Genomic DNA, 57671 nt, shown 5'->3' with positions numbered 1-57671 from the left:
GCGCGTTCGGTCGCCGCCGCGAGCTCGGCGGCCAGGTCCGCCTCGACCCGGTCCAGTGCGGCCGGGTCGAGCTGCGGCAGTTCGCGCAGTGTGCGGGTACGGCCCTGGGCCCGGCGCAGTTCTGAGAGGAGTACGGTCCAGCCGTCCGCGTCGGTGGGCGGTTCGCCGTGGGAACGGCGGACCAGCGCGGCGGCCTCCGCAGCCGCCTGGTCCAGCGCCTGTGCGGCGCGCGCGGCGAGTTGCCGGAGCCTGGCTTGCTCAGCGACCAACTGCTCTGCGGCGGAAGCCAGTTCGGTGAGTGGTGCGAGCAGGCCGGTGTCGGCCAGCCAGTAGTGGCGGTCCGTCGCCTTGGCACAGGCGTCGAGGATCAGCTCCGGGGAGGCCGCCGTCCGGTTCTCCTGTACGGCGGCGGTCGCGCCGCGGACCACGTCGAGGCAGTCGGCGATGCCGGCGACCAGGTCGGCGTTGCCGATCCGCGCCAGCGGGCCGTCCCCGACCGGCTGGGCGGCGGCGTGATCGGCGGACTGGAAAGGAGTCTGCCACAGCTGGAGTTCGTGCGTGCGCACGGGCTCGTGGTCCGCTCTGACCAGGACGAGGGTGCCGTCCGGCAGCAGGGCGTACGCCGCGCCGTGCAGGGCGCTCGCGGCCTCCCGGCGGACGGTGTTCCACGGCAGCAGCAGGACCTGGGCACGGCCCGGCCGGCTCAGGACGTAGAGCAGGTCCTCGCCGTTGGGCGAGGCGAGCACCGCGTCGAAGCGCAGCTCGTCCGCGACGGACCCGTCGGCCGCGGAACCGGCACCCGCACCGCCCGTACCGGACGCGCCGCCCGCGCCGCCCGCCCCGCCGCCGCCGATACGGAAGGCCCGATGGCTCCCGTCCGCCAGTTCGTAGCCGCCGGGGAAGATCAGGCCCTGTTCGGCGGGCAGCAGCCTGGCACCGCGGCCCAGCGAGTCCTGTCGACGTACCGAGCCGGTACGGGTGTTGACGACCAGGTAGCGGTCCGCCGGCTCGTTGTAGGGGCGGATCCGCAGGAGCAGCAGGGGTCCGGTCGCCGCGTAGGCGACCGTGGCGTCGGCCAGACTCTGCAGCGGCTCGTCGACCGCTTCCCGGAACAGCAGCCGGTCGCCGGGGCGCGCCCGGACCGTGAGGCTGCCGCCGGTGGTGGCGACCGAGACCGCGCCCTCGCCGCCTTCGATCAGGATCCTTCCGTCCGCGTGGTACTCGCGTCCGGTCGTCGTCCACGGCAGCTCGGAGGCGGCCGGCTGCGGCAGGTCGCGTTCACCGTGGTTGCCCAGGTACTCGACCCGGTCCGCCCCCGACTGCCAGCTCAGGACCCGCAGATCGCCCTCGTTCTCGCCGGTGCGGAACACGGCGAGCAGCCGCCCCGCCGCCGTACGCCTCAGGTCGGTGAGGCGCGCGTCCCGGTAGTAGCGCAGCAGCTCGGCCAGGTCGCGGTGGAACCGCTCGTCGTCGAGCAGACCGGGGACCTTCTCGTGTTCCAGGGGCGAGCCGTCCAGGGTGTGCAGCGACAGCAGGCCGGCGTCGAGGTCGGGCGCCGAGGTCCCCAGCAGGAGGACGTCGGGCCGTACGGCGACCACACCGCACGCGGTGCCCTCGCCGGCGGTGCGCGGCCGCGCCGAGGCCGCCAGCTCCAGCGTGCGGGAGCCGAACGCCTCCTGCCGCCGGGAGTTCAGCGAGGCGGCCCGTCGGCCGAGTTCCGCGGCGCGGTCGGCGAGCCTTGCCCGCAGGATCTGGTAGGTGCCGTCCTCGACGCCCATGACTGCTTCCCGTTCCCTCTGGCCTGAGCGCTGAACGTGCCGTACTGCGCTGTCGATCGTCTGCGACGCCGTTGTGGCCGGTCACGCCCGCGCGGCGGTAGCCGCACATCAACACGGCCCGGCGCCCCTTGCGGGGCGCCTTCGTCGTCGCGCTATTTGGCTGAACCGTTGGCGAGCTGCACGGGGTCGGCCGGCATCGTGCCGTCGGCCGCCTGTCCTCCGAGCAGCTTCATCAGCAGGGCCAGATTCCACGGGCCGCCGGCCGCCAGCGAGCGCAGCACCTCCGTCGCGTCGCCGCTGAAGCTCTTCTCGCCGTTCAGCCAGTCCGCCCCGAGGGCCTGCACCGTCTCCGAGCCCCGCACCGCGCCGTCGATGGCCTTGCCGAAGGACACCGCGCCGACCAGCCGCTCCAGGAACACGCTGTCGCCGCCGACGATGTCGATGTCCGCACTCTCCAGTCCGGCGGCCAGCACCGCCGCCTGGGCCTCGGCCACCTTGCTCTGAACCTCCAGCGCGGCCATCCGGACCTCCTTGTCCGCGGCCAGGCGCAGCCGGAACTCCTCGTGGGCCCGGGACACCTCGTCCAGCGCGGCCATCGCCGCCGCCTTCTCCTTGAGACCGGCGGCCTCGCCCAGCAGCCGCTCCCGGATGCCCGCCGCCTCCGCGTTCGCCTTGCTCTCCGCGACCGCGGCCTCGGCGAACCCGACCTTCTCGACGGCCTCCGCCTTCTCCTTCAGACCCGCGGCCTCGCCCTCCAGCCGGGCCCGCACGCCGGCCGCCTCGGCCATGGCCTGCCGCTCCGCCACCTCGGCCTGGGCCAGGCCCGCCGCCCCGGCCAGGGCGCGCTCGCCCTCCGCCCGGCGCACGTTGGCGGCGGCCTCCAGCTCCGCGCGCTTCTGCCCGGCCTCGGCCAGCACCAGCTGCTCCTTGGCCCGCAGGTGCGCGGCCTGTTCGGCGGCCTCGGCCGCCTTGATGTCCTTGACCAGCTGCTCCTGCGCCTCCGCCTCGGCGGCGATGATCACGGTCTGCCGGGTGCGCTCGGCCTCCTGGACCACCCGGACCCTCTTGATCTCCTCTTCCTGCTCGGCGACCGTGCGGTCCACCGCGATCCGCTCGCGCACCACGTCGGCCACGCCCCGGCGCTCCACCTCGACCTGCCGTTCCTTCTCCGCCCTGGCGAGCTCCACCTCGCGCTCCCGGTTGACGACCTCCATCAGCCGGTCCTTCTCGATGCGCTCGCTCTCCACCGCGAGGACCCGCTCCCGGTTCTTCTCGGCGACCGCGATCTCCCGCACCTGGTTCTCCCGCTGGACGCCGAGCAGTTCCTCGGTCCGCAGCAGCGCGCTGTGCGCCTTGAGCCGCTCCTCCTCCTGGACCTGTGCGGTGGCCGCCTCCTCCTGCGCGCGCAGGGTCTCGATCCCCTTGCGCTGCCTGATCTCCGCCTCCGCGCGCCGCCGTTCCAGCTCCAGCACCGCCTCGCGCGCGTCCACGTTCTGGCGGGTGATCTCCATCTCCTCGTTGCGCTGGAAGTCGTTGGTGCGGATGTGCTCCAGCGCCGTCAGTTCGGTGATCTTCCGGATGCCCTGGGCGTCCAGGATGTTGGAGGCGTCGAGCTGCTCCAGCGGGGTCTGTTCGAGGTGGTCGATCGCGGCGTCCTCCAGGTGGTAACCGTTCAGGTCGGTGCCGATGGCCGCGACGATGCGGTCCCTGAACTCCTCGCGCTTGGTGTAGAGGTCGGCGAAGTCGAGCTGCTTGCCCACCGTCCGCAGCGCCTCGGCGAACTTCGCGCTGAACAGGTTCTGGAGGGTCTCCTGGTGGCTGGCCCGCTCCGTGCCGATCGCCTGGGCCACCTTGACGACGTCCTCGACCGTCTTGTTGACCCGGACGAAGAACGTGATCTGGATGTCGGCGCGGATGTTGTCCCTGCAGATCATGCCCTCCCGTCCGGTGCGGATGATCTCGATGGTCTTCACCGAGATGTCCATGACCTCGGCCCGGTGCAGCATCGGCAGCACCAGGGCTCCGGTGAAGGTGACGTCGACGCTCTTGGGCCGGGAGACGATCAGCGCCTCGCCCTGGACGACCTTGCGGAACAGCCGGCCGAAGAGCAGCAGCGTGCCCAGACCGATGAGCAGCAGGACGGCGACCAACACGCCGATTCCGATGGTGACGACAGACATGGCTGTTCCCTTGGACGACCTTGCCGCGGATGGATGGGCGAACTGTGGGCGTGCGTAACGCCCGGAACGAAACGGTCGGGGTGATGCCGCGTCAGCCGGTGGCCGGCACGGCGGGCATGACCCAGAAGTACTCGCCCGCGTCGTCGTAGTCGTAGATGAGTGCCGACGCCCCGGCGCGGAGTACGCCGCCCGGCCCTGCCGCGTCGTCGAGGCTCTGCCGGACCTGTACGACCGCGGAGGAGCCGTCGGCCGCATGGACCTCGGCCTGTCCGAAGTCGGGGCCGACCCGTCCGGTGCGGATCACGCACCCGAGACCGACGAAGTCCCGGCGGGACGGCGGCGGGGCGGGGGCCGGCATCAGCCGTCCCAGTGGCCACGCGAGCACCCGCGCTCCCACCCACCCGCCGACCAGGGCTACCGGCAGCAGGACTCCCCCGTGGCCGCCGCCGAACACCACCCGGCCACTGAGCGCGCCGAACCAGGCGAAGGCGACCACCAGCGACACCGCCACGGTGATCGGCACCCCGCCGAGGCCCAGCACCCTCTGCAGCCCCCCGTGGCCGTGGCGCCCCGCGCCGTGGCCGTGGCCGTGCCCGTGCCCGTGATGTCCTCCGCGCGCCCCATGGAAGTGGGCGCCCCCCAGGAGCACCAGCAGCCAGTAGACCGCCACCACGACGAGCGCGAAGGTGAAGACCACGGTCGGAAACGCCGTGACCGCCCCGAGAAAGTCCCCCACCGCACTCGCCCGCCTCTGCAGATCCCCCGACGGCCACGCTTCGTGTGCCGCACGCGCAAGGGTGACACCGCGGTAACGACCGCGCAGTGCATGATCCCGGAAGTCTCGGCGGCCCTTTCACGTCCCGGTTCAGCTCACATTCCGGACCCGGTGCCCGAGCCTGACCGCGCTGCCGCGAGCACGCGTCGGCAGCGACGCCTGCCAGGTCATCCACTCCGGGTTCGTCGACAGGGAGCGGTGGTCGAAGGGCTGCGGATCACGACGCTCCCGGCCGAGGCTCCTCGCCGTCGTAGGCCGCCAGCGCGGCCTGGCGGCACTCCAGCAGGTTGCCGAGGATCTCGGGGGTCAGGTGCTCCTGGGCCAGTGCCACCGTGGCACGGGCCTCGACCGAGGCCCATGCGTGCCGGGCGCGCTTGTTGGCGCGGCGCCTGGTGTCGCTGCGCAGGAAGCCCGCTCCCGCCGCGAACCCGGCGGAGGCCAGAGCGGCGAGGGCGGCGGGAACGCGCGCGTCCGCGGAGGCCAGTCCCGCCGTTCCCGCCGTGCCGGCGAGCAGGGCAGCGGGGAAACCGAGGGCGATGTCCATCTTGGTCCAGAACTCGGCCCGGCGGTGGGCGAGTGTCCTCTGGCGCGTCGCCTCGTCCCTCAGCCGTTCGATCTCGGCACGCAGGCGGCGCTCGGGCTCGTCCGGACTCAGGTGGGTGGTTCCGTCAGCGGGAGTGGCCATATGGGCATTCCAACACGCCTGTGCCAGAAGGTACTTGGTGAATCCGAACAGCCTTCGGGGGCGACGGACGTGAGCTTCCCACGAATCGTGTTCCGCCACGCTTTGCAGCCGATCCCGCCGATGATCTCCACCGCCGCTCGGCTGCGACCGGGGCGACCGGCGTGCCTGCACAGAATGCGCAGGCTGACGGGCCGGCAGTCCGAGGCTGCGGGAGCCCGAATTCCGGTCGAGAACTGGGTCTTTGCCCCAGTGTTCGCCCCACAGCGAGCCTTACGGTCACCTCAGCTTCCCAGGCTGAGAGCCACCCGCAGCGCAGGCCGAACGCACGCGGGTAGGGTTCGTACGGTGCGCTACCTGACAGAGGCTTTCGTTGTCGGGGCTCTGAAGCGGGGGCGGCCGGTGGAACAGTTCCTTGGTCCGATCGGTGCTCCAGGTCGGCCCGGAGTCAGCTACGTCGAGATCCGCCCGGCGAAGGCGTCATATGAGGTCTACGTCCATACCGTCGAGGATGTCGGCCATGAGAAGTTCTTCGACCTGGTCGAGTTTCCACCATTCGACGCCGACGAGGACGAAGAGGAGTTCGGCCGACTCGTTGCCACGGCCGAGGACCCGTCTGTCGCACTGACCACTGCCGAAGAGGCCACGGGCGCAGTACCGGGGAGGTGGGTCGACGAGAGCATGGTCCAGGACGAGTATGCCGACTTCGTCCGAGCGGGCCGCCCTGCGGACCGATCGCCCGATGGCCACCCCTGGCCAAGCCGCGGAACCCGCAGCTGACAGGCCGCAGAAGCGGAGTGTCCCACTGAGTGGCAACGCCGACGGACGAACGCGAACGTCCACAGATCATCGGCGCAGTTCAAAGGCTCACCGCCCAAGGCAGAGCCCTTGGCCAAGTCACCTCGGGGCCAAGAGGGAAACACCGGTTCAGGCCCGATGCCGAGAGATCAGGCGCCGGGCCTGATTCGCTTTGCCGACCCGACTGGGCGCCGGGTTCGGGCAGCGGCTCAAGGACTACCCCATCGTTGATGCCAGCGCTCCCCCATGCCAGTGACGGCGAGTTTCGTGGTGGGCATGCTGTGCGACCCGGGCTGGCTGCGTCTGCCTTCTCTCGCTGCCGCAAGGCGAGTTGAGAATGAGCGCGTCGGAGCGCGGAGTGGAGGTTGCCGCCGCAAGGTGGGCAATGAAGCGGTAACGGCCACGGTGATCACGGCCCAAGCCGCACCCATCACGCCGGCGGTCCGGACAGCTGTCCTTTGTGACGAGACGAAGAGTTGTCATCACATCCACAGACGCGTCTGGATGCGGGCTTGGCAGCATGGTCTCCAAGCAGCATAGATTTGCTCCAGTTGATCACCAGGGGGAGCAGTGGCCGGGCGGGATCTTCGAACTCTGTTCAGCTCGAACGACCGGAGCATCGCCGCCGGTGAGGCGTTCACGAACCGGCAGGCACAGTGGCAAGCGGTGACGGTCTGCCTCACCGAGCATGTGCGGCATGTGATCCGCGCGGACTTCGATGCGGAGGATCTGGAGGCTCCCCGCCGCAACATACTCGTGTTCCACGGCGTTGGCGGGATCGGCAAGTCCACGCTCTCCCGCAAGATCGAGGCGTCGCTCACCCGCAGCGAGGATCGTCCCGTGCAGTGGGAGTCGCCGTCCCACCCCGAGGAGCGGACGGTGCCGGTCCGCATCGATCTCGCGCGCGCCGTGGGCATGGACTTCGAGCGCGTCATCCTCACCATCCGCCTGGCCGTAGCCGCGCTCGGTCGGTCGATGCCCGCCTTCGACCTCGCCTTTCGCCGCTACTGGGAGCACAACCACCCGGGCGAACCGATCGAGGACTACCTGCGCCGGGGCGGGCTGCTCAGCCGCTTCAGCGCCGCTGCCGCCCTGCCCCAGCAGATGCAGTCCGCCCTCAGCGACGTCGCCCAGGCCCTGCTCCTGCCCGGCACCATCGGCAGCGTGCTCGGTCAGGGGGCCGGGGCACTCATCAGGGCGCTACGCGAGCGGCGCCAGTCTGTACGGGCCCTCGCCGGCTGTTCCCGCCTGGCCGACCTCCTCGAGGCCGAGCCCGACCTGGAAGCCCTCAGCTTCTACCCGCACCTGCTCGCCTGGGACCTGGCCCAACTCCCGGTCGACAAGCGCGCACTCCCCGTCATTCTGCTGGACACCTTCGAGGACACCGGCGACCGCACGCACCGCGACTTCGAGCGCCTGCTCCAGCGCATCGTGTGGCTGATGCCCAACGCCTTCTTCGTCGTCACCGGACGCAACCGCCTCCAATGGGCGGAGACAAGCCTGGAGGGCCAACTCGACTGGACCGGGCCGAACGCTTGGCCCGGACTCGTCCCCGGCACGGCGCATCCGGTGTCAGGTGGACCCGGCCGCCAGATCCTGATCGGCGACTTCTCTCCCGAAGACTGCGAGGTCTACCTGTCCCGTAGGCTCAGCCGCGGTGGACAGCCGCTGATCGACGAACCGGTCCGCCAGATCATTGCCGAGCGCTCCCACGGGCTCCCTCTGTACCTGGACCTGTCGGTCATGCGCTACATGGAACTCCGGCGCGGCGGCAGGCAGCCGCAGGTCACCGACTTCGACCACGATTTCCCCGCCCTGATCGCCCGTACCCTCAGTGACCTGACCGCCGAGGAACGGCACGTGCTGCGCTCGGTCAGCTTGCTCAGCGCCTTCTCCGTGCCCTTGGCCACCCAGGTCGCCGGCATGGACCACGACGCGCCCGCCCTGCGGCTGACCGAGCGCCCCTTCATCCGGGAGTCCTCCTCCGGTGTGTGGCCCTTCCATGTCCACGACCTGGTCCGTGCCGCCATCCGCAACGCGGACGACGGCAGTGACGACCGCTGGTCGGAGCAGGACTGGCAACGCGCGGCCCAGCGCGCCTTCCACGCCCTGGAATCCCAGTGGCGCCAAGCCCGACACGACCGCGCTGTCCTGGTCGGCTGCCTCCGACAAGGGCTGCTCCTCGCACGCGACTTTCATCTCGATCTCGACTGGCTCGCCGATGCCGCCTTCCAGTACGTGGGAGATTCCGTTTGGGAACCCCTCGCACTCCCTGCTGCGGATGATGTGGCATCGGGCGGCCTGCGGACTGCCACGGATGCCCTGGGGGAAACGCTCAGCGCCATCGCTCGGCGACAACACGAGCACCGCGAGCGTACGGCCGGTCGGCTCTCGGCCGTCCTGGCGTCGGGTCTGCTCCCCGATGAACTCGTCGAACTGGCCACGTACTACTTGGCGAAGGCCCAGCGAGACCTCGGGCTGACCGACCATTCCCGCCGGGGCATGCAGTACGTTGCCGCCGCCGGCGGTCGGCTGGCCGTCGCCGCCGGACGCGGTCTCGCGCATCTGAGCCGACTGTCCGGAGACTTCCCAGCGGCAGCGGAAGCCGCTGGGGCGCTGGGCTGGGAAGGGCGGCACCACCGAGTATTCGGGGACGTGTGGTGGGTCCAGGGCGACATGGCCCGGGCGGCAACCGCCTACCTGGCGGCCCGGAGCGAAGCCGAACAGCACGGCGCGGCCGGCGAAACCGCAATGTCCCAGGCCCATCTCGCCTTCGCCGTCGCCTTCACCAACCCCGTTCAGGCCGATGCCGAACTCGACCTGACAGATCGACTGCTGTCGGGTCTCAGCCTGCGCTCCACCGAGATGACCGCTCGCATAGCCGCATTGGTACGGGATGCCGGGTCTGCCACAGACCTACCGGACCGGGCCGCCGTCCTCCTCGCCGAAATCGACGTCTCCGGCGTCTCCTACGCGGCGCCCAAACTCCAACTGGCCCTGTGCTTCCACCATGCCGTCCTCGACACCCGAGAAGAGCTCGCGGCCGGGATCTCCCGCCTACGCGAGCGCACCCGGAGCGGCGACTACGCATACTATGTCGAGATCGCGCACTTCATGGCCGGCCTCCCGCTGCCCACAGACACCGCACGAGCACGGTGGATCGACGGGGAAGAGAGAACCCGCGAACGATGGCGCGGCATAGTTACGACGCGACGCGATCACCTCGGTACGTAGAGGTCGTGTTCCTGCCGATGAGGAGTCGGCCGGGCGCGGTGGGCGGATGGAGAGAGTCCTGACGTCAGGATCCCATCGATACTCCCGGCTATCGCGACTTCTGCCGGCTATAGGCAAGTTGGCGATTCGATTGCCACCTCCGCCCACACCGTCTTCCCGACGGGATGACGTGGCGTCGAACCCCAGCGCACGGCCAGGACATCGACCAGGAGGAGGCCGCGGCCCGATTCACCGTCGGGGAAGGCCGAGGGCGCGGCGGCGGGCGGCCGTTTCGTGGCGGCTGCATCCGCGACCTCGATACGAACCAGGCCCGCCGCCTCGTCGAGAGTGAGGCGGAGGTCGAAGTCATGCCCCGGTACACGGCCATGACGCACTGCGTTCGCGGCAAGCTCTCCGACGACGAGGGCGACCGCGCAGGAGGCGTCCGACGGCGGCGGATGTCCCCATTCCTCCATGCGTCGGACGGCGCCGTGTCGAGCCTGTTGCGCGCCTCGGGGCGAGGCGGGGAACTGTTCCCTGAATGTCAGGAGTTCTTCCCCCGAGGTGGTCGTTGCGGTCAGCACGGCCTGTCCGTCCTTGTGTGTCGAGCCTCGACGTCCCGCGATGTGGGCGGGTCGTCACGTTCCGTGTCCAAGAGTCGTCCGATCGCCCTACGCTCGAAAGGTGACGCAGGCTTACTTTTCAGTCCGTAAGGAACGGAAGTGACGCTTTGGCCAACGGAATTGGCCCCACCGCGTCGATGGCCGCGCTGTTCGGCGCACGGGTGCGCAGGCTCCGCCTGGCGGCCGGACTGACCCAGGCCGAACTGGGCGACAAGACGCACGTGGTGAGCACCCGGATCCCACGGATCGAGCGGGCCTCAGGGGCGAAACCGACGTTGGAGCTGGCACGGGCGCTCGACGTGGCTCTCGGTGCGAACGATCTGCTGGTCGAGTTATGGCCGTACGTGTACCGGGAGGCGTTTCCGGACTGGTCGCGGAGGTTCATGGAGTACTCGGAGAGGGTCGTACTCATCCGGCAGTACGCGGCGCACGTGGTGCCTGGTCTGTTGCAGACGGAGGACTACGCGCGGGCGGTGCTCAGCCTCGACGCCCTACTCGACAGCGAAGAGCAGCTGGAGGAACGTGTCACAGCCCGCATGGGACGGCAGGAACGACTCGGTTCGCCCGACCGGCCCGAGCTGTGGATGATCCTTGACGAGGCGGTACTGAGGCGTCCGATCGACAACCATCGCGTGATGCGCACACAGTTGACGCGACTTCTCGATGCGGCCACGGAACGTCACATCGTCGTGCAGGTACTGCCGTTCGACCATGGTGGGCATGAGGCGATGGGCGGTTCTCTGACGGTTCTGACCCTGCCGGACGGCTCAGAGGTGGCCTACACAGAGGGCTCTGACTACGGCCAACTCATCGAGGAACCAGCCAGCGTCAGTCGCTACAAGGTGATTTACGATCGGCTGAAGGCGGCAGCCCTGCCCCCGTTCATGTCCCGCGACATGATCCGGTCCGCGATGGAGGGCAACTACCGTGGCGCGAAGGTCCCGTCCCGATCTGAACGACGCCGCCTGGCGCAGGAGCAGCTACAGCAATCAAGCCGGGGGCGACTGCGTGGAGGTGGCCAACGGGTTCCAGGACGTCGTCCCCGTCCGTGACAGCAAGGTCCCGCACGGTCCCGCGCTGTGCTTCGGGGCCGCCTCCTGGTCGGTCTTCACAGGCGAGTTGAAGGCCGTACCCCACCGCCCCTGAGCCGTCCGGGCTCCGGTCGCCGTCCGCGTCCCGGGCTCACCGGGCCCTTGCCCGCCAGGGTCCGGCGGGCCACTGGGCTCCTGAAAGAACCGGGGAAAGAACTACCCGCCCACCCACCCTCCCGCGCCGGGAAAGCCGCCGGAAAGTCCCACGTCACCCGTCCGGGTGACCGGCTTGCGTGGCCCGAACGCGGGCGGTTACGTTCGCCGCGACAACCGCACACAGACGACGGCCCCCGGCCGGGACTGGCATCCCGATCGAGGGCCTGACCGATCAGGAAGCAGAACCTTCCCGATGGCTGATCCGCAGTCTAACGCGCGCCTGCGCGCCGACGCCGGAGCTCCGACCTCTGGCGTGATCCACGTACGCACCCCTCTCGCGGCCGACTTCACCGTGGTCCCCAACGCCCTCACCCAGCGACGCGGCAGCGCGGTCACGGTCGGCGTCGCGGTGTACGTCCTGTCCCTGCCCGAAGGCACCCGTGTGAGCATCGCCGCCCTGTGCGAGCACTTCACCGAGGGCGAGATCCTGATCTCCCGTGCGCTCAGGGAACTTGAGGCGGCGGGCTACCTGGAACGCCGCCGGGAGCGCGGGCCTGGTGGGCACATCCGTACGCGGACGTACTTCCACAACGTGCCGGGGGACGTCGTACGCGGCGACGCGCGTGACGGCGATCCGGACTGCGCTCAGTACGGCGCTCCGGACGACGACCCGGACGGGCCGCCCGAACCGCCGAAGCCGCCTCGACCGCGCAAGCCGAGGGGAGAGAAGCCGACTCCCGCTACGACCCGAGTACCGGCACCCTCCGCGGCACCGGACCCGCTTCCCTCCTCCGAGGCCGACCCTCAGGCCATGGCCGTACTGGCCTCACTGCGCCGGGTCGACCCCCGGCTCCTGCTGTCCGCGCAGGAAGCCGCCCGTCTCGCCCCGGCCGTGACCCAGTGGCTGGCGGCGGGTGTCCTGCCGACTCAGATCACCGAGCACCTGACCAACAGACTCCCGGACCAGCTGCTGGTCCGTCCGGCCGGCATCCTCGGCTTCCGGCTCAAGGAGACTCCCCTGACCGCGGTACCAGCGGCAGCCAGGATCGAGGACCGGCCCACGGGCCGCCCGGCCGTCCTGCCCTTCCAGACCTGCGACGGCTGCGAGCGCGCGTTCCGGGCGGCGGCACCCGGCCACTGCCGGCGCTGCCGGGATCGCCAGTCCGAGGTCTGTGTCCGTGCGGCCGGTTGAGACGGCGAGGCGGGGTGCGGTCGGCCCGCAGGTGGGAGGCTTGGTGTGCAGCCATGCGGGTTCCGGCGCGGCGAGGAGGTGGGTCATGGTCGACCGGTTCACGGACGGGCTCCTGACGCCCACGGAAACCTCCGCGTACCTTGAGATTCCGCAGTCGACCCTCACCTCCTGGCTGAAGGGCAGGGCTGCTGGAGCGCCCCTTGTCCATCAGGTCGAGCCGATGCGGAGGGGCCAGCCCTCGGTGCCGTTCATCGCCGTCGCCGAGGCTCACGTACTTCGTTCCCTGCGCTCCCTGGGCCTGCGCATGAGCGAGATCAGGGAGGCCGCAACCGCCGTGCGAGACGCCTTTGCCACGCCGTACGGCCTGGTGTCGAAACGGATCGCGACGGACGGCGTCGACATCTTCGTCGAGCACGGCTTCGGAGATCTGCGCAGGGCCCGAGACGGTCAGGTCCCCATCCACGAAGTGGTCTCCGACTACCTCCGCTACCTGACCTGGGAGCCGGACGACGACTTTCCCCCCAGCCTGCGACTGCGCCAGTGTCCGGACTCGGTCCCTGTCCTCATCGACCCGAGATTCGGGCACGGGCGCCCGGTGGTGGCCGCCAACCGCGTCCCGGTCAATGCCATCACAGATCTGTGGGAAGCCGGGGAGACCGTCGAGGACATCGCATACGACTTCGACATGACGCCCGAACAGGTCGACGCCCTGTGTCACGCAGTGGTGCGCCTTGCCGCCTGAGTTCTTCCTGGACCGGAATCTCGGACGTCGTGTGGCGGAGGGACTGAGAACGCTCGGGTGGACCGTCCACCGCATCGGCGACGAGTTTCCGGACGACGGACAGGACGTACCCGACGAGGAGTGGATCGCTCACGGTCTCGACCGGTCCTGGAATGTGCGGCCGTCCTCTTCTACCTCGACAACCAGCAACTGCACAGCCTCGAGATGGTCGAGTGACTCCACACCCGTCGTGACGCAATCCACCGGGCGGTTGAGCGAGGTGGACCGGCCGCGTACGCGGTACGCCACGACCGGACGAGCGCACGTGGCCGTGATGGTGGGCATGGCGGGTGATCTGGCGGACGGCACCGTGCGGCAACCGCTCGTGGGCCACCGAGGCGATGCAACCCGCAAGCCGCGTCACGCGGCAGATTGCCCCCGGCGCCCACAGTGCCGCCGCTGTCTCCATCTGTTTAAGGACCTGTCCGTCTGGACTCGCGACCACTGGGCAGCCTCGGCCGCCGAATTCAGAGGTCGATCACGCGAAACGCTCGGCTGGGAAATCCCAGCCGAGCGTCTGCGACAACAGCCTCTCGAATCCGCCGTCACGGATCGGGGCCTTTGACATCTATTCTCAAGCGAATACGGGCGAGGCTGCTACCAGCCGTGACCGCAGTCGGAACCGATGTCAGTGACCTGCGCACCTGGGCTGCCTTCGCCGTTGATCAGGTTGCCGCCCAGGCCGTTGAGGATGCCCACCTCACCGAGAATGTCGAGGTTCAGGTCGTGGGACTTGCACCCGCCACCGCCGCCGCCCCGCATGCTCTGCGCAGCCTGGGCATTGGCAGGGCTGATCGCCACGAGGCTGACACCGCTTATGATGGCGGCCGCAACGGCGACCTTGCGGAAACTGTTCATTTCTCCTCCTAGGGGCGAGTAGAGCGCACCATTAAAAGATCAATTCAGCGCTCATTTCGGAGGCTAGATCGACATCCGGCAGAGCGCTCATCGGGGAAGCCATCCGGGGGTTCTGAGGGCCAATCGGTTGACGTGACTCCTTCGGCTGCCGATGGCCCTTCGCGGGTTCGCTCGGGGTCGTCGGTGCGGTGCCGGATCGGCCGTGGGGCCGGTCGGGTGGTCTGGCCGTCGTGACCGGGCAGGGGGCACGATGCGTTCCAGAGGCCGAGCACTCTCATCGTGGACAGGGAGATCGTGTGGACGGTATCCGCTACGACGTCGCGCCTTCCGTGCGTGCCGTCTACGGGCCCCAGGACCTCAGCTCCGCACCGGCGTTCGCGGGCGGGTTCATCAACTTCGGTCACTGGGACGGGATTCCGCTCGACCGGCCCCTGACCACCGAGGACCGGGTGCGCAGTCAGCGGAATCTCTACCGTCGGGTGCTGGGCACGCTCGACGGGGCGGACGCCCATGCCGTCGAGGTCGGCTGCGGGCTCGGGCTCGGCGCCGTACTCGCGTTGGACGAGTTCGGGTTCGCCTCCGTGACCGGACTGGACGTTCATCCCGAGCAATTGGAGCGGGCGCGGCGGGCCAACGCCGGACTGCTCGGCCGGGCGCCTCAGCGGCTTCGGTTCGCTCATGGGGCGGCGGAGGAAATGCCGTTCGAGGACGGCCGGTTCGAGTGTCTGTACTCCGTCGAAGCCGCCCAGCACTTCCGTGACCTGGCCGCGTTCGGCCGTGAGGCCGCACGTGTGCTGCGGCCCGGCGGCCGGCTTGCCGTCACCAGTTTCTTCCTGCCCGCCGGTGCCGAGGCCGCGGGCGGGGAACTGGCCGCCCGGCTGGACAGCTTCGCGTCCGGGCTGGATGTGGCCCACCCGCTCGTCTCCCTGGTCGACGTCCTGGACGCCGTCGGGCTGACCGCCGTACGAGCCGAGTCGATCGGTGGTCATGTCTGGGCGGGCCTTGATCATTTCCTGTCCGGCATCGACCTGCCCGTGCAGTGGCCGCGGAACTTCCTGCCGGCCTATCGCGACGGGCTGCTGGACTACTACGTCGTCTCCGCACGGCGCCCGTCGAAGAGCGGCTGAGGGGGACGACGGCCGCCCGGGTGGCGCCGACGCGGGTGTCGCGTGGCCGTCCGGTCGCAACCGAACCCAAAGGTGGTGACCGGCGTCAGGAGGTCAGCTTCGCGGCCTTCGAGGGGGGCCGCGGCGGTCACCCGCTGACTACGCTGCACGGGTGACCACCGAGCTGACCCTGCTGCCCCGAGTCGCCTGCCGTGGACGGGAGATCACCGCGCCCCGGCTGCGCGGGCTGCTGGCGTTGCTCGCGGAGGATCTGCGCGGTGGCTGCAGCACCGGCCGGCTGGTGGAGGGGCTGTGGGCGGAGGAGCTGCCCGAGCGGCCCGGCAAGGCCGTGCAGATCCTGGTGTCGCGGCTCAGGTCGCAGCTGGGTGCCGAGCTGATCGTGAGTACGCCGACGGGATACCGGCTCGCGCTGGCCGAGACGCAGGTCGACAGTTCCGCCCTGCTGCTGCACGAGGCGGGCAGTGCCGAGCGGGCGCGGGCCGGGGATCACGAAGGCGCCCTGGCACAGGCCGAGGCCGGGCTGGCGCTCTGGGACGGGAGCGTGGGCGCCGGCGCGGGTGAGGACCTGCACGATCCGCTGGTGGCGCTGCGCGCCGGGCGGGTCCGGGCACATCGCGCGCTGGTCCGGGACCGGGCGCTCGCGCTGGCCCGGCTGGAGCGGCGGGCGGAGGCCGTGGCACCGCTGGCCGCGCTCGCCCGGGAGCTGCCGCGGGACGAGGAGGTGCTGACGGAGCTGCTGCGGTGCGAGGCGGTGACCGCCGGACGGGCCGCGGCGCTGACCCGGTACGACGCCTACCGTCGCCGGCTGCGGGACGAGCTGGGCACCGATCCGGGAACCGGGCTCGTATCGGTGTACCAGGAGCTGGTGCGGGCGGACGTGCCGCGGGTCCGGCACGGGGTACCGCACGAGCCGAACCCCCTGGTGGGGCGGGACGCGGATGTCGCCGCGGTGGGCGGGTTGCTGCGCACGTCCCGGGTGGTGAGCGTCGTCGGCCCCGGCGGTCTCGGCAAGACCCGGCTCTCGCACGCGGTGAGCCGGGCCGCCGAGCAGCCCGTGGTGTACTTCGTCACCCTCGCCGGTGTCCTCGCCGACGACGACGTGGCCGGCGAGGTGGCCTCGGCCGTCGGCGCCGGTGAGGGCGGCCGGTTCAGCGGGGGCGGGGACGCGGTGAGCGGCATCGTCGCCGCGCTGGGCACGGGACCCGCGCTGCTGGTGCTGGACAACTGCGAGCAGGTGATCGCCGGTGCCGCCGGTCTCGTACAGGCGCTGGTCTCGCGGTCGAAGGAGCTGCGGGTGCTGGTCACCAGCCGGGCTCCGCTGGGGCTGACCTCTGAGTCCGTGTACGCCCTGCCGGAGCTCTCGGCGGCGACGTCGGTCGAGCTGTTCGGGCAGCGGGCGCGGGCCGCGCGGCCGGGCGTGGAGCTGCCCGCCGACCAGGTGGCCGAGATCTGCCGGCACCTGGACGGGCTGCCGCTGGCCGTGGAGCTGGCCGCGGCCCGGGTGCGGGTGCTGTCCGTGACGGACATCGCGCGCCGGTTGCAGGACCGTTTCGCGCTGCTGCGCGGTGGTGCCCGGGACGCGCCCGAACGGCATCGCACGCTGCGGGCGGTGGTCGAGTGGAGCTGGAACCTCCTGGAGGCAGACGGCCGGGCGGCGCTGCGCGCGCTGTCGGTGTTCCCGGGCGGCTTCACCGAGGAGGCCGCCGAGTACCTGCTCGACGAGGGCGGGGACACGCTGGCCCTGCTGGAGCAACTGGCCGGTCAGTCCCTGCTCAAGGTGGGTGACAGCCCGTCCGGGGTGCGTTTCCACATGCTGGAGACGCTGCGGGAGTTCGGTGCCGTCCGGCGCGCCGAGGCCGGTGAGGAGGCGGCGGTGACCGGCCGGTTCCTGGTCTGGGCCCGGGACTTCGGGCGGGCCCACCACGACCTGCTGTTCAGTCACCGTCCGGGGGCCGCCTGGAGCCGTATCCGCGCCGAGCAGGACAACCTCGTCCTCGCCCTGCGGTACGCGCTGGCCCGCGCCGACGGCCCCACCACCGCGGCCGTCACCGCCGTGCTGTCCTCCTTGTGGTCCACCGGCTCCCATTACGGCCGGCTGGCGTCGCTGGCCGCCGACACCGCGGGCCCCCTCTCCCACTTCCGGCCCGAGAACCCCGAGGACGTGGAACCGGCCCGCAGCGCGGCGGCGGTGTGCGCGGCGAGTCTCTTCATGGGCCACGGCCCGCACGCCGTACGCCAGTTGGTGACCCTGCGCCGGCTGCCGCCCGCCCAGCCGGACACCGTGCTGCGGGCCCTGTCCGTCGTGCTGTGCGCCGTGCCGGAGACAAGGCCGCCGGAGTTCACTCGGCTCCAGGAGTTGTGCGAGGCCGAGGAGCCGATGCTGGCGGGCATCGCCTCGGCCGTCGCCAGCTACGTCTGGGAGGCCGGGCACGACATGGAGCGGGCCCTGGAGAGCGCCCGCCGGATGCTCGACGCGCTCGCTCCGCTGAACAACCCGGCCATGCACCTGCTCAGCCACGGCCGGGTCAGCGAACTGTGCCTGCAGTCCGAGCGGGGCGCGGAGGCGTACGACCATCTGCGTGCCGCGCTGAGCGCGCTCGACGCGTTCGGCGACGGGTCGGACACCCTCGGCATCCGTTGGGGGCTGGTGCTGGCCTGTCTGCACACGGGCGAGATCGACGAGGCCGAGTACTGGCTGGGCATCGCCGCCGTGGACCAGCCGCCGGAGTCGGACCAGATTTTCAGCCCCGAGCTGCCGGCCAGGGCGGAGATCGCGCTGGCCCGGGGACTGACCGAGGTCGGGCTCGGGCTGTGGCGCCGGGCCGCGGAGCGGGTACGGCAGGCCGGTGCGCTGTTCGCCGACGATCCCTTCGTGGATTCGTGGGTCCTTCAGCTGCGATCGGCGGCGGTGGCCGCGCACGCGCAGCACGGCCGGCCGGATCCGGTCGCCGCGCTCACCGAGGAGTTGGCGGCGTACCTGCTCGGGCTGCTGGCCGGTGGCCCGGCCGACGGTTCACCGGCCGACGGGTCCCCGGTGGAACTGCCGGTGTACGGCACGCTGTTGCTGGCACTGGGGCACGCCCGGCTGGCCAAGGGCGATCCGGCGGCCGTACGGCTGCTGGCGCTGTCCGAACGGATGCCGGTGGTGCGGGAGTTCCCCACCCTGTCCCTGGACCGCTCCCGGGCAGCGGCCGAGAACGCGGACCGGGCCGCGTACGCCGACGCGAGGTCGGAGTACGCGGCCCTGGGGCGGGATCAACTGCGGGTCGCGGCCCTGCACGAGCTCACTGCCGGGGCTCGCGGGTGAACCGCGCCCTGGACCACAGGTAGCCCAGTACGGTCAGCCCCAGGCCCCAGGCCAGGGCCAGCACGGCGTTCTTCGTACCGATCTCACTGCCCAGCAGCAGACCGCGCAGGGTCTCGATGAAGGGCGAGAAGGGCTGGTACTCGGCGAACCAGCGGAACCAGCCCGGCATGGCGTCCACCGGCACGAACGCGCTGGACAGGAACGGCAGCATGACCAGCGGCGTCCCGATGTTGCTGGCCCCCTCGGGGTTGGGGCTGATCAGACCGATGCCGACCGCCAGCCAGGTCAGCGCGAGGCTGACCAGGGCCATCAGCCCGAGCGCCGCGAGCCACTCCACCGGTGTCGCGTCGGGCCGGAAGCCGATGGCCAGTCCGATGCCCAGGACCACCACCAGCGCCATCATCGTCTGGATCACGCTGCCGATCACGTGACCGACCAGCACGGAGGGGCGGGAGATCGCCATGGTGCGGAACCGGGCCATGATGCCCTCGGTCATGTCGGTGCACACGGACACCGCGGTGCCGAGCGAGGTCATCGCCACCGTCAGGAAGAGGATGCCGGGGACGAGGTAGGCGACGTAGTCGGACCGGTCGGCGTGGCCGCCGGTGATGCCGGCGCTCATCACGTTGCCGAAGACGTAGACGAAGAGGAGCAGCAGGATGACCGGGGTGAGCAGGAGGTTCAGGGTGAGGGAGGGGTAGCGGCGGGCGTGCAGGAGGTTGCGCCGCAGCATGGTGAGGTTGTCGCGGAGGGCGTAGGACCCGGTGCTCATCGGACGGTCTCCTTGGCGGTGTTGATGGTGCGGTCGGCGTTGTCGGTGGCGGCTGCGGGGTTGCCCGTCAGGGCGAAGAACACGTCGTCCAGGTCGGGGGTGTGCACGGAGAGTTCGTCGGCCTCGATGCCGGCGGCGTCGAGCCAGTCGAGGATGGCGCGCAGTTCGCGCTGGGTGCCGCCGCTGGGGATCTGCAGGGCGAGCGCCTCGTCGTCGCGGGTGGTCTCGCGCAGCGCGGTGGCGGCCTGCTCGTAGGCCACCGGGTCGGAGAACCGCAGCCGTACGTGACCGCCGGGGACGAGCCGCTTGAGTTCCTCGGCGGTGCCCTCGGCGACGAGCTTGCCGCCGTTGAGCACCGCGATGCGGTCGGCGAGCTGGTCGGCCTCGTCCAGGTACTGGGTGGTGAGGAAGACGGTGGTCCCGCCGGAGACCAGCTCGCGGATGATCTGCCACATGGTGTGACGGGAGCGCGGGTCGAGGCCGGTGGTCGGCTCGTCGAGGAAGATGATCCGCGGGCTGCCGACCAGGGTCATGGCGATGTCGAGGCGGCGCTTCATGCCGCCGGAGTAGGTGGACGCGGGCTTGCGTGCGGCCTCGGTGAGGTCGAAGCGCGCCAGCAGTTCGGCGGTGACCCGGCGCCCCTCGCTCTTGGAGAGGTGGTGCAGGTCGGCCATGAGGAGCATGTTCTCCTCGCCGGTGATCAGGCCGTCCACGGCGGAGAACTGTCCGGTGACCCCGATGGCGGCCCGTACCGACTGGGCCTGCGTGGTGATGTCGTGGCCGGCGATCCGGGCCTGGCCGCCGTCGGCGGAGATCAGGGTGGAGAGGATGTTGACCGCCGTGGTCTTGCCGGCGCCGTTCGGTCCGAGGAGGGAGAAGACCGTGCCGGCCGGTACCCGGATGTCGATGCCGTCGAGGACGGTCTTGTCCCCGTAGGCCTTGCGCAACCCGGTCGCCGCGATGGCGAGTTGTTCGTTGTCTGTCGTCGTCATGCCGCAGAGCTTGCGGCCGCGGCGGTTCAGCACGGCTTCAGCCGGGTTTCAGCGCCGGGCGGCCGGTTTCAGTGGCGGGACGCAGAGCGAAAACGGCAGCCGAGGGGGGTGGATGTGAGCGGCGGCTCGTAGCCGGACGTTACGTTTCCGATACTCCTGCAAGACCGTTCATTTACCTTGCCTTTGCGTAAAGCTGGTGATCTGACTCCGTCGTCAACGCACCCGCGCATCCGCGCGACGGACGCCCAACGGACGCACAAGGAGCCGTATCCATGCTCAGACCCACCCGCCGTCACCTCACGGTCGCCACCGCCCTGGTCGCCGCGACCACGGCCGCCGTGGCGGTCTCCACCGCCGCCGGCGCCTTCGACAGCGCCCAGCAGGCGAAGAACGCGATCAAGGGCGGGAAGGCGAAGAACGTCATCCTGCTCATCGGCGACGGCATGGGCGACTCGGAGATCACCCTCGCCCGCGACTACACGGTCGGCGCCAACGGCCGTCTGAACATGGACAAGCTGCCGCTCACCGGCGCGTACACGACGTACGCGGTACACGAGGACGGCACCCCGGACTACGTCACCGACTCCGCCGCCAGCGGCACCGGCTGGGCGACCGGCGTGAAGACGGTCAACGGCCGTATCTCCAAGACGCCCCGCAGCGACAAGGCCGTCCGGACGATCCTGGAGCTGGCGCAGCAGAACGGCTACGCCACCGGCAGCGTGACGACGTCCGAGCTCACGGACGCGACCCCGGCCGTGCTCGCCTCGCACGTCACCGACCGCTCCTGCCAGGGCCCCGCCGACATGGCCAAGTGCTCCAAGGACACGATCGCCGCGGGCGGTCCCGGTTCGATCGCCGAGCAGTCCGTGAACCACAAGGTGGACGTCCTCCTCGGCGGCGGCAAGGCGCGCTTCGACCAGACGGTCACCGACGGCCGTTACAAGGGCCTGACCGTCACCCAGCAGGCGCGGAAGCTCGGCTACCAGGTCGTCACCGACAGCGCGGGCCTGAAGAGCGTGAAGGCCGGCAAGCCGGTGCTGGGCCTGTTCGCCTCCGGCAACGTGCCGGTGGAGTGGACCGGGAAGGCCGCGGCGGTCGGCGGTACGGACCCGCAGCGGTGCGTCACCTCCAACCCGAACCGCCCCTCCAGCACGCCGAGCCTCGCGGACTCCGCCACCAAGGCGATCCAGCTCCTGGAGGCGAAGCAGCAGTCCAAGCGCTCCGACAAGGGGTTCTTCCTGCAGATCGAGGGCGCCTCGATCGACAAGCAGGACCACGCGGCCGACCCGTGCGGCCAGATCGGTGAGACCGCCGCCTTCGACAAGGCGGTCAAGGTCGCCCGCGCCTACGCGGCCAAGCACCCCGACACGCTGGTCGTCACCACCGCCGACCACGGCCACACCAGCCAGATCGTGCCGCTGGAGGCCACCCCGCCCGGTCTGTCCGCCACGCTCGTCACCAACGAGGGCCAGCAGCTGAAGGTCAACTACTCGACCAACACGCCGGGGCTGTCCCAGGAGCACACCGGCACGCAGGTCCGGATCGCCGCGCAGGGCCCGTTCGCCTACCGGGTCCTCGGCGTCACCAACCAGACCGACCTGTTCGCGACGGTCCGCGAGGCGCTGCGCCTGCGCTGACCGGGACGACCGGAACGACCGGGACGATCGGAACGACCGGGGCGACCGCGCACGCGGGGTAGTGCGCGCGGGAAAGGGCGGCCGCCACCGCCCTCCCGCTTCCGTCGCCCCTCCGGCCGCGTGTCCGACTCGCGGAGGCCGCCGCCCGCGCGGGACCATGGCATGAGCCGGCCCTGAAGGAGCGCGCATGCGACGGAACCGACTGCTCACCTCGGCCGCGGCACTGAGCGCGGCCGCCGTACTGGGCCTGGCGGTGCCCCACACCGCCGCGGCCGCCACCGAGCACAGCTGTTCCTACGTGTCGTCGGGCTTCCGGCCCACCCTCACGTACGGCGACAGCGGCGCGGCGGTCCAGCAGGCCCAGTGCCTCAGCAACGCGTGGGGCGGCGAGCCACCCCGACTCGACCCCAACGGGGTCTACGGCACCCTCCTGCAGAAGAAGATCGAGTGGATCCAGGTCTGCCACGGCCTCCCGGAGAGCGGCGTGATCGAGGGCCGCACCTGGCAGGTCCTCTACCACCCGGCCCTGGACTGCTACGAGCCGTACCCGACCTGACGGCCGCCCGGCCCTCGCGGAACCGAGGCGCACTCCGGCTCGGTCATGTCCGCCCTGCTCCGGCACCCTGCTCCGGCCCCTGCTCGAACCGCTGGTCCCCCGCACCCCCGCGAACCGTTCGTCGGTGTCATCCCGTCGGCCGTTAGGGTGTGGTTAAAGAAATCGCAAAGGGACCGCGGAACGAGATCGACGAGATCGACGAGACAGGGGAGGCAGCCTTGGGGGCACCACGCCTGAGCAGGACGCCGTTGCCGGGAATCGGGGTCCGTTACGACCTCACCACGCGGGAGCAGCGCAGGCTGTCCGTGGTGGCGCACCGTGACGGTTCACGGATTCTCAGCGCTTACCACCAGGACGACCCCGACGCCTGTGCCCTGTCGGTACGGCTGTCCTCGGGTGAGACGGACGCGCTCATCGACGCGCTGATGCCGACGCACCACAGCCCGAACCTGCTCTCCACCACCGATCTGGGCCTGGTCGCCGAGCGGATCGAGCTGGGCGCGACGTCGTACTGGAACGGCAGGCTCCTCGGCGAGACCCGGATGCGTACCGAGACGGGCGTGTCCATCGTGGCCGTGCTGCGCCGCGCCGAGGCGGTCCCCTCCCCCACCCCGGACTTCCGGCTCGCCGGCGGGGACACGCTCATCGTGATCGGCACCCGCGAGGGCGTCGACGCGGCCGCCTCCATACTCGGGCGGGAGTGAGGCCACCGTGCACGACTCCGCCGTCTTCCTGATCGAGTTCGGGGCGATCATCCTCGGCCTGGGCCTGCTCGGCCGGCTCGCCGGCCGCTTCCAGTTCTCGCCCATCCCCCTCTACCTGCTGGCCGGGCTCGCCTTCGGCAACGGCGGGATCTACCCGCTCGGCACCAGCGAGGAGTTCGTCGCGATCGGCGCCGAGATCGGTGTCGTCCTGCTGCTGCTCATGCTCGGCCTGGAGTACACGGCCAGCGACCTCGTCTCCAACCTCAAGACCCAGTACCCGGCGGGCCTGGTCGACGCCGCGCTCAACGCGCTGCCCGGCGCCGCCATGGCCCTCCTGCTGGGCTGGGGCCCGGTGGCGGCCGTGGTGCTGGCCGGCGTCACCTGGATCTCGTCGTCCGGGGTCATCGCCAAGGTCCTCGGCGACCTGGGGCGGCTCGGCAACCGGGAGACCCCGGTGATACTGAGCATCCTGGTGCTCGAAGACCTGTCCATGGCCGTCTACCTGCCGATCGTCACCGCGCTGCTCGCCGGTGCCGGCCTGGCCGCGGGCAGCCTCACGCTGGCGATCGCCCTCGGGGTGGCGGGGCTGGTGCTGGTGGTGGCGGTGCGCTACGGCAGGCACATCTCCCGGTTCGTCTCCAGCGACGACTCGGAGAAGCTGCTCCTCGTGGTGCTGGGCCTGACGCTGCTCGTCGCGGGGATCGCGCAGCAGCTCCAGGTGTCCGCCGCCGTCGGCGCGTTCCTCGTCGGCATCGCACTCTCCGGCGAGGTGGCGGAGGGCGCCCACCACCTGCTCGCTCCCCTGCGTGACCTGTTCGCCGCCGTCTTCTTCGTCTTCTTCGGCCTGCACACCGACCCGGCGAGCATTCCGCCGGTGCTGCTGCCCGCACTCGCCCTGGCGGTGGTCACCGCGCTGACGAAGATCGCCACCGGGTACTGGGCCGCGAAGCGCGCCGGGATCTCCGCCAAGGGCCGCTGGCGGGCCGGCGGCACGCTGGTCGCCCGTGGCGAGTTCTCCATCGTCATCGCGGGCCTCGCCGTCACCGCCGGCATCGAACCCTCCCTGGGTCCGCTGGCCACCGCCTACGTCCTGATCCTGGTCGTCCTCGGCCCCCTCACCGCCCGCTACACCGAGCCCCTGGCCCGCCGCCTCACCCGCGGGTCCGGGACAGCCGAGCCCCTTCCGGCCGAGGGCACGGTCCCCGTCCCGGCCGGCGCGGAGGAGCAGGACACGGTCCGCCGGGCGTGAACGGGACCGGCGCGGACCGCCGGACCGCCTTCAACCGTTACGGCTCTCCCGGACCGGCTGGGCCGGCTGCGACGCCGACCACTGGAGCAGGAAGCGGAGTGCCTCGTACGACGGGGAGTCGGGTTCCGCGGTGTAGGCGATCAGTTGCTGGTCGGGGTGGGTGTCCACCGAGAACTGGTGAACGTCGAGGGTGAGCGGGCCCGCCACCGGGTGGTGGTAGGTCTTCAGCAGCTGGCGGGGACCGCGGACCTGATGGCTGGACCACCAGGTCCGGAAGTCCCGGTCGTGGGCGGTCAGTTCGGCGATCAGGGCGGTCAGGGCGGGGTCGTGCGGGGTCCGGCCCGCCTCCATGCGGAGGACCGCCACGCATTCGCGGGCGGCGCGCGGCCAGTCCGCGTACAGGGCGCGGAAGGTCTCGTCCAGGAAGGTCAGGCGGATCAGGTTCCGCTCGGCCGGAGGAACCGTCGTGAAGTCGGTCAGCAGGGCGGCGGCCGCGCCGTTCCAGGCCAGTACGTCCATACGGCGGTTGAGGATCATCGCCGGGACGTCGGACATGGTGGACAGGAGCCGGCGCAGGTGCGGGGCGACCTCCGCAGGGCCCGGCCGGCGGGCCGGACGCGTGGGTGCCGTCTCGGCGAGCGTGAAGAGGTAGTCCCGTTCGTCCGGGGCGAGTTGGAGGGCGTCGGCCAGGGCGTCCAGGACCGGGCGGGAGACCCGGTGGGTGCGGCCCTGCTCCAGGCGGACCACATAGTCGATGCTCACGTGCGCCAGCTGGGCGAGTTCCTCGCGGCGCAGGCCCGGTACGCGGCGCGGCCGGCCGTCGTCCGGCAGCCCCGCCCGCTGCGGGCTGAGGGCGGCACGGCGGGCGCGCAGGAACTCGCCCAGCTCGTTGTCGGAGGCGGCGGCACCGGGGCTGCTGGTCATGGGTCCAGTGTCGGCCCGGTCGGCCGTCCCGTGCCTGGTACTGGAGTGCATAGGCAGAGTCCTCCCTGGTGGCGGCCGTTCCCGCGGGGCGAATGTGGTGGGCATGAGGACCGACATCACCTTCCCCAGCGCCGGACTGAAGATCGCCGGCCATCTGTACACCCCCGACGAGGCTGCCACCGGGCCGCGTCCCGCCGTCGTCGTCGGGCACCCCGGCACGGGGGTGAAGGAGCAGGCCGCCGGGCTGTACGCGCGGCGGCTCGCCGAACGCGGCTTCGTCACCCTGGCCTTCGACGCCGCCCACCAGGGCGAGAGCGAGGGCGAGCCACGGGGGCTGGAGGATCCCGCCCAGCGGGTCGAGGACCTCAGGGCCGCCGTCTCGTTCCTCACCACCCGGGAGGAGGCCGACCCCGACCGTGTCTCGGCACTCGGCATCTGTGCCTCCGGCGGGTACGCCCTGGCCGCCGCCGCGACCGACCCGCGGATCAGAGCCGTCGCCACCGTCAGCGCCGTCGACATCGCCCGCCAGTTCCGCAACGGCGCCGACGGGGCCCAGGATCCCGCCGTCCTCCAGGGCATGCTGGCGGCGGCCGCCGCGGCGCGCACGGCCGAGGCCCGGGGCGAGGGGGTGGGGAGCTTCCCGGTCTTCCCCGCCACCGAGGAAGAGGCACTGGCCGGCGGGGAGCACGTGCACGCGGGGTGGGAGTACTACCGCACGCCCCGCGCCCACCACCCGCGCTCGGCCGAGACCCTGACCTGGAACAGCGTCGACCGGATCGCGTCCTTCGACGCCTTCCGCTCCCTCGACCTGCTCGGCACCCGCCCGCTGCTCATGATCGCCGGACGCGAGGCGGTGACCTCCTGGATGAGCGTGGCGGCCTTCCAGCGGGTCTCCGGCCCCAAGGAACTGCTCTGGATCGACGGCGCGACCCACGTCGACCTCTACGACAGGGACGAGTACGTCACCCCGGCGATCGAGAAACTGGCCGGCTTTTTCGGGTGAGGCTCACTGGCGCACGGTGAAGTACTGCCATGCTCCCCACGTGCTGAGGTTCCCGGTGTCCTTGGCGCTCGGGACGTACTCGGCCCGGATCCGGAATCTGCCGCCCGTCGACCTGGTCAGGGCCGTCGACAGGTCGGTGGTGCTCTTCGACGTCAGGGAGTGGCACGCCGAGGTGGTCCCGGTGTGCCAGGCGCCGTCCTGGTAGCGCTGGATCTGGAAGCGGACGCACTGGGCCGGTTTTGCCGGGGCGACCGTGACGGCCAGCTTGGCCTTGGCCGTGTGGTGGTAGACGCGGTAGAGGACCGTGCCGTAGTGGGTCGTCGTGAAGTTGCCGGTCAGGGACTCCGCGACCCTCGCCCGGGACGTCACCGTCTTCGTGGCCGTCGCGGGGGCGTAGTGGTCGTCGCCCTCGAACTCCGCGGTGAACCCGGTCCGGCGGGTGACCTGGTACGTCGCGGTCAGGTTGCCGTGGCTGTCGGTCTTGGCCGCCTTGACCAGCTTCTTGCTGCCACCGTACGGCTGGGCATAGAGGGAAACGGTGCGGTCGTCGTACGTCCTGCCCAGGTGGGCGGTGAGTCGCGCCGTCGCTCCGTAGCCGTAGGAGGCGGCGTTCGTGGTCAGGCTCAGCGCCGTGGTTGTGCGGGAGACCTGGACCGTCGCCGACGCGCTCGCCGACTCGTGCGTGGAGTCGCCCGGGTAGGTCACCGTGTAGGTGTCGGCGCCGCCGACCTCCGGGGCGTCGGTGAAGCGCAGCGTGCCGTCGGTGGCCACGGGCGCGTCGGGAAGAGCGACGCCGGCGGGGTGCGCCCGGTCCGTCCTGGTCACGTGCGCGGTCTCGCCGGAGGCGTAGGGGGCCGCCGACAACTGGCCGATGACCGTCAGCGAGGCCGCCCTGTTCGACTTGGCCGGGGCGGTGAGGGCGAGGGTGGGGGTCGCGGGCGGGAGTTGATACGGGACCGCCATGGGGTAGGCGGCCTGGGAGATGTTGCCCGCGACGTCGACCGCCCCGACGTAGAGGGTGTGGACACCCCACGGGAGCGTGGTCGTCAGGCTCGCCCTGCCCTGCGCGTCGGCCGCGACCTGGGGCGCGCCGATGCCGGGTGCCTGGTCGAGGCCGTAGACGAAGTGGTCCAGCCCGCTGGTCCGGCAGTCCGGGGCGCCCGCCGACGCGCAGCCCTCGGGCAGCGAGTCGGTGGAGGCGAAGGTGAAGGTGGTCGGCTGTCCGGCCGCCTTCGTCGGCGTTCCCGCTCCCATCGGCGGGAAATCCGGGTTCGTGACGGTCGGCGTGACCGGTGCGCTGCTGTCCACCTGGAAGTAGCAGGGGCCGGTCGGGTTCGAGTAGGACGTGCCGTCGTACGTCGAGGCGTGCCAGCCGTAGGCGTGACCGTTCGTCAGCGGCAAGGGCACATAGACGGACTGGGAGAGCACCGGCAGGCCGTCGGCCGAACCGTCAGCCGACTGTGCGCCGTCCGTGTCCCAGGCGTGTACGACTCCCTGGTACTTCACCCCGTTCACGGTCGGCCGCGGGACACCGATCGACACGCTGAAACCCTCGGGCGGCGGGGTGGAGGCGGTGCGCCAGAGCGGGCTGTCCGCGGTGCCGCAGCCCGTGCCGGTCGGCACGGTGGGCGTCGGCAGCGCCGGGTCGACGGGAGTCTCGTCGGCGGACGCCACCGTCGCCGGAAGCGCTGCCACCACCGCGCCTGCCAGCAGCAAAGCCAGCCGGGCGCGTCTGTGCGTGGGTCTGTTCATCGTGTCGTCCTCCCCCTGTGCCGCGGTCCCCGGCCGCGGAGCAGGCGGAGCGTAACACCGGGTTCGAACGGACTTGCTGATTCTTGATCAAGCGTTTACCGGGGCCCGTCTCAGGACCCGTCAGTTGTTCCAGGTCTCGTCGTACGGGTCGGCCGGCGTCGGGATCGGCTTGGCCTCGGTGACCTGGAGGAACGGGATCGGACCGCCGTTCACCGGGTCCCGGGTCTGGCGGGCGTTGTATGTGCCCGTCACCTGGAGCCAGGCGTCCGGCTGGAGGACCGGGGGGATCTTGCCGGTCAGGGCGACCTTCACCGGCTGGGCGTCCGCCGCGCAGCAGTTGAGGGCCATGCGGACCAAGTAAGGGGTGCCGGCGGTGTCCACGGCCACGAAGCCGGAGACACGGACGCTGTGGCCGTCGAGCGAGCGGCCGTGGTCGTAGACCGCCCGGCCCGCGTAGTCGACCAGGGCGAGCGGGATCGGGTCCCCGGTCGGCAGCTTCGTGTAGCCGTACGGCTGTTGCAGGGCGGTGCCCGCACGCATCGCGCTGTAGGAGCCGAGCGCGGGCGGCGCGATGAGGATCAGGGCCAGGAGGGGGAGGACCAGGAGCCAGGAGATCCGGGGTTCGGGATGGGTGTGGTCAGTGGCGGTGGCGGTGGTACGACGGCGGCTGCGGCGCCACTCGTACCAGGCCGTCGCCAGCGCCGAGACGATCAGGACCGCGCCCGCCGCCAGCAGCAGCGGGCGCAGGCCCGCCTTCACGTAGCGCAGATAGAGGTCGGTGGCGCCGGCGTGCAGCAGGGCCGCGCCCACCAGGAACATCATCGCCGCCTGGGCCTGCCGGTTCACAGCAGCACCGCCCCGGTCAGGACCGCGCCGGCGATCGCCGCGGCGAAGGTGGCCGGGGCGAAGCGCAGGGCGAAGCCGCGGCCGAAGGTGCCCGCCTGCATCGCGAAGAGCTTGAGGTCGATCATCGGGCCCACGATCAGGAACGCCAGCTTCGCGGTGAGCGAGAACTGGGTGAGGGACGCCGCCACGAACGCGTCCGCCTCCGAGCAGATGGACAGCAGCACCGCCAGGATCGACAGGGCGAGGATCGCGATCACCGGGTTGGCGGCGGCCGTGCGCAGCCACTCCGCCGGGGCCACCGCCTTCAGGGTCGCCGCCGCCATCGCACCGAGGACCAGGAAGCCGCCCGCGTGCACGGTGTCGTGGCGGACCGAGTCCCAGAACGCCTCCGCCTTGGTCTCGCCCTCGTGGTGCGCGTGCGCCGGCAGGCGCAGCCAGTCGGTACGGCCGAGGCGCTGCCACAGCCAGCCCATCCCGCACGCCACCAGCAGGCTGCCGGCGAACCGGGCCAGCACCATCTCGGGGTTGCGCGGGAACGCCACCGCCGTCGCCGTCAGCACGATCGGGTTGATCGCGGGGGCGGAGAGCAGGAAGGCGATGGCCGCGGCCGGGGTGACGCCCCGGCGGACCAGTGCGCCGGCCACCGGGACGGACGCGCACTCGCAGCCCGGCAGTACGGCGCCGGCCAGCCCCGCGACCGGAACGGCCAGGGCGGGACGGCCGGGCAGGGCGCGGGCGAAGAAGGACGGGGGCACGAAGACCGCGATCGCCGCCGAGAGAAGCACACCGAGGACGAGGAAGGGGAGCGCCTGGACGACCACCGCCACGAACACCGTCATCCAGCTCTGCATCACGGGCGTCGACAGCGCGCCGCGCACCGGGCCCTGGAACACCACGACCAGCAGGAGGACCAGGGTCAGGGCCAGGGGGGAGCTGAGATGCCAGCCCTCATGGTCGGGCGGGGTACGGCTGCCGTCGCCGGGGGTCCCGTCCTCGGGCGCGACGCCGGGCGGGGCGGCTTTCTCGGTGATGGCCACGGGTCGGATACCTCCGGCACTTCGGTCAGATCCGGGATTATGCTCCCTCTCCCCTCCCTACGGGCGGTCAGGGGCGGCTGTTCACCTCGTTGCTGGAACCATGCGTCCTGTTGAGGCAGTCTTTTCCCTTGTGGCGAGCGTTCCGTATCAAGGTGGTGGCGCCCCGGCGCACATGGTGGTCTGCGGCGACGACGGGCTCGCGCACCGGCTGGCGGCCGAGTTGCGCGTGGTGTACGGCGAACAGGTCACCCTTGTCGTACCGCCGAACGTGCGGATCGCCAGGCCGCCGGTGGTCGGACGAGCCCGGGCCGCCTCGGCCGCGCTCCTCGACCGGGTGGTCAGCGCCGCCGTCGGACGCGCCAACGGGAACGGCGGCAACGGTGCGGGCGGCGGTACCGGCCCGGCCCCCGGTGAAGGCCCGCGCGGGGAGCGGGTGCTGGAGGCCGTCGAGGCCACCGAGGCCGTGCTCGCCGAGGCGGGCGTGGAGCGGGCCGCCGCGCTCGCGCTGGTGTACGACGACGACGAGACCAACATCCGGGCCGCTCTCACCGCCCGCCGGCTCAACCCCCGGCTGCGGCTGGTGCTGCGGCTGTACAACCGGCGGTTGGGGCAGCACATCGAGGAACTCCTGGACCAGGCTGCCGTGTTGGCGGTCGGCGACACGGACGGCGGCGCGGGCGACACGTCGACGACCGTGCTCTCCGACGCCGACACCGCCGCGCCCGCGCTCGCCGCGACCGCGCTCGCCGGGACCGGCAAGGTCATCCAGACGAACGGGCTGGTGCTGCGGGCGGTGGACCTGCCGGCGGGGGCCCTCGCCGGGCAGGACGCCGGCCAGGGGCTGTGCACGCTGGCGCTGTTCTCGGCGAACAACAACGGTCCCGCACCGGTCGAGGGCGCCGGGGAGCAGGGGCCGCGGCTGCTGCCCGACGACGCGGAGGTACGGGCCGCGGGTGAGCGTGGCGTGATGGTGCTGGAGCAGGTGTCCTCGTCCTCCTCCCCGGCGGCGGCGCGGGACCGGCGCCGGGTCGGGTTCGGGGCCGGGGTCGGGGTCGTGCCGCTGCTCGTCTCGCTGTTCTCGCGGCGGCTGCGGTGGTCGCTGGCCGGGGTCGTGGGGTGTGTGGTCGCGCTCGCGGTCGCGCTGTCGGTGGTGACGGGTATTCATCCGGTACGGGCCTTCTACTACACGCTCCTCGATCTGTTCGCCATCGACGATCCCGCGATCGGGCAGTCGGTCGGGCGGCAGATCCTGCAACTGCTGTCCGGGTTGATGGGGTTGCTGTTGCTGCCGGTGCTGCTGGCGGCGGTGCTCGAGGCGCTCGGCACCTTCCGGACGGCTTCCGCGCTGCGGAAACCGCCCCGGGGGCTGAGCGGGCATGTGGTGCTGCTCGGGCTGGGCAAGATCGGGACGCGGGTGCTGACGCGGCTGCACGAACTGCACGTCCCCGTGGTGTGCGTCGAGTCCGATCCGGAGGCGCGCGGGCTGGCGGTGGCCCGCCGGCTGCGGGTGCCGGTGGTGCTCGGGGACGTCACCCAGGAGGGGGTCCTGGAGGCCGCCAAGATCCATCGGGCGCAGGCGCTGCTCGCGGTGACCAGCGCGGACACGACGAATCTGGAGGCCGTGCTGTACGCGCGGGCGGTACGGCCGGACCTGAAGGCGGTGCTGCGGCTGTACGACGACGACTTCGCTACGGCCGTGTACCGGACGCTGCGGGCCGCGCATCCGCGTGCGGTCACCCGGAGCCGGAGCGTGTCCTATCTGGCGGCGCCGTCCTTCGCGGGGGCGATGCTGGGGCGGCAGATTCTCGGGGCGATTCCGGTGGAGCGGAGGGTGTTGCTGGTGGCGGCGGTGGATGTGGGCGGGCATCCGCAGTTGGAGGGGCGGACGGTGGACGGGGCGTTTCGGGCGGGGGCGTGGCGGGTGCTGGCGCTGGAGGGGCGACCGGTTGCCGGGGACTATGTGCTGCGGAGTGGGGATCGGGTGGTGGTCGCGGTCACGCGCAGGGGGCTGGCGGAGTTGTCCGGCCGCCGGGTGCCGCCCACCCACCCACCAGACTCACTCGGTTGAGAGGTGGGGGTGGGTGGGGGCTGGTCCCCTCAGTCCGTCGGTGCTGTCGCCGTGGGCGTGAGGTGGGTTTCCGCGAACTCCATCTCCAGTCTCAGTTGCTTGATCCGTTCGTCGACCACCAGGGAGCCGTGACCCGCGTCGTAGCGGTAGACCTCGTGCGGGGCCGAGCGGGCTGCCAGGCGGGTGACGTAGTTGTCGATCTGGCGGATGGGACAGCGGGGGTCGTTGACGCCGGCCGAGATGTAGACCGGGGCCTTGACGTCGTCCACGTAGGTCAGGGGCGAGCTCGCGGCGAAGCGGTCCGGGACCTCCTCCGGCGTGCCGCCCAGCAGCGTGCGGTCCATCGCCTTCAGGGACTCCATCTCGTCGTGGTACGCCGTGACGTAGTCGGCGACCGGGACGACCGCGATGCCCACCGCCCAGGAATCGGGCTGGGTGCCCAGGCCCAGCAGCGTCAGGTAACCGCCCCATGAGCCACCGGTCAGGATCAGCCGGTCGGGGTCGGCCAGGCCGGACTCGACCGCCCAGTCCCGTACCGCCGCCACGTCCTCCAGCTCGATGAGGCCCACCCGGTGCTTCAGCGCGTCCGTCCAGGCCCGGCCGTAGCCGGTGGAGCCCCGGTAGTTGATGCGGACCACCGCGTAGCCGTGGTCCACCCAGGCCGCCGGGCCCGCCGCGAAGCTGTCGCTGTCGTGCCAGGTCGGGCCGCCGTGCAGGTCGAAGACGGTCGGCAACGGCCCCTCCGCTCCCACCGGCTTCTGGATCAGCGCGTGGATGCGGCCGCCGGGGCCCTCCACCCACGCGTCCGAGACCGGCACGGACGGGGGGCACTTCATGCCCGGCGGGTCCAGGACCACCTCGCCCGTCGTCGAGCGGACCACCGGCGGCTCGGCGGCGGAGGACCAGAGGTACTCGACGCTTCCGTCGGGGCGGGCTGTCGCCCCGGAGACCGAGCCCGCCGGGGTCGGGATCCCGGTCAGCTCGTGCGTCGCCAGGTCGTAGCGGAACAGTTCGCTGCGGGCCTCGTGGCTGTGGGCGATCAGCAGTGCGCTGCCGTCCGGAAACCACTCCGCGCTCACGTCGCCCGGCAGGTCCAGGGTCAGGTCCGTCTGTTCGCCGGTCACGACGTCCCAGACCAGGGGCTCCCAGCGGCCGCGTCGCTGGTGGCCGATGAGCAGCCGCGGATCGCCTTCGACCGGGGCGAAGCCCAGTACCTCCAGGCCCAGTTCCTCCGCGCCGCCCCTGGTGTCGTCCAGTTCGGCGACCGGCGTGGCGTCCGGGCGGATCACGCGCAGCGCCGAGTGCATCGCGTCGCCGTGCTCGGTGTGCTCGATGGCGATCAGCGAGCCGTCGTGGGAGAGGTCGCCGACGCCCGCCGACTCATGGTGGCGGTAGATCTCCCGCGGCTTCTCCCCCACTCTGACCAGGTAGATAGTCGTACCCTCGTCGTCGGTGGAACGGCCCACGACCGCCGTGCGGCCGTCCCGGCCCAGGGCCAGGCCCGAGGGGTACGACGGCTCCAGGCCCGGTGCCGCCTCCTCGTCCGCGCCGCCGCCGAAGGGCTGGCGGCGCCAGACGCCGAACTCGTCGCCGTCCTTGTCGTCGAACCACCAGATCCACGCGCCGTCCGGGGAGAGCAGCCCGTCCGTCGTGCCGTTCGGCCGGTTCGTCGCCTGGCGCTGCTCTCCGCTCGCGCGGTCCCAGGCGTACAGCTCATACGTCCCCGTCGCGTTCGACACGAACAGGGAACGGTCGGGGGCGTCCTCCGCCCAGTCCGGCAGGGAGACCCGAGGGGCGCGGAAGCGCTTCTCCCAGTCCGGCATGTCGCTCTCACTCATGGCCGCAGTCATGGCCCCATAGTGCCCGCACCCACCCACAATGCGCTGGCGGGCGTCCTCAGCCTGTGGATAACTTTGCGAGCTGCCGCCCGCACCGCGCCGACCCCACTCCCAACCCGCCGCAAAGCGCCCCGTACCGTGGACAGCGTGTACCGCTTTCTGCTGACACCCCGTTGGTGGGGCATCAACGTCTTCGTGCTGCTCGCCATCCCGTTCTGCATCTTCATGGGGTCCTGGCAGCTGAGCCGCTTCGAGTCGCGGGTCGAGGCGCACCGCAGCGCCGACAAGCAGGTCGAGACCGCCCGGACGGAAGCGGCCCGGCCCCTGGCCGACCTGCTCCCCGTCGACCAGTCGACCTCCGGAAAGCGGGCCGTCGTCAGCGGCCGGTACGCCAAGCAGCTGCTGGTGCCCGACCGGCAGCTCGACGGCAGGGACGGCTTCTACGTCCTGACCCTGCTGCGCACCGACTCCGGCCAGGCCCTGCCCGTCGTCCGCGGCTGGCTGCCCGGCAGGGCCGACGCGGCCAAGGCGCCCGCCCCGCCGGCCGGCGAGGTCACCGTCACCGGCGCGCTGCAGGCCTCCGAGACGCCCGGGGACAACGGCGTCAGCACCCAGGGCGGGCTGCCGTCCGGGCAGACGGCGGCGATCAGCGCGGCCTCGCTGGTGAACCTGGTGCCGTACCGGGTGTACGACGCGTGGATCACGCTGGAGAAGTCCGACTCGGGGATGACGGCCGTCCCGGCGACCGCGCCGGACAACTCGGGGCTCGACCTGAAGGCGTTCCAGAACCTCGGCTACACCGGCGAGTGGTTCGTGTTCGCGGGGTTCACGGTGTTCATGTGGTTCCGGCTGCTGCGCCGCGAGGTGGAGTTCGCCCGGGACGCGGCGCTCGGCCTGGTGCCGGACGAGGAGACCCCGGCCCAGCAGCCGACCGCCGTCTGACGGACGCCGACGGCGTCGCCCCCGCGGCGCCGGTCACACCGCCGGCAGGACTCCGGTCCAGTAGACCGTCCCGGCGCACGCGTTGGTCACCGTCGCGGAGCCGGTCGGGGACCCGGCCTGCGGGGTGTACGAGACCGCGACGCCGCCGTCGGCCGTGCCGTCCTCGGTGAGCAGCTGGGTGGTGACGCCCTCCGACCCGGAGGTGGTCGTACCGGTGCCGCTGCCGGGGTCCTCGGAGGGGCTCGGGGAGGCCGTGCTGCCACCGGTGCCGCCGGTGTCGGTGGAGCCGCCGGTGCTGGAGCCGCTGGTCGGGCAGGTCTCCAGGGGGACGAAGCCGAACTTCTCCTCGTAGGCCGCGCCGGGTGCCAGCACCAGGCCGGTCAGCTCGGTGGACGGGTCGGGGAGCCCGGCCGCCGCGTCGCCCGAGGTGTGCCGGACCGCGCTGAGCTTGGTGGCGTCGGCCGCGCCCTGCGCGAGCAGGCCCACGCTGCCGGGGCCGCCGACCGTACAGCTCGTCTTCGAGACGTTCACGACCCGGAAGGTGCCGTAGACGACGCCCGTCGAGTCGGGGGCGTCGACGGCGGCGGTCGGAGTGGCGAGCTGGTCCGAGGCGCAGACCGGGGCCGCGGTGTCGGCGCTGGCCGAGGGGACGACCTTGGTGCCGCCGACGGCGCCGGTGCTCTCGTCCTTGCCGCCGTCCTTGGTGCCGCCGGTTTGCTGGTCGGTGGTCTGGCCGCTGGTGGCGCCCGCGGTGCTGGAGCCGCCGTCCGGGTTCTTGCCGCCCGCGGAGCCGCCCTGGGCCTGGGAGGCCTGGCCGGCCATGGAGGTGTTGGGGTCCATGCCGCCGGAGTTGGAGACGTGCACGAGGGCGGGGATCGCGGTGCCGATGAACAGGGCCGCTGCCGCCATGCCGACGGCGGCCTGGCGCTTGCGGGCCCGGCGGGCCGGGACCGCGCGGCGCAGGTGGTCGAGGACGCCGTCGCGCGGTGCGAGGTCGTCGACCGCGGAGTGCAGCATCCGGCGCAGAGCCAGTTCGTCGGCACCGAGCCCGTCATGGCCGGCGCCGAGCCCGTCGAAGCCCTGTCCGAGCTCCTCGGGGCCCTTTTCGTCGGGGCCGTGGTTCACAGTTCCGTTCCCAGCGTGCGATTGCGTGTGCTCTTGCTCGTGGTCCCGCGCCGGCTCTCGCCGGCCGGCAGGCCCGTGGTCCCGGGCCGGCTCCCCCTGACCGTGAGAACCGTGCGGCTCCCCCGGTCCGTGTGGCTCCCCCGAGCCGTGGGAACCCTGCGGCCCGCGGCCGGCGCGTGGCGCACCGTCCCGGGTCGGCTCGTGCCAAGCGTAGGGCTCGTGGCGATCATGTGAGTCGCCTCCCTGGGGGCTGTCCGTCATGCCGCCGACTCCATCGCCACGCGTAGCGCCGCTATGCCGCGCGAGCCGTACGCCTTCACCGAGCCCAGCGAGATGCCGAGCGTCTCGGCGACCTGGGCCTCGGTCATGTCGGCGAAGTAGCGCAGCACCAGGACCTCGCGCTGGCGGCGCTGCAGGGCCTTCATCGCCTTGATGAGGTCGCGCCGCTCCAGCAGGTCGTAGGCGCCTTCCTCGGCGCTCGCCATGTCGGGCATCGGCTTGGAGAGGAGCTTGAGGCCGAGGATGCGGCGGCGCAGCGCGGAGCGGGAGAGGTTGACGACCGTCTGGCGGAGGTAGGCCAGGGTCTTCTCCGGGTCACGGACGCGTTTGCGGGCCGAGTGGACACGGATGAAGGCCTCCTGGACGACGTCCTCGCAGGAGGCGGTGTCGTCGAGGAGGAGCGCGGCGAGGCCGAGCAGGGAACGGTAGTGCGCCCGGTAGGTCTCGGTGAGGTGGTCGACGGTGGTTCCGGCCGCCGCCGTGTCCTCGGCGCCGTCGCGCTGGCTGGGTATGCGGGTGGGCCGCGCTGCGGGCATGGGCGCGATCACCGGCATGCCGCCGGCCGCGCCGGGCATGCGGGGGCGCAGGCCCGCGCGGGGCGGCCGCAAGGCCGTCGCGCCGAGGGGCGCACTGAGTTCGAGTACCTCTGCCACGTCAGTTGGACACGTCTACCCCCTTCGGGGTTGTACGTGCCGGGCATCACTTTCGTGTCAGGCGCGCCGGGCGGGGTCGCGCCGGGCATGCCGGGCCGGCCGGCCCGCGCGGTCGAGACCGTTCTCCGCGCGTCCGGCAGTACACCCGACGGTGCCTCACGTGCCGTCATGCGTCCCGCTCTTCCCTTGTGTCCCATATGAACGGGCGTCCCCACGCCCTGATCACGGCGTCCCCACGCCAGGATCATGCGTCCCCACGACCAGAGGGCCGGCCGCGTAAGCGCCCCGTAAGAGGGCGATCGCAAAGACGCTCCCCGCCGTCCGCGCGGTTGCGGAGGACGGGGAGGAAAATCTTCGAACGCCGAGGGGCCGGGGTTCAAGTGGTTTGGACCATGCTCATGGCCACATTTCTCACCGGGCCCCCACTTGTGGGCCCGCTCCCACCCAGGACGTTTCCCGTGGTCACCGGCCGTTCACGCGAAATCGGCCATACCTGAACGGCCAGTCAGTTCCGCCGCCACCAACTCGGCGATCTGCGCGGTGTTCAGTGCGGCGCCTTTGCGAAGATTGTCCCCGCATACGAAGAGTTCCAGCGCGGTCGGGTCGTCGAGCGCCCGCCGCACCCGGCCCACCCAGGTCGGATCGGTGCCCACCACGTCGGCCGGGGTCGGGAACTCCCCGGCGGCCGGGTTGTCGAAGAGCACGACCCCGGGGGCGGTGTCCAGGATCTCCCGGGCCCCGTCGACCGTGACCTCGCCCTGGAAGCGGGCGTGCACGGTCAGGGAGTGCGTGGTGACCACCGGGACCCGGACGCAGGTCACGGCGACCGGAAGCTTCGGCAGCCCGAGGATCTTGCGGGACTCGTCCCGCACCTTCATCTCCTCCGACGACCAGCCGTCCTCGCGCAGCGACCCGGCCCACGGTACGACGTTCAGCGCGACCGGCTCCGGGAACGGCCCGGTGCTGTCCCCGACGGCCCGCCGTACGTCACCGGGCTTGGTGCCCAGCTCGGTACCGGCGACCATCGACAGCTGGGCCCGCAGCGTCTCCACGCCGGCCCGCCCGGCCCCGCTCACCGCCTGGTACGACGACACCACCAGCTCGCGCAGCCCGAACTCGGCGTGCAGCGCGCCCAGGGCGACGATCATCGACAGGGTGGTGCAGTTGGGGTTGGCGATGATCCCGCGTGGCCGGCTGCGGGCGCAGTGCGGATTGACCTCGGGCACCACCAGGGGCACCTCGGGGTCCATCCGGAAGGCCCCGGAGTTGTCCACGACGACCACGCCCCGGGCGGCGGCGACCGGCGCCCAGCGCGCGGAGATCTCGTCGGGCACGTCGAACATCGCGACGTCGATCCCGTCGAAGGCCTCCTCCGACAGGGCGACGACCTCGATCTCCTCCCCGCGCACGGTCAGCTTGCGGCCGGCCGAGCGCGCGGAGGCGATCAGGCGGATCTCGCCCCAGACGTCCGCCCGCTGGGACAGGATCTGGAGCATGACCGTGCCGACGGCCCCGGTCGCCCCCACGACCGCGAGCGTCGGCTTGGCAGTCATCGGCCGGTGCCTCCGTAGACCACGGCCTCGTCGCTGTCGGAGTCGAGTCCGAAGGCGGTGTGCACGGCGCGCACGGCCTCCGGCACGTCGTCGGCGCGGGTGACGACCGAGATACGGATCTCGGAGGTCGAGATCAGCTCGATGTTCACGCCCGCGTCGGACAGCGCCTCGAAGAACGAGGCGGTGACCCCGGGGTTGGTCTTCATACCCGCGCCGACCAGCGAGATCTTGCCGATCTGGTCGTCGTAGCGCAGCGAGTCGAAGCCGATGCCCGGCCGGTTGCGCTCCAGGGCGTCGATGGCCTTGCGACCCTCGGTCTTCGGCAGCGTGAAGGAGATGTCCGTCAGGCCGGTCGCCGCGGCGGACACGTTCTGCACGACCATGTCGATGTTGACCTGGGCGTCGGCGATGGTCCGGAAGATCGCGGCGGCCTCACCCGGCTTGTCCGGCACACCGACGACCGTGATCTTGGCCTCGGAGGTGTCGTGCGCGACACCGGAGATGATGGCCTGCTCCACCTTCTTGTCCCCAATCGGCTGACTGCTGACCCACGTGCCCTGAAGTCCGCTGAAGCTGGACCGGACGTGGATCGGGATGTTGTAACGGCGGGCGTACTCCACACAGCGGTGGAGCAGCACCTTGGAACCGGAGGCGGCGAGCTCCAGCATGTCCTCGAAGGAGATCCAGTCGATCTTCCGCGCCTTCTTCACCACGCGCGGGTCGGCGGTGAACACACCGTCGACGTCGGTGTAGATCTCACAGACCTCGGCGTCCAGCGCGGCGGCCAGCGCCACGGCCGTGGTGTCGGACCCGCCGCGCCCCAGCGTGGTGATGTCCTTCTTGTCCGCGCTGACGCCCTGGAACCCGGCCACGATGGCGATGTTGCCCTCGTCCAGCGCCGTCCTGATCCGGCCCGGCGTGACGTCGATGATCCGGGCTTTGTTGTGGACCGAGTCGGTGATGACGCCTGCCTGGCTGCCGGTGAACGACTGGGCCTCGTGGCCCAGGTTTTTGATCGCCATGGCCAGCAGTGCCATGGAGATACGCTCTCCGGCGGTCAGCAGCATGTCGAACTCACGCCCGGCAGGCATCGGGGACACCTGCTCGGCCAGATCGATCAGCTCGTCCGTCGTGTCGCCCATCGCGGAAACGACGACAACCACCTGGTTGCCGTTCTTCTTCGCTTCCACGATTCGCTTGGCGACGCGCTTGATGCCCTCGGCATCGGCAACGGAGGAACCTCCGTACTTCTGCACGACAAGGCCCACGTGCGCTCCTCGCTCGGTTTGTCTGTGTCGGCTCAGTTTAACGAGCGGTCGAACTCCACCGGCGTGCTCCCGCATGGTGAGACGTCCTGGCGGGGTGTTCCGCCGCTCGCTTCCGGGACGGAACATGCCCAGCGCACGGCACACCACGCGGGAAAGTGCGGTGGCTCACAGTGACGCCGGTGCGTGCGCTCACCCCCGCAGCAGGCTGACCCCGGCGCCGAGCGAGACGACGCCCATCCCGACGGCGGTCAGCACGCCCTGGGTGCCGTCCACGGCGAAGGGCGCGACGGCGGCGACGACGAGGTTGAAGAGGAAGAGGAACCACAGGACGGGCCGGGAGGAGAGCAGCGTCTTCACGGGAGAGATCCTTTTCTCGGCTTGGCCGGCCGGTTGACCTGGCGAGATCAACGATTCCGGCTACCGAGGACCGCGACGAGGGAGTGCGCTGCCGGACCGCTGGTGTAGGCAGGTACACCGTGACGGCACCGATCCTTCTCCTCCTCTCCGGCATCGTGCTGCTGGGCGCGAGCGTGCAGTGGCTGACCGGCATGGGCTTCGCGCTGGTCGCCGTACCGGCCCTGATCCTGCTGCTCGGCCCGGCCGAGGGGGTCGCCCTGGCGAACTGCGCGGCCGGCGCGATCAGCGTGGTGGGCCTGGCGGGCGGCTGGCGCAGGGTCCGCCCGGCGGCGATGGTCCCGCTGTGCGCGGCGGCGGCCTGCACGGTCCCGGCGGGCACCTGGCTGACCCACCGACTCCCGCCGCCCGCCCTGCTGTTGACGATGGGCGCCCTGGTGACGGCGGCGGTACTGCTGGTGATGCGGGGCGCCCGGGTCCCCGTACTCCGCGGCAGGGCCGGCGCGTTGACGGCGGGCGCGGTGGGCGGCTTCATGAACTCGGCGGCGGGCGTGGGCGGCCCGCCGGTCTCCCTGTACGCGCTCAACGCGGGCTGGACGGTACGGGAGTTCGTCCCGAACGCACAGTTCTACGGCGTGATCGTCAACGCGTTCTCGGTGACGGCTAACGGGGTGCCGGGCCTGAGCGCGGCGGAGTGGGCGGCGGTGGGCGGGGCGATGGTGGCGGGCGGGGTGCTCGGCCGGGCGGTCGGCGACCGCATGCCGGACCACCAGGCCCGCCGCCTGGTCCTGCTGCTGGCCCTTACGGGCGGCGTGACGGCGGTGACGAAGGGGGTGTGGACGCTGTAGCGCCCGACGGATCAGCCCGTGGCCCGCCCGGGCCGTACGGGCGCGCTGCTACGGCCCTCGCGACGGCCGGAGAGTTCGGCGTCGAATGTCTCCTGCGCCGCCCGCATGGCCTCGGCGTACCCGGGGTCCCGCAGCCGGCGCCACATCTCGTCCTCGGAGACGTCCTCGACGTGGGCGACCACCCACCAGATGTTGCCGAAGGGGTCCTTGACGCGCCCGCCGCGCTGTCCGAAGGCGTCGTCGGCCAGGTCCGTGACGACCTGGCCGCCGGCCGCGAGGGCCCGGGCGAAGGTGTCGTCGGCGTCGGCGACGAACACGCGCAGCAGGCTCGGCAGGACGGGCCAGTCGGCGTGCCGGTCGAAGGCCAGCACGACGGTGTCGCCGACCCTGATCTCGGCGTGCCCGACCAGACCGTCCTCGGTCGGCACCCGCGCCAGCTCCTCACCCCCGAACGCCCCGGTGACGAAGTCCAGGAACGCGCCCGTGTCGTCGGTGACGACCCAGGGCGCGACGGTGGTGTACCCCTCGGGGGCGGTGCCGGTCCGCTCGGGCATGGTGGTCCTCTCGCCGGTGTCGGATGTCACCGGCGACGGTAGGCACCGCTTAGGACGGTGGCTGTCCTAGATGCCGTCCTGCCGTTCTGGATGCCCGATTGAGCCGAAGCCTCGGTTCACTTGGACTTGAGGCCCAGCGTCCCGCCGATCTCCTCCTGCATGACCTGGCCCGCCTCGAACTCCAGCGTCTCGTCGCCCATCGTGTCCTGGTCCGTGTCCAGGCCGTCCAGCTCGTCCAGGGGCTGGTTCAGGCGGACGTGGATCAGGATGGACTGGAGGGCCCGGAGGACCGCGGAGGCGGTCGGGCCCCAGTTGGAGAAGTAGGAGAACTGCCACCACCACAGGGCCTCCGTGGTGCGGCCGGCCCGGTAGTGGGCCATGCCGTGGCGGAGGTCGGTGATGATGTCGGCCAGGTCGTCCGAGAGACGGGCCGGGACGGGGGCCCTGCGGGGCGCGTACGGGTCGAAGACCTCGGAGTAGACGTCGATGGGCTCCAGGAGGCGCGCGAAGTTCTCGCGGAGCTGGTCGACGTCCGGCTCGGGGCCCAGATCGGGCTCGTAGCGCTCGTCGGGGACGATGTCCTCGTGCGCGCCGAGGCGGCCGCCGGCCAGCAGCAGCTGGGAGACCTCCAGGAGGAGGAAGGGGACCGCCGAGTCCGGCTCGTCGCCCTTGGCCACCTCCGTGACGGCCACCAGGAAGCTCTCCACCTGGTCCGCGATCTGGACCGAGAAGTCGTCCGGATTCAGCGTCGTGTCGTGCAGCGTGGCGTCAGACATCTAGGAGTCGTCTCCCCTCGAAGGCGCGGCCGAGGGTGACCTCGTCCGCGTATTCCAGGTCGCCACCCACCGGGAGGCCGCTGGCCAGGCGGGTGACCTTCAGGCCCATGGGTTTGATCATGCGGGCGAGGTAGGTGGCGGTCGCCTCGCCCTCCAGGTTCGGGTCCGTGGCCAGGATGAGCTCGGTGACCGCGCCGTCGGCCAGCCGGGCGAGCAGCTCCCTGATCCGCAGATCGTCGGGGCCGACGCCCTCGATCGGGCTGATCGCGCCGCCGAGCACGTGGTAACGGCCGCGGAACTCACGGGTGCGCTCGACGGCGACCACGTCCTTGGGCTCCTCGACCACACAGATCACCGTCGGGTCGCGGCGCGTGTCACGGCAGATGTTGCACAGCTCCTCCTGCGCCACATTGCCGCAGGTCGCGCAGAACCGGACCTTCGCCTTGACCTCCAGGAGGGCCTGGGCGAGCCGCCGTACGTCCGTCGGCTCCGCCTGCAGGATGTGGAAGGCGATCCGCTGCGCGCTCTTCGGACCGACGCCGGGCAACCGCCCCAGCTCGTCGATGAGGTCCTGGACCACGCCTTCGTACAACGGACTGCCCTTCCTGGAGTCTTTCGGTACGTACCGTAGTTGGCTGCCGCCTGTCCTAGGAAGGCGGTACGGGTGTCGCGCGGGCGACGAACATCAGAACGGCGAGATCAGAGCGGTGGCGGAAACAGCCCGGGGATCAGAACGGCAGACCGGGGATGCCGCTGCCACCGCCCAGACCCTGCGCCAGCGGGCCGAGCTTCTGCTGCTGGAGTGCCTGGGCGTTCGCGTTGGCCGCCTGGACGGCCGCGACGACCAGGTCGGCGAGGGTCTCGGTGTCCTCCGGGTCCACCGCCTTCGGGTCGATCTTCAGCGTGCGCAGCTCGCCGGCGCCGGTCACGGTGGCCGTCACCAGGCCGCCACCCGCCTGCCCGTCGACCTCCGTGTTCGCCAGCTCCTCCTGGGCCCGCGCCAGGTCCTCCTGCATCTTCTGGGCCTGCTGGAGCAGCTGCTGCATGTTGGGCTGGCCACCACCGGGGATCACGATCAGCTCCTGGGTCCGCATCCGTGTCTGGTTCTGCTCTGCTGTGGATGAGCCTACGTGGTCGACGCAGCCATCGCCCCGCCACTCTTTCGAGTGAGAATCCTGACGGCCCTATACCTGATCAAGGCCCACTTCCGAGCGGAAAAGAGGCGAAAGCAAGGCCCTCGCCACCCATTGGGCGGTAGGAAGGGTTCCCGTTGTCAGCATCCATTGTCACGTCCAGTGCCATGGCCGACGCCATGCGCAATGACGGTCCGATGTCACGGAACGTGATCGGTTGTGATCAGTAGGGAGTGCCGGGTGGGCCAGCCGGAGATGCAGCCCGAGGGACCGCCTCAGGACGGGCGGGGCGAGGGTGCGGCCGGACTGCGGCCGGGTGACCTGACCGGGCGGCCGTTCCCGCTCGGGGACTGGGGTGAACCGGCCGAGCGGCTCGACGAGCTGTACCGGTGGGTGGAGCGCGGGGCGCTGCAGACCGCCGCGTGGTATTTGGCGGACCGGGTGTGGAAGCGGCGGGGGGCGCGGGCGCTGCGGTGCGGGGCGGCCGTGGGCGCGGTGCTGGGCGCCGCGTTGCCGCTCCTCGACCTCACCGGGGTGGTCGGCGGGGTCGCGCCCTGGGGGTATCTCGCGCTGCTGCTGGCGGTGGCGTGCGTCGGCGTCGACCGGTTCTTCGGGGTGACCTCCGGCTGGATAAGGGACATGGCGACCGCGCAGGCCGTGCAGCGACGGCTCCAGGTGCTCCAGTTCGACTGGGCGTCGGAGAGCGTCCGGGAGGTGCTGGGACCGGCGGAGGGCACGGCGAGCGAGGCGGCCGAGCGGTGCCTGGCGGTGCTGCGGCGGTTCTCGGAGGACGTGACCGAGCTGGTCCGCACGGAGACGGCCGACTGGATGGTGGAGTTCCGGACCGGCCCGGCGCCGCTCGGCATGCAGGCGACGGTGACGGCGGGTCCGCGTGCGGACGCGGGACATCTGAACGGCCGCTTCCCGCTGCCCCCGGGCACGAACGGAACCCGCCCGAACATGCCCAGACAACGGCCCCCGGAGCCCCGGTGAGGCCCTCGACAAGCCCCGGCTGGCCCCGACGAGGCCCCGGCCGGACCCCGGCGAGCGATTTGTCACGACGGCCTAATGTCTTGACATCGGCGGAAGCCGCCCCGCATCGTGAGCGGACAGTCCGCGGAACGGTCCGAAGAGGGGCAGCCACATGGTGCGTACGCTCGGCGTCGCCGTCGTCGGTTTCGGCTGGATGGGGCGGGTGCACACCCAGGCCTACCAGCGGGTCCCCCACCACTTCCCGCAGCTGTCCGTACGCCCCGAGCTGGTGACCGTCGCCGAGGAGGTGCCGGGCCGGGCCGAGGAGGCCGCCGCACAGTTCGGGTTCGCGTCCACCACCCGCGACTGGCGTGAGGTCGTCGCCGACCCGCGCGTGCACGCCGTCAGCATCACCGCGCCGAACTTCCTGCACCGGGAGATCGGCGTCGCCATGGCCGAGGCCGGCAAGCACATCTGGATCGAGAAGCCGGTCGGGCTGACCGCGGAGGACGCCGGCGCGGTCGCCGACGCCGTCGCGAAGGCGGGCGTCCAGGGCACGGTCGGCTTCAACTACCGCAACGCGCCCGCCGTCGCGTACGCCCGTGACCTCATCGCCGCCGGCGAGCTGGGCACCGTCACGCACGTCCGCATCCGCCTCTTCAGCGACTACGCGGCCCACCCGGACGGCGCCCTGACCTGGCGCTACGAGCGGGCCCGCGGCGGCACCGGGGTCCTCGGCGACCTCGCCTCGCACGGCGTCGACCTGGCCCGCTTCCTGCTCGGTGAGATCACCGCGCTCGCCGCCGACACCGCCGTCTTCATCCCGGAGCGCGCCCGCCCCACCGGCGCCACCGCCGGCCACACCCTGGCCACCGGCGGCGCACTCGGCCCGGTCGAGAACGAGGACTACGTCAACTGCCTGCTGCGCTTCGCCTCCGGCGCCCGGGGCGTCCTGGAGGCCTGCCGGGTCTCGGTCGGCGAGCAGAACAACTACGGCTTCGAGGTGCACGGCACCAAGGGCGCCGTCTTCTGGGACTACCGGCGGATGGGCGAACTCGGCGTCAGCCGCGGCACCTCCTACCAGGACCAGCCCGTCAGCACGGTCCACGTCGGCCCCGGGCACGGCGAGTACGGCGCCTTCCAGCCCGGCGCGGCCAACGCCATGGGCTACGACGACCTCAAGGTCGTCGAGGCCCGCAACTTCCTGCGCTCCATAGCGGAGGACACCCCGTACGGCCCGACCCTGCGGGACGCCGTGCACAGCGCGACCGCCCTCGACGCGATGAGCCGCTCGGCCGCCGGGGGCACCTGGGTGAGCCTCGACTGAACCACCGCACCTCATGATCTCGCCCCGGTACAGCCGGCGTACGTCGGCCGTGGTGAGGTCCGCCAGCCTCCCCCACTGCCTCAAGGGCGTGGGAGGTGCCCCCATCGGCGCGGGACGCGCCGCTCGAACCAGAAGATGGCCGCCGACGCGACGATGCCCGCCAGCGCGGTACCGACGGCCACGACGTTCTCCGCGCTCAGCCACTCCATGTGGGTGCCCCCGCCACTCCCCGGAGTCGGATGGTGCGGTCACCGTAAGGCGTACGGAGGGGCCGGTACGGGATAATTCGGACGCCTGGGCGACTGTTCTCCGAACGTTCAACTATCCCAGGAACCACGGGAGTTCACTGCTTGCTGTACGTAAGGCTCTCCTCGCCGTCCTTCCTCTCCCGCTTCAGCCTGCCGTCCGACAGCAGGGTCACCTCGGTGGCCTCTCCGGCGCTGCACGACGAACGGGGCTTGCCCGTCGTGACCGTGGAAGGACCGATCTCCAGCGGGCCGCCCGAGCCGGGCTTCCCGGCGAGCTTCGCGTCGAACTCGCAGTGGTAGCCGGGGCCGTCCGCGACCAGGGTGAGGACCGTGTCGCCCACGGCGCCCTGGCGGATGGTCAGTTCGCGGGTGTTGTGGCCGGTGGAGTTGTCTATCACCGTGGCCCAGGTGCCGAGGAAGGCGGTGGGCACGGTGCCGGCGGAGGAGGCCGAGGAGGAGGGCGACTCGCTGGGCGTCGGCTCCCCGGAGGGGGTCCGGGCGGTCGCCGAGGGAGTGGGGCCGGGGGCGCCACCCGCCTTGTCGTCGTCGCCGCCGTTGTTCATGAGCGCGTACACGGAGCCGCCGGCGGCCAGCATCACGACCGCGGCGACGACGACGAGAAGCGCGGTGGAACGGCGGGTACGGCGCGGTTCGCCGTCGGGGGTGGGGTCGTACGGCGGGGGCGGCGGGGGTGTGTAGAGCGGCGGCTGGGTGGACTCGGGGGTGGCGACGGTGGTGTGGGGGGTGTTGTACGGGTTGCGGTAGGGGTTGTACGGCTGCGGGTGCTGGTGAGGTTGGTTCGGGTAGCCGTAGGCGGGATGGGCCGCGGCGTGTTCGGGGGAGGACGGGTCGGGTGTCGGCTGCGGGTGAGTCGTGGCCGGTCGCGCCCCCGCGGCGGCAGCGGCGGAGCCAGCACCGCCCCGCGCCCCTGGGCCGGCGGGCCCTCGCGCCTCTTCGCCCGCCGCCCCCTGCCGGAGCCCTTGTACCGTCGGGTCCTCCACCTCCAGCAGCTCCACCGCGTGCCGGCCCAGTTGGGCCACCAGGGAACCCGGGAGCCAGGGGTCCCTGGACCGGCCCTCCTCGACCGTGTCGACCGCTCCCGTTCGCGCCAGGATCGCGTCCAGGGAGGGGCGGGTCGCCGGGTCCTTGCGGAGGCAGTCGCGGACCACGTCGGCGATGCCCTCGGGGAGCCCGGACAGGTCCGGTTCCTCCTGGGCGATGCGGAACATCTGCGCGTGTGCGCCGCCCTCGGTCGCGCCGAAGGGAAGCCGGCCGGTGGCCGCGTAGGCGAGCACCGAGCCGAGGCTGAAGACGTCGGAGGCCGGGGTGATCCGGTCGCCGCGCACCTGTTCGGGGGCCATGAAGCCCGGCGAGCCGACGAGTGACCCGGTCTGGGTGATGCCCTCGCCGGGGAGGGTCTCCAGCGCCCGCGCGATCCCGAAGTCGATGACCCGGGGTCCCTCTATGGTGAGCATCACGTTGGACGGCTTGAGGTCGCGGTGGACGATCCCGGCCGCGTGGATGTTGGTGAGCGCGTGCGCCAGCCCGGCGGCCAGGATGCGCACCGACCGCTCGGGCAGTGGCCCGTGGTCGTGCTCGACGACCCGCTGGAGGCTCGGCCCGGCGACATAGCCGGTGGCCACCCAGGGCACGGCGGCCTCGGTGTCGGCGTCGAGGACGGGCGCGGTCCAGAACCCGCCGACCCGCTGGGCGTTGCGCACCTCCTGCCGGAAGCGGGCCCGGAAGTCCTCCTGGGCGGCGAGTTCCGCCCGTACCAGCTTCACGGCGACGGTACGGCCGCGTTCCGACCGGGCGAGATACACGTGCCCCATGCCGCCCGCGCCCAGCCGCGCCAGCAGCCGGTACTTCCCGATGTGCTGCGGATCCCCGGGCCCCAGCTTCTCCATGGCAGATCCGCCCCTTCTCCACACTTGTGATCGAGCCGAGAATATTCCGGCAGCTCCGGCGGCCGGGACCCGCCTTGTCTACGGTTCCGTAACAGGTACGGGTCGCTCCGCCGTATCCGCGGCTGTGTCCACGGACTGTGGACAACCTGTCGCGGAATTCCCCTGGCCATGGAACATGTCGCCGATACCGCGTCCGCACCGGACACTCCTAGGCTCGGCGCCATGACCCCTCAGCCCAGTCCCCAGGCCGGAGCCGCCGTCAAGGCGGCCGACCGTGCGCATGTCTTCCACTCCTGGTCCGCGCAGGACCTCATCGATCCGCTGGCCGTGGCCGGCGCCGAAGGGTCGTACTTCTGGGACTACGACGGCAGGCGTTACCTGGATTTCACCAGCGGGCTCGTCTTCACCAACATCGGCTACCAGCATCCGAAGGTCGTCGCCGCGATCCAGGAGCAGGCCGCGAGGATGACCACCTTCGCGCCCGCCTTCGCCGTGGAGGCCCGGTCGGAGGCGGCCCGGCTGATCGCCGAGCGGACCCCCGGTGACCTGGACAAGATCTTCTTCACCAACGGCGGCGCGGACGCGATCGAGCACGCCGTGCGCATGGCCCGGCTGCACACCGGCCGACCCAAGGTGCTGTCCGCCTACCGCTCGTACCACGGCGGCACCCAGCAGGCGATCAACCTCACGGGGGACCCGCGCCGCTGGGCCTCCGACGGCGCCGCCGCCGGCGTCGTGCACTTCTGGGCGCCCTTCCTGTACCGCTCCCGCTTCTACGCGGAGACCGAGGAGCAGGAGACCGCGCGGGCCCTGGAGCACCTGGAGACCACGATCGCGTTCGAGGGGCCGGGCACGGTCGCGGCGATCGTCCTGGAGACCATCCCCGGGACCGCCGGGATCATGGTGCCGCCCGCCGGGTATCTGGCCGGTGTCCGCGAGATCTGCGACAAGCACGGGATCGTCTTCGTCCTGGACGAGGTCATGGCCGGGTTCGGGCGCACGGGTGAGTGGTTCGCCGCCGACCTGTTCGGGGTCGTACCCGACCTGATGACCTTCGCCAAGGGCGTGAACAGCGGGTACGTGCCGCTGGGCGGTGTCGCCATCAGCGGGCGGATCGCCGAGACCTTCGCCAGGCGGCCCTACCCGGGCGGGCTGACGTACTCCGGGCATCCGCTGGCCTGTGCCGCCGCCGTCGCCACGATCAACGTGATGGCGGAGGAAGGCGTCGTCGAGAACGCCAAGCGGCTCGGCGCGGACGTCGTCGGGCCCGCCCTGGCCGCGCTGGCCGAGCGGCACCCGAGCGTCGGCGAGGTGCGCGGCACCGGCATGTTCTGGGCGCTGGACCTGGTGAAGAGCCGGGAGACCCGGGAGCCGCTGGTGCCGTACAACGCGGCCGGGGAGGCCAACGCACCGATGGCCGCGTTCACGGCTGCCGCCAAGCAGCAGGGTCTGTGGCCGTTCGTGAACATGAACCGGACGCATGTCGTGCCGCCGTGCAACGTCACCGAGGCCGAGCTGAAGGAGGGCTTCGCCGCGCTCGACGCCGCGCTGAGCGTGGCCGACGAGTACACGGTGTAGGGACGCCGATTTCGGGTGCGGGTGAGTGGGGGCTGAGCGCGCAGTTCCCCGCGCCCCTGAAGGGGCGCTCATGGAACCCGAACGCGTAAGGTGGCGTGCTCGTAGATGTACATGTAAGCGAGCACGTCACCCGAACGCGTGAGGAGTGGCACCCGACGATGCCCGGCAACGGCGCTGTGACCCGCAGTACCCTGCGCCAGCAGATCGCGGACGCGCTCCGTGACGAGGTGCTCGCCGGGCGCCTCCAGCCGGGTCGGGAGTTCACGGTCAAGGAGATCGCCGAGCAGTACGGGGTCTCCGCCACGCCGGTCCGCGAGGCCCTGGTCGACCTGTCCGCGCAGGGCATCCTCGACGCCGACCAGCATCGCGGTTTCCGGGTCCCGGAGTACTCCCTCGCCGACTACCGGGGCATGATCGAGGCCCGCAGCCTGGTCGTCGACGGCATGTTCCACGCCCTCACCGACGGCCGTCACCCCGCCTTCAAGGACCCCGAGGAGCCGCGGGTCGCGGCCGCCCTCGCCGCGGTCCGCCGACGTGGTGAGGAGGCCCAGCGGGCGGCGACCGCCGGCGACCTCACCGTGCTGATCGGCTACGACCTGCGCTTCTGGCGGGAACTGTCCGCGCTGTTCGGCAACCCCTACCTCGGCGACTTCCTGCACCGGCTGCGCGTGCAGTCCTGGGTGTGCGCGGTGCAGCAGCTGCGCCGCCTCCCCGATCTACGCGGGTATCTGTGGTCCCGGCACACCGAGTTGGTCGACGCGCTGTCCCGGCGGGACACCGAGGCCGCCCGGGGGATCGTCGCCGCGTACAACACACACTCCCTCGCCCTCATCGAGCGTCTGTCGGAGAACGGATGACCGCGCCCCCGGAGACCGTCGACCTGTCCGTGGTCATTCCCGCGTACAACGAGGAGGGCCGGCTCGGCCCGACGCTCGACGCCGTCACCCGCTACCTCGCCGACAACGAGTCCCGCTTCGGCACCTGGGAAGTGATCGTCTCCGACGACGGTTCCACCGACGGGACGCGCGAGGTCGCGGCCTTAGGGCATCCGTACGTCCGTCTGGTCACGGCCGACCGCAACCGCGGCAAGGGCAACGCCCTGCGTCTCGGGGTAGCCGCCAGCGGCGGCCGCCGGGTGCTGGTCACCGACGCCGACCTCGCGGCCCCGATCGAGGAGCTGGAGCCGCTCGACAAGGCGCTCAGCGAGGGTTACGCGGCGGCGATCGGTTCGCGCGCGGTGCCGGGCGCGGAGATATCCGACCACCAGCACCGGCTGCGCGAACTGCTCGGCCGCGCCGGGAACCTGCTGATACGGGCCACCGCGGTGCCCGGCATCAAGGACACCCAGTGCGGTTTCAAGCTGTTCGACGGCGACCGGGCCCGGGATGCCTTCGCCGGCTCCCGTCTCGACGGCTGGGGCATCGACGTCGAGGTCCTCCAGCATCTGCACCGGGACGGCGGATCCATCGCCGAGGTGCCGGTCCGCTGGAGCCACCAGCCCGGGTCCAAGGTCGGCCCGCTGGCCTACCCGAAGGTCCTCGCGGACCTGGCCCGCCTCCGGCTGCGCCGGCTGCGCCCGGCCGACCTGCTGGTCCCGGTGCTCTTCCTGGCCCTGTCGATCGCCCTCTACTCGGGCCGCTTCTTCGACCCGGGCCACCGCTATCTCACCGACTCCCTCCAGGACCAGAACCAGTGGGAGTGGTTCTTCGCGGTGACCGCGGACAACCTCGCGCACTTCCGGAACCCGTTCTTCTCCGACCTCCAGAACTTCCCCGACGGCGTCAACCTGATGGCCAACACGGTCATGCTGGGCGTCTCCGTCCCCTTCGCCCCGCTGACGCTGCTCGCCGGACCGGCGGTCTCGCTCAGCGTCTGCATGGCGCTCGGCCTGGCCGCGACCGCCGTCGCCTGGTACTGGCTGATCGTGAAGCGGGTGGTACGGCACCGGGGTGCCGCCTTCCTCGGCGCGGCCCTCGCGGCCTTCGCGCCGCCGATGGTCAGCCACGCCAACGCGCACCCCAACTTCGTGATCCTGTTCATGATCCCGCTGATCATCGACCGTGCCCTGCGCCTGGCCGCGGGCACCCGGGTCCGGCGGGACGGGATCGTGCTCGGCCTGATGGCGGCCTACCAGGTCTTCCTGGGCGAGGAGCCGTTCCTGCTGGCGGCGCTGGGCATGGCGCTGTTCGCCGTTGCCTACGCGGCCGTACGACCGCAGGTGGCCAAGGAGTCCTGGCGGCCGCTGGGCAAGGGCCTGCTGATCGCCGGGGCGGTCTGTCTGCCGCTCGTGATCTACCCCCTGTACTGGCAGTTCAGCGGCCCGCAGAGCTACCACAGCGTCCTGCACGGCGACAACGCCGGAAACAGCCCGCTCTCGCTCCTCGCCTTCGCCGAGCGCTCGCTGCTCTTCGGGGACGCGGGCCGGGCCAACGAGCTCGCCCTCAACCCCACCGAGCAGAACGCCTTCTACGGCTGGCCGCTGGTCCTGCTCGCCTTCGCCATCGTGGTACGGCTGTGGTCGCGGCCCCTGGTCAAGGCGCTGGCGTTCACGTCCCTGGCCGCGGCCGTCCTGTCCATGGGCCCGAAGATCCGGATCCCGCTGACGGACACGGTGTATCCCGGCCCCTGGGCGCTGGTGCGGAAGCTGCCGCTCTTCGAGTCGGTGATCGAGGGCCGGGTGGCGATGATCTGCGCCCCGGCGCTGGGCGTGCTGCTCGCGCTCGCGCTCGAGAAGGTGCTGGGCGCCCGTCGTGTCGGCACCCAGTACTTCGGCCTGCTCGCCATCGCGCTCGCGCTGCTCCCGATCGTCCCCGCCCCGCTCAAGTCCGAGCAGCGGACGGCGGTCCCGGAGTTCATCACGAGCGGGATGTGGAAGTCGTACGTGGGAAAGGGCGAGTCCCTCGTCCCGCTCCCCCTCCCCGATCCCGGGTACGCGGAGGCGCTGCACTGGCAGACGACGGCGGACCTCGGCTTCAAGCTCCCCGGCGGATACTTCAACGGCCCCTACGGCGAGGACCGCATCGGTATCTACGGTGCCGTCCCGCGCTACACCTCCACCATGCTGCGTGACGTCCGCTACAGCGGGAAGGTGCCGGTGATCGGCAAGAACTGGCGGGCGCAGGCGGCGAAGGACTTCGCGTACTGGAAGGCGGGCGTGCTGGTGGTCGCCCCGCAGCCCAACGACGACAAGCTGCGGCAGGCGGTCCGGGCTCTGACCGGAAAACCCGGTAAGTGGACCGGGGGGGTCTGGGTATGGGACCTGCACGAGGGGAGCTGACCGGCGCCGCACCGATTACTCTTCCCTGACCACCTAGCTGAACACTTGCCGTGAACGCGCTGATATCGCGCTGATACGAGGAGCCCTCTTTGGCCTGTGACCTCTGGCTGGTACCGCTCGTCGACGTGTTGTGCCACACGCCCGACAACCCGTTCGCCGAGGAACTCGCGCAATACAACAAGGTGCTCGCCGAGGCGGGGCTGCCGCCGGTGCCGGTGTACCAGTACATGCCGGGACTGTCCGGCGAGGTCGCCCCGGTGGCCGGCTTCGACTACGACGCGCTCCACTTCCTGCGCCGCGTCTATCTCCTCCAGGTCTGCGGTCTGCCCGTCACCCCGGTGGACGACCTGGGCGGCGACTACGAGCAGCTCCTGGAGATGTTCGAGTCGACGGCCCAGCAGTCGCACCTGGTCTGGCACTACGACCACGCGGGCGCGTACGTGCCGGTCGACTTCCCGGACCCGCTCTCCAGCGACGAACTCCTCGCGAGCGGCGGCCCGCTGGGCTCCTCGCAGAGCCTGCTGCGCGAGCTGGAGTACGTCGCCCCGTCGATCGGCATCGACCCGGCGAACCCGCCGGCGGCCCCGCAGGCCCCTTCCGCCCCCACCGATCTGGAGGAACCGGCGAACCCGGCCCCCTACGACCCGAGCCCGTTCGCCCGCGAACGCCACGTCTGGCTCGGCCTGCACGCGGCGGCGACCCGGAGCCTGGCGCAGGGGTCGATGATCGTGTTCAGCTGACGGGCGGGGCGCCAGGTGGAGAGACGCCCCGGCCGTAGTACGGTCACCGCTGGTACGGCAGCCTGATCGTGCGGACGAGGGGCATGTCGGCGTGGAGGTCGGGGTCGACGGTCACCACATGGCGCCCGTCGGGCCAGTCGACCGTCGGCCGGGACAGATGGACCGCGTGCCCGAGCCGCCGCTCCACGCCGTCCCGCAGCAGCGCGCCGACCGAGGAAGCGCCGGCGAAGTCCAACTCCACGATCTCGACGGCCGGAAGGGCTCCGATGTGCTCCGCGATGCCCTTGCGCATGCCGTGGGCGGCGGCCGGGCAGAGCGCGGGGACATAGACATGCCGGGTGGGCCCGTGCTCCGTGTTCGCCACGAAGTGGGAGGCCGGCGAGTTCCGAGCGACGGGGTCGGCGGGTAGCTGTGTTGTCAGTGCCACGGTCTACGGTCCCGCCATGTCGTTCTTCCTGCCCGACGGTCTGCCTCCCGGCCGATTCCTGTCCTCTGGTCCCGCTGGTCCGGCGTGTGTGTGGGTCTCTGACGAATTCCCTCGCGACGTCGAACGGCTATGGCCTCGCCTGCTGAGTGAGCAGGGAGCACGTGGTCTGGTTCCGCTCCTGTGCTGGCCCGAGGCCATGGGAAGACCGCTCAGCCTGGACGACGTCGACACCGTCCGCCTGGAGAAGGTGCTGGCCACGGACTTCGCCGAGTACCGCCGCAGCCGGCTGCCCTTCTGGACGGATCCGACACCGGTCCCGGTACCCGAAGAAATCGAAGGAATCGCGCCGTGGCCGCACGACCCCGGGCCGCCCTTCGAACAGTGGCCGGGCCTGGCACCGCACATGCCCGCCACGACCGCAGGCCCCACGGCGGAGGAAGCGGCGGCAAGCCTGCTGACCCGGCTCATGAAGACCGGCCCGTTCGGGCTGCACGAGTGCCGCCTCGTGCTCGTCCCCGCCCAGCGCGGCAGCGCTGCTCTGGCGTTGACCGGCTGGTCCACGGAGGCGCCGCTGCCTCTGCTGTGTGCACTCCTGCGGAGCTGGGAGGACCGCTTCGGCGCCCGGGTCGTGGCGGTGTTCGGCAGCGAGGTGCACGTGTCGGTCGCGCGACCTCCCGTCGAAGCGGACCACGCCGACCTGCTCGCGCTGGAGCACGTGCTGTCGACCGCGGACAACATCGTCGATGACCCGCCCACACCGTTCCCCGAGTACGCGATGGACCTCGTGGGGCGGGCCTACTGGTCGTTCTGGTGGGACTAGGACGGACTAGGACCTGTCCAGGGCCGCACGCCATCGGAGCCTGAGGCCGGCCTGCGGTGTGCCGCGCAGACGGGTGGCCAGGGCCCATCCGGCGCTGGTGAGTGCGGCCAGGGTGAGAGTGATCAGCAGCAGCGTGGTGTGGGAGCCGGCGCTGTCGACGGCGCGGGCGACGGGGTTGGGCAGGCCGAGGCGGTCGATGAGCCAGCCGAGGGCCGCCACGCCGGTGAACGCCGCGCAGGTCAGACGGAGTGCGGGCTGGACCCGCAGCCGGGCCAGGACCAGGAGCGAGGGCAGGGCGAGGCAGACCAGCAGCAGCTGGACCAGTTCGATGCCCAGGTTGAAGCCGAGCAGGCTGGTGACCAACTGCCCGGTGGAGAGGTGCATTTCGGCCAGGACGAAGGAGAACGCCATGCCGTGGCCCAGGCCGAAGACGCCTGCCACGATCGCCTCCCGGCCGGGGAAGAGCGGGCGGATCGCGTGGATCGCGCCGACCAGGATGCTCGCGGCGATGAACGCCTCCACCGGCCAGGACGGGATCTGGAGGCGGCCCAGGGCGGTGGCGGCCAGGGCGACCGAGTGGCCCGCGGTGAAGGCGAGGGTGATGCCGCCGATGCGGGCCAGCGCCTTGCGAGGGCCCACCAGTCCGGTCCAGCGGCCGCCGGTCGCCGCCAAGGGGGCCGGCAGGAGCAGGATCAGCAGGAAGAGGAGGTGGTCGGTGCCGGTCAGGATGTGGTTGCCGCCGAGTTCGACCATCGCGACGAAGCCGCGCCACGCGCTGCCGGGGCCGAGGTCGACCTTCAGGGCCGGGACCTTCATGTGCCGGACGTCGATCTCGACGGTTCCGACCTGGGTGGTGCCCTTGCCGTCGACCTGGCCGTTCGCCCAGTCCTGGCGGACCGTCACGAGGGTGACGTGGGTGACGACCTGATGCACGATCACGTCGTAGCGGAAGGTGAAGTGGCGTACGTCGGCGCCGGCGGGCGGGGTGAGGACCGCGGCGACGGTCAGTTCGCGGTAGGGGCCGGTGGACGTCTGCTGGGTGGCGCTCAGGTGCATCGCGCCGATGCCGACCTGCCACGCCTTCCCGCCGGTCGTGGTCGGGTGGATGTGCTGGGCGAGGTAGGCGCGGATCGCCTTGGTCCGGGCGGCCGGGACGGCCTTGCCGGTGACGTCGTCCAGGTCGATGCCGCTGGCCCGGGAGAAGTCGGAGACCGGCAGCTCCAGCCGCGCGGACACCGAGGACCTGTACACGTCCAGCTGCACCACCGAGTGCGGCATCGGATGCGCGGCGGCCGGCGACGCCCCGAGCAGGAGCGCCGCCGGTACCGCGATCGCGATCCCGGCCACCAGGCGGAGCACTGTGGTCAGCCAGAGTCGCGGTCCGGTCATGAGAAGGAGAACTCGTTTCCGTAGTCGCGGGTGTGGTCCCGGTACACGGTGTGGTAGTGGACCTGGTTCCGGAACACGACGCCGTTCTGCACCACGAACTCGACCCACACGCTGGGACCGTCGATGCGTACGTAGTCGCCCTGGGTGTCCAGGCCGGTGCCGCCGGAGTAGGCGACGTAGGTCTGGTCGAGCTCCTTCGCGTACGTCTTCATCAGCCGGGCGGCGGTGGCGTCGTCCACGTCCGCGATCCACGGGTGGATCGCGGCCAGAACCAGCTTCTTCTGCTTCGGCGACAGCTCGCTGACCTTGATGCCCTCCTTGGTCTCCGGGAAGTCGCCGTCCTTGCCGGGACCGAGCAGTACGTCGCCGAACGACTCCGACAGCTTGGCTTCGGCCAGTTGCGCGGTGCTCAGGCTGCCGGTCAGCTTCAGCAGACCGTTGCGGAACTTCGCCAGCGGCGTGTACGTGGTGCCGTCGTCCGCGGTCCAGCTGGTCGGCTCGACGCCGGTGAAGAAGGGGCTGGCGCCGGAGACCTTGCCGTCCTTGTACGTGATGTTCACGGCGAGGTGGTGGCCGCCGAAGTGCAACTGCCAGGAGCCGGTCTTGGACGGGGTGCCGAGCAACGCCAGGTAGTAGGAGCCGCTGCCGTACGAGAAGCCGCCCGGGCCGCCGCCGGTACCGCCGGAGGGCGGGGCACCAGTCGGGGCGGCGGCGGACGCCGAGTCGGTGGCCGTGGCGGAGGGGTCGGCCGTGGCCGAGTCGGTCGCCGTAGCCGAGTCGGTCGCCGTGGGCGCGTCCGTCGGCGCGGCGGAGGCGGAGCTGGTGCTCTCGGCCGAGGCGAGCACGTCGTCGGCCTTGAGGGTCTGCAGGACGTGCTCGTAACCGGTGTCCTTGCCGGTGCCCAGGGCCAGCTTCAGCAGGTGCCCGGCGGCGGCCAGCTGGTCGTCCGACAGCGTGCCGAACTGGATGCCGGGGCGGCAGGTCCCGCCGCAGGGGAGGTTCGACCAGGCGGTCGCGTTCGCCTGGGAGAAGTCCAGCAGGGTCGAGGCCTGCTGGTCGGAGGTCAGGGTGTTCAGGAAGGCGTCGGCGGCGCTGACGACGGCCGCGGTGCCCTCGGCGTGCTTGTCGACCGGACGCTGGACGCCCACGGCCGTTTTCTCACTGCCGGCCGTAGCGGCATTTGCCACGGCGATTCCGCCACCGGCCAGCGCCAGAGCTGCGGCGGCCCCGAGTATGGCCCTCCGAGTCCGCCTGGAGCGGACCGCGCGGGTTCTCTCTTTGCTCATGTACTACTCCTTTGGCATGCCGAACTAGCCACACGGAGGCACCCGTTGGCTTGGACGGAAGATCGAGGGAAAGCACGGCGGACATTACCAACAACAATGTTGACACTCAATGCGAAAACCCGACCGGATAACGGTTTCGAATTGCAGCCGGTCCAAGATTTTCAGGATTCACAGAAACAATGGAATCCACAAATGAAATCGACAGGTGTCTCTTATCCAGGGAAAAGAAAAAGTGGTGGGGCCCCCCCCCGGGGGGGGGCCCCCCCCCCAGAAACCCCGGGGCCCGGGAACAAGGGCGAGAAAAACCGCGGGGCCGTGTGGGGCACCGAACCCATG

General features: G+C 71.4%; 50 protein-coding genes and 1 pseudogene (1 of these 51 running past the window's edge). 24 read left to right on the top strand and 27 right to left on the bottom strand.

Features of this window, described 5'->3' with window-relative positions; genetic code table 11:
- From ABZ642_RS42820 to ABZ642_RS42805, 4 genes are all read right to left on the bottom strand, one after another.
- Positions 1–1778: the 5' end (the start) of a DNA repair ATPase gene (locus ABZ642_RS42820; protein WP_360495957.1), read on the bottom strand. The gene continues 2989 nt to the left of window position 1, outside the view; only the first 1778 of its 4767 coding nucleotides appear in the window; its start codon is at positions 1776–1778; its stop codon lies off the left edge, out of view.
- 152 nt (positions 1779–1930) lie between these two features.
- Positions 1931–3958, bottom strand: a complete 2028-nt coding sequence (locus ABZ642_RS42815) for an SPFH domain-containing protein (RefSeq protein ID WP_360495954.1) — start codon at positions 3956–3958, stop codon at positions 1931–1933.
- Positions 3959–4049: 91 nt separating this feature from the next.
- Entirely contained in the window at positions 4050–4694 is a 645-nt protein-coding gene (locus tag ABZ642_RS42810; RefSeq protein ID WP_360495951.1) for a hypothetical protein, read from the bottom strand.
- Between the two features lie 256 nt (positions 4695–4950).
- On the bottom strand, positions 4951–5418 hold the full coding sequence (locus tag ABZ642_RS42805; protein WP_360495948.1) for a hypothetical protein: 468 nt from the start codon (positions 5416–5418) through the stop codon (positions 4951–4953).
- A 345-nt stretch (positions 5419–5763) separates the two neighbouring features.
- On the opposite strand from ABZ642_RS42805, the gene ABZ642_RS42800 reads away from it, so the two are divergent.
- Both ABZ642_RS42800 and ABZ642_RS42795 read left to right on the top strand, forming a co-directional pair.
- Positions 5764–6195 carry a hypothetical protein gene (locus ABZ642_RS42800; protein WP_360495945.1) on the top strand — a complete coding sequence of 144 codons (432 nt, stop codon included), beginning with the start codon at positions 5764–5766 and terminating at the stop codon, positions 6193–6195.
- 684 nt (positions 6196–6879) lie between these two features.
- Entirely contained in the window at positions 6880–9447 is a 2568-nt protein-coding gene (locus ABZ642_RS42795; protein ID WP_360495942.1) for an ATP/GTP-binding protein, read from the top strand.
- Positions 9448–9554: 107 nt separating this feature from the next.
- Here ABZ642_RS42795 and ABZ642_RS42790 read toward each other — a convergent pair whose 3' ends face one another.
- Positions 9555–10010 (bottom strand): ATP-binding protein, encoded by a 456-nt coding sequence (locus ABZ642_RS42790; protein WP_360495939.1) that lies wholly within the window; start codon positions 10008–10010, stop codon positions 9555–9557.
- Positions 10011–10186: 176 nt separating this feature from the next.
- On the opposite strand from ABZ642_RS42790, the gene ABZ642_RS42785 reads away from it, so the two are divergent.
- The 5 genes and pseudogenes from ABZ642_RS42785 to ABZ642_RS42765 form a co-directional block, all read left to right on the top strand.
- Positions 10187–11101, top strand: a complete 915-nt coding sequence (locus tag ABZ642_RS42785; RefSeq protein WP_360495994.1) for a helix-turn-helix transcriptional regulator — start codon at positions 10187–10189, stop codon at positions 11099–11101.
- Complete coding sequence (locus tag ABZ642_RS42780; RefSeq protein WP_360495936.1) at positions 11058–11195, top strand: DUF397 domain-containing protein; 138 nt, start codon at positions 11058–11060, stop codon at positions 11193–11195. The genes ABZ642_RS42785 and ABZ642_RS42780 overlap by 44 nt, the downstream gene beginning before the upstream one ends.
- A 294-nt stretch (positions 11196–11489) precedes the next feature.
- Entirely contained in the window at positions 11490–12428 is a 939-nt protein-coding gene (locus ABZ642_RS42775; protein ID WP_360495934.1) for a hypothetical protein, read from the top strand.
- An 85-nt stretch (positions 12429–12513) separates the two neighbouring features.
- Positions 12514–13170, top strand: a complete 657-nt coding sequence (locus ABZ642_RS42770; protein WP_360495931.1) for a DUF433 domain-containing protein — start codon at positions 12514–12516, stop codon at positions 13168–13170.
- Between the two features lie 31 nt (positions 13171–13201).
- A pseudogene (locus ABZ642_RS42765) lies at positions 13202–13264 on the top strand (toxin-antitoxin system, toxin component, PIN family protein); the annotation flags it as partial.
- 542 nt (positions 13265–13806) lie between these two features.
- Here ABZ642_RS42765 and ABZ642_RS42760 read toward each other — a convergent pair.
- Positions 13807–14067, bottom strand: a complete 261-nt coding sequence (locus ABZ642_RS42760; RefSeq protein ID WP_360495928.1) for a hypothetical protein — start codon at positions 14065–14067, stop codon at positions 13807–13809.
- A 296-nt stretch (positions 14068–14363) separates the two neighbouring features.
- Here ABZ642_RS42760 and ABZ642_RS42755 point away from each other — a divergent pair, with 296 nt between their 5' ends.
- Positions 14364–15194, top strand: a complete 831-nt coding sequence (locus ABZ642_RS42755) for a class I SAM-dependent methyltransferase (protein WP_360495926.1) — start codon at positions 14364–14366, stop codon at positions 15192–15194.
- Positions 15195–15345: 151 nt separating this feature from the next.
- Positions 15346–18501 (top strand): BTAD domain-containing putative transcriptional regulator, encoded by a 3156-nt coding sequence (locus tag ABZ642_RS42750; protein ID WP_360495923.1) that lies wholly within the window; start codon positions 15346–15348, stop codon positions 18499–18501.
- On the opposite strand, the gene ABZ642_RS42745 is transcribed toward ABZ642_RS42750, so the two are convergent.
- Positions 18479–19273, bottom strand: coding sequence for an ABC transporter permease (locus ABZ642_RS42745; RefSeq protein WP_360495920.1), 795 nt, complete (start codon positions 19271–19273; stop codon positions 18479–18481). The genes ABZ642_RS42750 and ABZ642_RS42745 overlap by 23 nt on opposite strands.
- Positions 19270–20265 (bottom strand): ATP-binding cassette domain-containing protein, encoded by a 996-nt coding sequence (locus ABZ642_RS42740; protein ID WP_360495917.1) that lies wholly within the window; start codon positions 20263–20265, stop codon positions 19270–19272. Before ABZ642_RS42740 ends, ABZ642_RS42745 begins: the two co-directional genes overlap by 4 nt.
- Positions 20266–20537: 272 nt before the next feature.
- Here ABZ642_RS42740 and ABZ642_RS42735 point away from each other — a divergent pair, with 272 nt between their 5' ends.
- The 4 genes from ABZ642_RS42735 to ABZ642_RS42720 all read left to right on the top strand — a co-directional run bounded on the left by ABZ642_RS42735 (position 20538) and on the right by ABZ642_RS42720 (position 24411).
- Positions 20538–21902 (top strand): alkaline phosphatase, encoded by a 1365-nt coding sequence (locus ABZ642_RS42735; protein ID WP_360495914.1) that lies wholly within the window; start codon positions 20538–20540, stop codon positions 21900–21902.
- Between the two features lie 187 nt (positions 21903–22089).
- On the top strand, positions 22090–22458 hold the full coding sequence (locus ABZ642_RS42730) for a peptidoglycan-binding domain-containing protein (protein WP_360495911.1): 369 nt from the start codon (positions 22090–22092) through the stop codon (positions 22456–22458).
- Between the two features lie 218 nt (positions 22459–22676).
- Positions 22677–23162, top strand: coding sequence for a TrkA C-terminal domain-containing protein (locus ABZ642_RS42725; RefSeq protein WP_351740413.1), 486 nt, complete (start codon positions 22677–22679; stop codon positions 23160–23162).
- Positions 23163–23169: 7 nt separating this feature from the next.
- Positions 23170–24411: a cation:proton antiporter gene (locus tag ABZ642_RS42720; protein WP_360495908.1), complete on the top strand. Its 1242-nt coding sequence runs from the start codon at positions 23170–23172 to the stop codon at positions 24409–24411.
- 30 nt (positions 24412–24441) lie between these two features.
- Here ABZ642_RS42720 and ABZ642_RS42715 read toward each other — a convergent pair whose 3' ends face one another.
- Positions 24442–25335 (bottom strand): helix-turn-helix transcriptional regulator, encoded by an 894-nt coding sequence (locus ABZ642_RS42715; RefSeq protein WP_360495905.1) that lies wholly within the window; start codon positions 25333–25335, stop codon positions 24442–24444.
- Between the two features lie 103 nt (positions 25336–25438).
- Here ABZ642_RS42715 and ABZ642_RS42710 point away from each other — a divergent pair, with 103 nt between their 5' ends.
- Entirely contained in the window at positions 25439–26338 is a 900-nt protein-coding gene (locus ABZ642_RS42710) for an alpha/beta hydrolase (protein WP_360495903.1), read from the top strand.
- 3 nt (positions 26339–26341) lie between these two features.
- Here the strand turns inward: ABZ642_RS42710 and ABZ642_RS42705 are convergent, their stop codons facing one another.
- From ABZ642_RS42705 to ABZ642_RS42695, 3 genes are all read right to left on the bottom strand, one after another.
- Entirely contained in the window at positions 26342–28090 is a 1749-nt protein-coding gene (locus ABZ642_RS42705; protein WP_360495900.1) for a hypothetical protein, read from the bottom strand.
- Positions 28091–28210: 120 nt separating this feature from the next.
- A complete protein-coding gene (locus ABZ642_RS42700) occupies positions 28211–28936 on the bottom strand; it encodes a TIGR03943 family protein (protein WP_360495897.1) in 726 nt (241 codons plus the stop codon).
- A complete protein-coding gene (locus ABZ642_RS42695; RefSeq protein ID WP_360495894.1) occupies positions 28933–29973 on the bottom strand; it encodes a permease in 1041 nt (346 codons plus the stop codon). Before ABZ642_RS42695 ends, ABZ642_RS42700 begins: the two co-directional genes overlap by 4 nt.
- Positions 29974–30145: 172 nt before the next feature.
- Between ABZ642_RS42695 and ABZ642_RS42690 the strand changes: the two genes are divergently transcribed.
- The gene (locus ABZ642_RS42690; protein ID WP_360495891.1) at positions 30146–32041 is read left to right on the top strand and encodes an NAD-binding protein; all 1896 of its coding nucleotides are present in this window, start codon (positions 30146–30148) and stop codon (positions 32039–32041) included.
- Between the two features lie 29 nt (positions 32042–32070).
- Here ABZ642_RS42690 and ABZ642_RS42685 read toward each other — a convergent pair whose 3' ends face one another.
- Positions 32071–33879, bottom strand: coding sequence for a prolyl oligopeptidase family serine peptidase (locus tag ABZ642_RS42685; protein ID WP_360495888.1), 1809 nt, complete (start codon positions 33877–33879; stop codon positions 32071–32073).
- A gap of 147 nt (positions 33880–34026) precedes the next feature.
- On the opposite strand from ABZ642_RS42685, the gene ABZ642_RS42680 reads away from it, so the two are divergent.
- Positions 34027–34821, top strand: a complete 795-nt coding sequence (locus ABZ642_RS42680) for an SURF1 family protein (protein WP_360495886.1) — start codon at positions 34027–34029, stop codon at positions 34819–34821.
- Between the two features lie 33 nt (positions 34822–34854).
- On the opposite strand, the gene ABZ642_RS42675 is transcribed toward ABZ642_RS42680, so the two are convergent.
- The 5 genes from ABZ642_RS42675 to ABZ642_RS42655 all read right to left on the bottom strand — a co-directional run bounded on the left by ABZ642_RS42675 (position 34855) and on the right by ABZ642_RS42655 (position 40056).
- Complete coding sequence (locus ABZ642_RS42675) at positions 34855–35946, bottom strand: hypothetical protein (protein WP_360495883.1); 1092 nt, start codon at positions 35944–35946, stop codon at positions 34855–34857.
- A 257-nt stretch (positions 35947–36203) separates the two neighbouring features.
- Positions 36204–36878 (bottom strand): SigE family RNA polymerase sigma factor, encoded by a 675-nt coding sequence (locus tag ABZ642_RS42670; protein ID WP_360495880.1) that lies wholly within the window; start codon positions 36876–36878, stop codon positions 36204–36206.
- A 473-nt stretch (positions 36879–37351) separates the two neighbouring features.
- Entirely contained in the window at positions 37352–38431 is a 1080-nt protein-coding gene (locus tag ABZ642_RS42665) for an aspartate-semialdehyde dehydrogenase (RefSeq protein WP_360495877.1), read from the bottom strand.
- Positions 38428–39699, bottom strand: a complete 1272-nt coding sequence (locus ABZ642_RS42660) for an aspartate kinase (protein WP_351317465.1) — start codon at positions 39697–39699, stop codon at positions 38428–38430. Before ABZ642_RS42660 ends, ABZ642_RS42665 begins: the two co-directional genes overlap by 4 nt.
- A 189-nt stretch (positions 39700–39888) precedes the next feature.
- Complete coding sequence (locus tag ABZ642_RS42655) at positions 39889–40056, bottom strand: hypothetical protein (RefSeq protein WP_360495874.1); 168 nt, start codon at positions 40054–40056, stop codon at positions 39889–39891.
- A gap of 119 nt (positions 40057–40175) precedes the next feature.
- Here ABZ642_RS42655 and ABZ642_RS42650 point away from each other — a divergent pair, with 119 nt between their 5' ends.
- Positions 40176–40901 carry a sulfite exporter TauE/SafE family protein gene (locus tag ABZ642_RS42650; protein ID WP_360495871.1) on the top strand — a complete coding sequence of 242 codons (726 nt, stop codon included), beginning with the start codon at positions 40176–40178 and terminating at the stop codon, positions 40899–40901.
- Between the two features lie 11 nt (positions 40902–40912).
- On the opposite strand, the gene ABZ642_RS42645 is transcribed toward ABZ642_RS42650, so the two are convergent.
- From ABZ642_RS42645 to ABZ642_RS42630, 4 genes are all read right to left on the bottom strand, one after another.
- Positions 40913–41455, bottom strand: a complete 543-nt coding sequence (locus tag ABZ642_RS42645) for a VOC family protein (RefSeq protein ID WP_360495992.1) — start codon at positions 41453–41455, stop codon at positions 40913–40915.
- Positions 41456–41571: 116 nt separating this feature from the next.
- Positions 41572–42231, bottom strand: coding sequence for a DUF5063 domain-containing protein (locus ABZ642_RS42640; RefSeq protein ID WP_360495868.1), 660 nt, complete (start codon positions 42229–42231; stop codon positions 41572–41574).
- A complete protein-coding gene (gene recR / locus ABZ642_RS42635) occupies positions 42224–42823 on the bottom strand; it encodes a recombination mediator RecR (protein WP_360495865.1) in 600 nt (199 codons plus the stop codon). The genes ABZ642_RS42640 and recR overlap by 8 nt, the downstream gene beginning before the upstream one ends.
- A gap of 136 nt (positions 42824–42959) precedes the next feature.
- Positions 42960–43304, bottom strand: a complete 345-nt coding sequence (locus tag ABZ642_RS42630; RefSeq protein ID WP_351317457.1) for a YbaB/EbfC family nucleoid-associated protein — start codon at positions 43302–43304, stop codon at positions 42960–42962.
- A 300-nt stretch (positions 43305–43604) separates the two neighbouring features.
- On the opposite strand from ABZ642_RS42630, the gene ABZ642_RS42625 reads away from it, so the two are divergent.
- Together ABZ642_RS42625 and ABZ642_RS42620 are read left to right on the top strand one after the other, a co-directional pair.
- The gene (locus tag ABZ642_RS42625) at positions 43605–44357 is read left to right on the top strand and encodes an SLATT domain-containing protein (protein ID WP_360495862.1); all 753 of its coding nucleotides are present in this window, start codon (positions 43605–43607) and stop codon (positions 44355–44357) included.
- A 151-nt stretch (positions 44358–44508) separates the two neighbouring features.
- Positions 44509–45663 (top strand): Gfo/Idh/MocA family oxidoreductase, encoded by a 1155-nt coding sequence (locus ABZ642_RS42620; protein WP_360495859.1) that lies wholly within the window; start codon positions 44509–44511, stop codon positions 45661–45663.
- An 80-nt stretch (positions 45664–45743) separates the two neighbouring features.
- On the opposite strand, the gene ABZ642_RS42615 is transcribed toward ABZ642_RS42620, so the two are convergent.
- The gene (locus ABZ642_RS42615; protein ID WP_360495997.1) at positions 45744–45872 is read right to left on the bottom strand and encodes a hypothetical protein; all 129 of its coding nucleotides are present in this window, start codon (positions 45870–45872) and stop codon (positions 45744–45746) included.
- A 134-nt stretch (positions 45873–46006) separates the two neighbouring features.
- Positions 46007–47818 carry a serine/threonine-protein kinase gene (locus ABZ642_RS42610; RefSeq protein ID WP_360495856.1) on the bottom strand — a complete coding sequence of 604 codons (1812 nt, stop codon included), beginning with the start codon at positions 47816–47818 and terminating at the stop codon, positions 46007–46009.
- Between the two features lie 222 nt (positions 47819–48040).
- Here ABZ642_RS42610 and ABZ642_RS42605 point away from each other — a divergent pair, with 222 nt between their 5' ends.
- From ABZ642_RS42605 to ABZ642_RS42590, 4 genes are all read left to right on the top strand, one after another.
- A complete protein-coding gene (locus ABZ642_RS42605) occupies positions 48041–49396 on the top strand; it encodes an aspartate aminotransferase family protein (RefSeq protein ID WP_360495853.1) in 1356 nt (451 codons plus the stop codon).
- Between the two features lie 158 nt (positions 49397–49554).
- Positions 49555–50253 (top strand): GntR family transcriptional regulator, encoded by a 699-nt coding sequence (locus tag ABZ642_RS42600; protein ID WP_360495850.1) that lies wholly within the window; start codon positions 49555–49557, stop codon positions 50251–50253.
- Positions 50250–52673, top strand: coding sequence for a dolichyl-phosphate beta-glucosyltransferase (locus tag ABZ642_RS42595; protein WP_360495847.1), 2424 nt, complete (start codon positions 50250–50252; stop codon positions 52671–52673). Before ABZ642_RS42600 ends, ABZ642_RS42595 begins: the two co-directional genes overlap by 4 nt.
- A gap of 89 nt (positions 52674–52762) precedes the next feature.
- Positions 52763–53413, top strand: a complete 651-nt coding sequence (locus tag ABZ642_RS42590; protein ID WP_360495844.1) for a hypothetical protein — start codon at positions 52763–52765, stop codon at positions 53411–53413.
- A gap of 43 nt (positions 53414–53456) precedes the next feature.
- On the opposite strand, the gene ABZ642_RS42585 is transcribed toward ABZ642_RS42590, so the two are convergent.
- Positions 53457–53840, bottom strand: a complete 384-nt coding sequence (locus tag ABZ642_RS42585; protein WP_360495842.1) for a hypothetical protein — start codon at positions 53838–53840, stop codon at positions 53457–53459.
- 196 nt (positions 53841–54036) lie between these two features.
- Between ABZ642_RS42585 and ABZ642_RS42580 the strand changes: the two genes are divergently transcribed.
- Positions 54037–54660 carry a DUF4253 domain-containing protein gene (locus ABZ642_RS42580; protein WP_360495840.1) on the top strand — a complete coding sequence of 208 codons (624 nt, stop codon included), beginning with the start codon at positions 54037–54039 and terminating at the stop codon, positions 54658–54660.
- A gap of 6 nt (positions 54661–54666) precedes the next feature.
- Here the strand turns inward: ABZ642_RS42580 and ABZ642_RS42575 are convergent, their stop codons facing one another.
- Positions 54667–56049 (bottom strand): HupE/UreJ family protein, encoded by a 1383-nt coding sequence (locus ABZ642_RS42575; RefSeq protein ID WP_360495837.1) that lies wholly within the window; start codon positions 56047–56049, stop codon positions 54667–54669.
- The gene (locus ABZ642_RS42570) at positions 56046–57335 is read right to left on the bottom strand and encodes a DUF3500 domain-containing protein (RefSeq protein ID WP_360495834.1); all 1290 of its coding nucleotides are present in this window, start codon (positions 57333–57335) and stop codon (positions 56046–56048) included. The genes ABZ642_RS42575 and ABZ642_RS42570 overlap by 4 nt, the downstream gene beginning before the upstream one ends.
- Between the last annotated feature and the right edge of the window lie 336 nt (positions 57336–57671).

Source organism: Streptomyces sp. NPDC007157, from assembly GCF_040634235.1.
In the GTDB taxonomy this organism is placed as follows: Bacteria; Actinomycetota; Actinomycetes; order Streptomycetales; family Streptomycetaceae; genus Streptomyces.
The sequence above is the reverse complement of the archived record's forward strand: the minus strand, read 5'-3'. Positions and strand labels throughout refer to the sequence as shown.

Excerpts from the sequence above, each read along its gene's own strand:
- ABZ642_RS42815 (WP_360495954.1), bottom strand. The coding sequence starts at position 3,958 with ATGTCTGTCGTCACCATCGGAATCGGCGTGTTGGTCGCCGTCCTGCTG.
- ABZ642_RS42805 (WP_360495948.1), bottom strand. The coding sequence starts at position 5,418 with ATGGCCACTCCCGCTGACGGAACCACCCACCTGAGTCCGGACGAGCCC.
- ABZ642_RS42785 (WP_360495994.1), top strand. The coding sequence starts at position 10,187 with ATGGCCGCGCTGTTCGGCGCACGGGTGCGCAGGCTCCGCCTGGCGGCC.
- ABZ642_RS42775 (WP_360495934.1), top strand. The coding sequence starts at position 11,490 with ATGGCTGATCCGCAGTCTAACGCGCGCCTGCGCGCCGACGCCGGAGCT.
- ABZ642_RS42770 (WP_360495931.1), top strand. The coding sequence starts at position 12,514 with ATGGTCGACCGGTTCACGGACGGGCTCCTGACGCCCACGGAAACCTCC.
- ABZ642_RS42760 (WP_360495928.1), bottom strand. The coding sequence starts at position 14,067 with ATGAACAGTTTCCGCAAGGTCGCCGTTGCGGCCGCCATCATAAGCGGT.
- ABZ642_RS42745 (WP_360495920.1), bottom strand. The coding sequence starts at position 19,273 with ATGAGCACCGGGTCCTACGCCCTCCGCGACAACCTCACCATGCTGCGG.
- ABZ642_RS42740 (WP_360495917.1), bottom strand. The coding sequence starts at position 20,265 with ATGACGACGACAGACAACGAACAACTCGCCATCGCGGCGACCGGGTTG.
- ABZ642_RS42735 (WP_360495914.1), top strand. The coding sequence starts at position 20,538 with ATGCTCAGACCCACCCGCCGTCACCTCACGGTCGCCACCGCCCTGGTC.
- ABZ642_RS42730 (WP_360495911.1), top strand. The coding sequence starts at position 22,090 with ATGCGACGGAACCGACTGCTCACCTCGGCCGCGGCACTGAGCGCGGCC.
- ABZ642_RS42715 (WP_360495905.1), bottom strand. The coding sequence starts at position 25,335 with ATGACCAGCAGCCCCGGTGCCGCCGCCTCCGACAACGAGCTGGGCGAG.
- ABZ642_RS42710 (WP_360495903.1), top strand. The coding sequence starts at position 25,439 with ATGAGGACCGACATCACCTTCCCCAGCGCCGGACTGAAGATCGCCGGC.
- ABZ642_RS42705 (WP_360495900.1), bottom strand. The coding sequence starts at position 28,090 with ATGAACAGACCCACGCACAGACGCGCCCGGCTGGCTTTGCTGCTGGCA.
- ABZ642_RS42690 (WP_360495891.1), top strand. The coding sequence starts at position 30,146 with ATGGTGGTCTGCGGCGACGACGGGCTCGCGCACCGGCTGGCGGCCGAG.
- ABZ642_RS42685 (WP_360495888.1), bottom strand. The coding sequence starts at position 33,879 with ATGAGTGAGAGCGACATGCCGGACTGGGAGAAGCGCTTCCGCGCCCCT.
- ABZ642_RS42665 (WP_360495877.1), bottom strand. The coding sequence starts at position 38,431 with ATGACTGCCAAGCCGACGCTCGCGGTCGTGGGGGCGACCGGGGCCGTC.
- ABZ642_RS42645 (WP_360495992.1), bottom strand. The coding sequence starts at position 41,455 with ATGCCCGAGCGGACCGGCACCGCCCCCGAGGGGTACACCACCGTCGCG.
- ABZ642_RS42640 (WP_360495868.1), bottom strand. The coding sequence starts at position 42,231 with ATGTCTGACGCCACGCTGCACGACACGACGCTGAATCCGGACGACTTC.
- ABZ642_RS42620 (WP_360495859.1), top strand. The coding sequence starts at position 44,509 with ATGGTGCGTACGCTCGGCGTCGCCGTCGTCGGTTTCGGCTGGATGGGG.
- ABZ642_RS42615 (WP_360495997.1), bottom strand. The coding sequence starts at position 45,872 with ATGGAGTGGCTGAGCGCGGAGAACGTCGTGGCCGTCGGTACCGCGCTG.
- ABZ642_RS42610 (WP_360495856.1), bottom strand. The coding sequence starts at position 47,818 with ATGGAGAAGCTGGGGCCCGGGGATCCGCAGCACATCGGGAAGTACCGG.
- ABZ642_RS42605 (WP_360495853.1), top strand. The coding sequence starts at position 48,041 with ATGACCCCTCAGCCCAGTCCCCAGGCCGGAGCCGCCGTCAAGGCGGCC.
- ABZ642_RS42600 (WP_360495850.1), top strand. The coding sequence starts at position 49,555 with ATGCCCGGCAACGGCGCTGTGACCCGCAGTACCCTGCGCCAGCAGATC.
- ABZ642_RS42595 (WP_360495847.1), top strand. The coding sequence starts at position 50,250 with ATGACCGCGCCCCCGGAGACCGTCGACCTGTCCGTGGTCATTCCCGCG.
- ABZ642_RS42580 (WP_360495840.1), top strand. The coding sequence starts at position 54,037 with ATGGGAAGACCGCTCAGCCTGGACGACGTCGACACCGTCCGCCTGGAG.
- ABZ642_RS42575 (WP_360495837.1), bottom strand. The coding sequence starts at position 56,049 with ATGACCGGACCGCGACTCTGGCTGACCACAGTGCTCCGCCTGGTGGCC.
- ABZ642_RS42570 (WP_360495834.1), bottom strand. The coding sequence starts at position 57,335 with ATGAGCAAAGAGAGAACCCGCGCGGTCCGCTCCAGGCGGACTCGGAGG.